This window comes from uncultured Lamprocystis sp., assembly GCF_903933125.1.
Classification (GTDB): Bacteria; Pseudomonadota; Gammaproteobacteria; order Chromatiales; family Chromatiaceae; genus Thiodictyon.
In genome coordinates, this window is record NZ_CAIZIZ010000307.1 from 1 (window position 1) to 55,693 (window position 55,693).

The following is a 55,693-nucleotide window of genomic DNA, read 5'->3' on the forward strand; positions in this document are numbered from 1 at the left end:
CCTGCGCGCGCTTTCTCAGTATCTGCCTTTCGACTCCTGGGATGACCTGTTTGACTTCATGCTGGAGGGTCTGCGGCCGGCTTCGCGCAAGCCCCGAAGCCGGCCAAATACGGGGTAGGGTCAAATTTGGAATTGCTGTCAAAGCAGGTTCGCTTGTGATTACCGACGGGTGGCCAAGCTACAATGGTCTGGAAAAGCTCGGCTATGTGCATCAGCGGATATTGCAGTCCGTGAAAGGAAAAAGCACCGGCGCGTATCTGCCGATGGTCCACCTGATCGTCAGCAACTTGAAGCGGTGGCTGCTGGGAACCCACAAAGGTGCTGTACTGCCTCACCACCTTCCCGCCTATCTCAACGAGTTCACGTTCCGGTTTAACCGGCGCTATTGGCGCGGCCCGGCCTTCCACCGCGCTCTTGGCCTGATCGTCCATGCCGAGAAATGGCCGGAGTACGATACACTCTACAGCGTGGCAAAGGGCGGAGTGGACGCGTGGGTTCACCCAAGCTCTCCCGCGAACCTCTGCCCGCAGGTCGAGGCCAGCGGCGAGCCCCTGACACTACATGTAGGGGTTACCTGAGCTAACCGGATAGGCATGTTATCCATAACTGTAAGACTCGACAGTTCATGACAAAAATGCAAGCCCGATCCGCCCAGCAGGAACGCTCCCGACGGCTGGCCTTGTCGTACCCGCCGTAAAAGCGGCTTTCGGCCGCTTCCACGCGCAGGGATGGCGCTTCTCCAGGTCCGCGATGGCTTGAACGATGATCGACGCCCCAAGCCTGAACGACGCCAAGCCGAGCGAGCCCCGGCCTTGATCATCGCTCCGGCCGTAGGGTGGACAAGCGCTAGCGCAGTCCACCGAATCCCGCGCCGCGGCAGGTGGACTGTGCGCTGCGCTTGTCCATCCTACGAGGCCGCGTGGCCGGAACCGTGATCAAGGCCGCAGCCCCCTGTCAGTACCCCCTAAACACTCTGGAAAGCACTCAAGACACCTTTTCCACAATATTGTTTTTTAAATTATTCTTGATACCACGACGACCCAAGCGCCAGTCGGTTTATGCCGACCCGCTCGGGCGTTATGAGGCAAGATTGCCTCATAACGCACGAACGGTGCGGTGAGGAACTGCGCGCAATGACTTGACAAACCGAAAAAACTTTGATGCAATCCCAAAAAGGCTCCGATCTATGGGGTAGTTCGTCCGCCGACATCTCGTTAGGCATTGCTATCAATTTGAAACGACGCTGGTTCGGTCCCATTCGGGTTGCCCCGAATATTCACTGGTAAACCCAACCGATTGCATGAATGATAACTCCACCCACGAGCAGAACCCATGAAAAATGCTATCGTCTCTACTCTTGTTCTGTCCTCAATCCTGAGCACCGCTCCGGGCAAAGCGGATAGCTTCCAGGACTACGCACCTCTTTATAGTAATGTCAATTCAGCCAATCCTGGTATGGAGATCATAATACCCCGATACAGCCGCAGCAGTGCTGATCCATTAGGTAACCCCAAGAGTTATACCTTCCGGTTCGATGTTTACCCTGCCGGGCGGCCTAATCGTCTTTACGGTAGCGCGAGCCGCACGTTTGTCTTTCCAAATTCGTGCGTCAACCCACAACCTTATCGGACATGGTCAGAAGATGATAAAGTGGTCGCCTTGCCAAATTCGTCGCGCAGGGTTCTGGCGTTCACGATTAATCGAAGCTGTAAGTACATCAATATATTCGCTATGAGCGCTTAATTATTTATCTTTCTTTTAAATCAATGCTTTGCAATTATTGGCGCCTACAAATATTTCACTTGAAGTACTTACCGAGATCACCGGGGGAGCCATCAAACGCAGCTACGGTATCTTTATCTATTCGGCCGTCCTCGCAAACAGTTTAGGCACAGTCTGGAGTAGGACTTTCACATCCGTCGATGATCTCTACTTGGATTCCTTTCAAGGGGTAGATACCAATGGCGATGACAAGGCCGATGAGATCATGGTTGTTATGAGCTATGCCACGAGCACTGGATACAACAAGCGGTTTGTTATACTGAATAAGACAAATGGCGAAACCATTTCCGACAGCAGCTATCCGAGCTCTTAGCAGGGAATGAGGCAATAGGGGCAAGCGCAATTATTGGGCAATAGGGCCGTCGGTTGGGGTGAGGAACGAACCCCAACATTTCCAAGCTCAGACCTCGTTGTGGAATAAATGTAAGAAAAAGCCTAACAAGCCGCCTTATTAGAGGATGGGGTCAGGTCTTGCAATCAAGCATCTGGGATACGATGCAAGTATTCATGATTACAAGACCTGACCCTCTACATTTTGTGACCCTCTACATTTTGCTATGCCCGATAAGACACCCCAAGAGCATACGGCCGTCTCCGGCCCGCCCGGACGCCTCCATGCTCCACACCTCCACCCGTGCCCACGCTGTTTCAGGGCTCATCGCCTGAGGGGAGGATGGGGTCATGAGGGGAGGATGGGGTCAGGTCTTGCAATCAAGCATCGGGGATACGATGTAAGTATGCATGACTACAAGACCTGACCCTCTACACTCTTGATTACAAGACCTGACCCTCTACGCTCTACATTCCGCTCAGCTCAACCGTTAGGCGGCCATGAACGCTCTTGCGCAGCTTCAAGACTGGTACCTCTCCCAGTGCAACGGTGACTGGGAGCACACTTACGGTGTTTCTATAGGTACCTTGGACAATCCGGGATGGTCGCTTGTGGTTGAACTCACTGACTCCAACCTCGACGGTCGCTCCTTCGCACCTGTCAGTCACGGCGTAGGCGCAGACTCTGTCGAAGACGACCCGGACTGGCTCACTTGCGAGGTCAAGAGCAACAGATTTGTTGCACACGGAGGCCCGCTAAAGCTCGACGAAATGATCATGGTTTTCGTCAAGTGGGCCGACAGCTGCCCGCCTAACGCAGGGGATGGGGCACCATTTAGCTGACCCCGGTGCGGGCACGACATAATCCCTCGTGCCCGAACACGTGGGGAAATGGGGTCATGGGGAAATGGGGTCACATGGGGAAATGGGGTCAGGTCTTGCAATCAAGCATCCGGGATACGATGCAAGTATGCATGATTACAAGACCTGACCCTCTACATTTGTTCTTGACCCTCTACATTTGTTCTGACCCTCTACATTTGTTCTCGTCTGCGACCAGGTCCATGGGGAGACACCCTCAAGCCGCGTGGGCGGACACCGGATAGAGAACATCGGCGTGGAGGACCTGGGCCGCGAAGCCCAGGGCAGCGCGAATATCCTCCGGCGCCAGCCGCGGATTGGCCTCCAGGATCTGCTCCTGGGATTCCCCAGCCGCGAGCCGTTCCAAGATGGACTCCACCGTGACGCGGGTGCCGACGATGGTTGGTTTACCCATCATGATGTCGGGATTCGAGACGATTCGCATCGGTGTGTACCTCCTGCAAGGGGCCTTAGTCATCCAGCAGACGCTCGGTCAGCGGTGCCGACCGCGACGAACGAACGCCGCGACGAACCTGAACTATACGACCGCAAGGTAATTCCGGGGACAATTTACTTCATTCAAGAGACTCCGAGTCGGCCTTGATCAGGGTTCCGGCCACGCGGGATCGTACAAGCGCAGGGCAGTCCACCAGCGACGGCGCGGGATTCGGTAAACTGCGCTGTCGCTTGTTCAGCCTGCGGCCGGAACGACGCAGACCGACACGCTACTCAGCCATCATGGCCAGCACGTCCGCCAACTCGCGCACGGTCAGGGGCGCCGACCCGCGGGCGTCGTCGGCCGGACTCGGTCAATCGGGGCGCTTCGGCTTGGGCAGTGCGATGAGCTGGTTGCGCGGGCCACTGCGAACCGATGGCGAAGTTGATGACGGCATCGACAGGGCGCCGCTGCCCAAGCCGATCGTCTCCAGGAACACCTGCGCAACATTGGCCAGGAAGTGAACAGCGGCATTATTGACCGAGAGCAGCATGGGTTCGCGTGTAACATGACCCCGAAAGCCGACGCCGATGCAAGCACGGCCCCGACCACTGCCGTCCGGCACGAGGAAGCGGCCGGGGAGGCGCTGTGGATCGAGGTCATCCGCAAGATGGACGAGACCTACGCGGACCTGGTCCGCCATCAGGTCGAGCTGGAAGAAAAAAACACCGCACTGGAGGACGCTCAGCAGTTTATCGCGAGCGTCCTGGCGGCAATGACGGACGTGCTGATCGTCTGCGACGTGGACGGTCGCATCCAGCAGGTCAACGCCGCGCTGGAGACGCTGGTCGGCGTGCCCGAGGCGCAGTTGCACGGACGGACCTTCCTGTCCCTGCTCGCGGCGGAGTCCTTGCCGCTGGCGCGTACGTTCGGCGAGAAAATCCGCAGCAAGGCCATCCACGACTGTGAACTGATTCTGGCGGGTCGCGACGGACAACCCGCGCCCCTGGCAATGAACTGCACCTCACGCTACGACCACCGGGGCCGACTGGTCGGGATGGTGCTGATCGGCCGACCCGTCGGGGAGCTGCGTCAGGCCTATGAGAACCTGAACCGCGCCCACGCGGACCTCAAACAGGCCCAGCAGCAATTGATCAGCGCGGAGAAGATGGCCTCGCTCGGCCGGCTGGTGGCGGGGGTGGCTCATGAACTGAACAACCCCATCAGCTTCGTCTACGGCAACATTCACGCCCTGGCCCGCTACCGCGAGCGGCTGGGCCGTTTCATCACCGGGGCCGAGGCCGCGGGGCTGTCGCCCGAGCTCCGGGACCTGTGGGATGAACTGCGCATCGGGCGCATCCTCACCGACCTGGACCCGCTGCTCAAAGGCACCCTGGAGGGCGCGGAGCGGGTGCGCGACCTGGTGCAGGATCTGCGTCGCTTCTCCTCCGGCGCGCAGGGCGAATATACGGACTTCGACCTCACCCATGTGGTTCGTACCGCGGTGCACTGGGTCTCCCGGAGCGGCGCCAAGGACGCCGGCCGGCAGACCCAGGCGATCACCCTGGATCTGCCGACGCACCTGAGTGTCCGCGGCCATCCGGGGCAGATCCATCAGGTGGTGATGAACCTGGTACAGAACGCGCTGGACGCGGTGCGGGGGCGCCCTGAGCCGCGCATTGGAGTGGACTTGACCACCAGCGGCGCCATGGCCGTGCTGCGGGTGCATGACAACGGCCCGGGTGTCTCCGACACCGACCGCCGGCGCGTCTTCGACCCCTTCTTTACCACCAAGCCGGTCGGTCAGGGCACCGGACTCGGACTCTCCATCAGCCTGCGCATCGTCACCGACCACGGCGGCACGCTCGTTCTGGAGCCGACGGCCGCCGGCGGCGCGGTTTTTCGGATGGAACTGCCGACCGGGATTACTGCTTCGGCTGGGCCGCGGCGACCGTGGTCGGATTGACCACGGCGGGCGCCGCGGCCTGGGGCGCAGCGGGCGCGGCGGCTTGAGGCACAGCGGGCGCGGCGGCCGGGGCGCAGCCCATGCCGGCGCCGGGTCCGACCGGGCGCGGACCGAAGCCATGCGCCGCGCGGCGACGGTCACTCTGCTCCTTCATCGCATTGCGGCGCGCCGCCATCTCCTGTCGTGCCTGAGCGCGATGGGCATCCAATGCCGGACCGCGGTTGCCGGCGAAGTCGGACATGGCGGGACGCTCAAAGCCGGGCATCTCGGGCCAAGCCGGGAACTCGGGGGCCTTGAAGTCGGGGCCGCGCGGGGCCGGCATCTCGGGCATGGCGAATTCAGGCATGGCCGGACGCTCGAAGCGGCGCTGCTCCGGGCTGGTCGGGAACGCTGGACCGGCCCACGCCGGCGCCGCGGCGTTGCCGACCCGGGGGTCCATGGCCGGGGCCGGCCGCGGTGCATTCTTGAAACGAGCCGCCTGCTGCTCGGCGAACTGGCGCCGCGCTGCCATGGCCTGTTCCGCGGCCTTGGCATGTTGGGCCGCCATCGCCTGCCGCTGCGCGGCGAAGGCCTGCTGTTGCTGCTCAAAGGCCCGCTGCCGGTCGGCGGCGGCCTGTTGCTGCGGATCGGTCAGGTAACCGGCCTGATCGGGTGCCCCATACCAGGCGCCGGCCGAGGAGGCGGCAACGGTGAGGACGATAACGGAGGCAGCTTGAACCATCTTATTCATTTTTTAGTACCTTCTCGGACTGAGAATAAAAGGGGTTAAGAGTTTTCAGGTGTTCAACGTAACCCATCCCTGGGCCGGCTCCCTAGGGCAGCGGGCCCGATCGGGCGTTGATCGGAATCCCGGCCAGCGGCGTGCGTAGTCAGGGCTTCCAGCCCTGACGGTGTCAGGCCAGGATGGCCTGACTACGCACCCGGCGAGCCCAAGTGGCCGGAATCTTGATCAAGGCCCCGATCGCGCGTCACCGTCGACTGCGGACGACTGCCGCGGGTGGGGTGACGGCATGGCCAGCCATCACCGGCGCCTGCGTCGGAAAGGCGTATGGATAGCGCCAGCCATAAGCGTCATTGCTGGCGGGGATCTGGGCGAACTGCTGACGGTCGGTCGCGGCGGCCGGAGCCGCGTCGGTACGGCCCGAAACCGCGTGCGCTGGGCTCTCCCCGCCGTTTTCAACCGACCCGAGCACGCTCAACTCCGCGGCAGCCGCCGCCGCGCAGACCAAGCCGAAGATGACCGCCAGTGCGGGCTGGAACATCATTGCCTCATCGTTGACGGCCCACGGCGAGCGTTCCGGCCCGACCGTCCCAGGTGAGTGCTCAGTATATAAGAACTTACTAAATTAGCAATAGATAAATTCCGTTCGGCCGCTCAAGAAGGACCAAAGTCACTCGATGGACAGGAGTTCGACGTTCGCGGGCAGCCGCCAATCCCGCGCCCCGCAGAGCCCCTGGGCGTTGACGGCGCGCACGAAGCCATCGGTATCGCAGTCATTGCCGCTGCAGGAGCCACCGTTCTGCACACTCGCCCAGCCGCCCCAACCGGTGCACTGGCCCTCCCGCTCCATGACCACGCTGGCGCGTTGCGCGTCCTGGATAGTGATTCGGAAGGCATTCTGGTGGCTTCCCATCAAGGTTTCGACCCCTTGACAGTGGCACGCCGCAGAACAATCACCTAGACTTTTCTGGAGTTACCTGAAGCATGAGCGGAAACGCACCGTTGACTTGCTGGACGCGGCCTGACGATGGCAGCTTTTTTGTCAACCAGAGCGATGGGGCGAGTGCAGATGCAACGGTACTTTGCGTGCGGACACGTTAACCTGGTGGCGCAGGACAACTGTCCCAACACGCCGGATCCCGACCAGGACGGAGACGACATTGGTGACGCCTGCGACAACATCGATTTCTGCTGGGAGTGCCTGCCAAGGCGAGGCGACTGGCGGGCGATTTTCGCGCGGTGAGTTTGGCTGCCCTCAACCCACCGCCGTTCGGCCGTTGCAACAGACAAATTGAAATCACGAGGTGACGCGATGAAGATCCGGTCGTCCGTAGTGCGAGTGGGTTGCTGGGCGATCCTTGCCACCGGCATGACGCAGGCCGGTGACCTGTATGTCCAACAGAGCGTCGGCAACGACGCCAATCCCGGCCATGCCTGGGGGACCGGCTACGCCCTGGCCACCATCCAACGGGCCTTGGTCCTGGCCCAGGGGCAGGCGGGGGCGGATACCATTCATGTCGCGGCCGGGACCTATCATGAACATCTGCAAGTCGGCAGCGATGTTTCACTGCTTGGCAGCTATCCCGCCAGCGGCTCCGGGCCGCGAAACCGGGACACCTCCCCCAGTATCATCGACGCTGCCGGCATCGTCGATGCCTCCGGGCGCAGGATGTCGGCAATCGACATCCACAATGCCAGCCAGACCACACTCGATCTATTCGTTGTGATCAACGGCCGCAACGAGGTGGATGGCAATGGCATCGGCGGCGGCGCTTCCATAATTTATAGCACTGGCCCGGTGACGCTCAGCAATAACCTGTTCGAGAACAACTGGGCGAGTTGGGGCGGCGGGATCGGTATCATGACTCACTCCGCCGAGCCAGTCCCAGTGATCACACTCACCGGCAACCTGATTCGCAACAACGACAGCGGCCACGGCGGCGGCGTCAGCGTCTATGATGCCGCCGCGGTCCTCGACAACAATACACTGACCGCCAATACCACGAATGAGCAGGGCGGCGGGCTCGTTGCCGGCGAGGCCTCGCTCACCCTGACACGCAATACGATCAGTGCGAACCATGCAAGCAGTGGCGGTGGGGTTGCCTGGTCAGGGTGCCGGGCATTATCAGCCAGCGGCAACACGATTGTTTCAAACCAGGCCACCACCGACGGCGGTGGGATATTTCATCAGTCCTGCGCTGGCCACCTAACCAACAATAGTATTCAGCGCAACAGTGCCGGCAACTGGGGGGGCGGGGTATGCCTTTACACCGCCCATCCCGAGACCTTTGCCAATAACCTGATTACCGACAATACCGCCGTCGCCAACGGTGGCGGGGTCAGCCTGTACGATGGAGCAACGGCCGTCATCGTCAACAACACCCTGACCAACAACCAAGCTAATGGTTTGGGGGGCGGGCTTTATGCGCACTACGGCACCAGCGCCACCGTCCGGAACAGTATCCTCTGGGCCAATCAGTCCACTCAGATCACCAACAACGGTACGGTGCAAATCACTTATTCGGACATTGCCGGCGGCTGGAACGGAGTCGGTAATCTTTCCCAAGACCCACTGTTTGCCGATCCCGCCGCCGGGGATTACCATCTACGCTCGCTGGGTGGGCGTTACCAACCAGCGACACTCACCTGGGTCGTGGATAAACAGCACAGCCCGGCCATTGATGCCGGAAATCCAAGGGACGCCTTCGCCAACGAAACCCAACCCAACGACGCACGGATTAACCTCGGGGCTTTCGGAAATACGGTCCAAGCAAGCCGCAGCGATATTGGTTTGAAGCTGCCGGACCGCGGCGACTGGCGGGCGATCCTGGGGCGGTGATCCGGTGGCCCCACCGCCATGGGGTCGTCGTCGCTGGCCGTGTTCTGCGATCAAGCGCAGAAGCCGGCGGGGTCGCGTCCGTGGCTTGAGGTATTTGCAATCGACCACAAAGGACACGCAGTTGGTTTTAATCGGTTTTGAAAAAAAGAGGGTCTCTGCTTTCAAAACAACCGATTCAACCCATTCAACGCCGCCACGCGGTACGCCTCGGCCATGGTCGGATAGTTGAAGGTGGTCTCGGTAAAATAGCGGATACTGTTGGCGGCGCCGGGTTGGGACATCACCGCCTGGCCGATGTGGATGATCTCCGCGGCTTGTTCGCCGAAGCAGTGGATGCCCAGGATTTCCAGGGTCTCGCGATGGAACAGGAGCTTGAGCATGCCCACGGTGTGGCCGGTGATCTGGGCGCGGGCGATGGACTTGAAGTCGGCCTGGGCGACTTCGTAGGGGATTTGGCTAGCGGTGAGTTCGCGCTCGGTGCGGCCGATCGACGAGATCTCGGGCACGGTGTAGATGCCGGTGGGAAATTCTTCGATCAGTGACCAGTCGCATTCGCCGTCGGCGATGTGAGCCCCGACGAAACGCCCCTGGTCATAGCTGGCGCTGGCCAGCGCCGGGGAACCGGCTACGTCGCCGACCCCGTAGATGTGGGGCAGGGCCGTCTGGTAGCTGCGGTTGAGATCGAGCTGACCGCGCCGGTTGGGGGTCAGGCCGATGGCTTCCAGGCCCAGGTCATGGGTGTTGCCGGTGCGGCCGTTGGCCCAGAGCAGGCAGTCGCTCTTGAATTTCTTGCCTGATTTGCAGGTCAAGACGACCCCATCATCGTGTGCCTCAACCCGGTCATAGGTCTCGTCGTTGCGGATGACGACACCGCCCTGGCGCAGGTGATAGGACAGCGCATCCGTGATCTCGTCGTCCAGGAACGACAGCAGCCGGTCGCGGGTATTAACCAGGTTCACCTTCACGTCCAGGTTGCTCAGAATGGACGCGTACTCGCATCCGATAACGCCGGCCCCATAGATCGTCATCGAGCGCGGCGTGTGCGCCAGGGCCAGCACGCTGTCGCTGTCGAGCACCCGCGGGTGACTGAAGTCCACGTCCGGCGGATGGTAGGGGCGCGAGCCGGTGGCGATCACGAAATACTTGGCGGTCAATTCCTGGGCGGCGCCGCCGGGGCGTTGGACCTCGATGCATTCCGGGCTGCGAAAGCGGGCGTGGCCGAAGATGACCTCCACCCGGTTGCGCTGGTAGAAGCGGTAACGGGTGCGCACCTGCTCGTTGATGACACCGTCGGCCGCGCGCAGCAGGTCAGGAAAGTCCACCTGGATCTGGTCGCGGGTATGCTGGAAGATCGGGTTGTGCCGGTAGTCCGCCAACATCTGGATGGAGTGGCGCAACGCCTTGCTGGGGATGGTGCCCCAATGGGTACAGCCGCCGCCGACGGCGTTGTGGGCTTCCACGATGGCCACTTCGCGGCCGGCCTTCGCGAGCTTCATGGCGGCGCCTTCGCCGGCCGGGCCGGTGCCGATCACGATAACGTCGAATGCGCGGGTGGTCATGGCAGGGCTCCGGCTCGGTACGGCTGGCACCTGGCCGGCGGGCGGGGTGCGTTCAGCGGAATGGTGTCAGAGCGCTAGTTTAACCGTTCGCGCAGAAGCCGTCGGCGCAGCGGTGTTTGAAGCGCCGGGCGGCGAACCGGCGATAGGCCCGGTCGAGCGGGCCGACCAGCCGCAGACCGGTGACCAAACGGGCCAGGTGCCGGTAATAGGGCAGGCGGCGCCACAGGGTGACGAATCCCAGGACGCCGGTCACCAGTACCCCATTGGTATCGAGTACATGCAGTCGGGCCATGGCCTCGGTGGTGCTGATGCCGGCCTGCCGCAGCCGCTCCGGGGCTTTGAGCAAGTCAACCCACTCGACGGCGCCGGCGCGATCCAGCGCTTGGTAATGGGCGATCTCGCGGCGGCACAGGGGGCAACCGCCGTCGTAGAAAACGACGGGTCTCGATTCATTTTGCGGCATCGGTACTCTCGGTGGACATCGGGTGTCGGCGCGCCAGGGGCGGTCGATCCACCCTGGCGCGTTCGGGCGGGTGACGGTCAGCGCTGCCCCTCCAGCGCCAGGACGAACACGGTCGCCGCCGCGGCGGAGATCGCGGACAACGCCCACTTCAGGTGTGCAAGGCCCGGTTTGGTCATCATAGTCACCTCGTACTGGAATGGTTGCATTGGGTGATTGGCGCGGATTGTCCCGCGCATGCTTGTTAAAGTCGGTCTAGCAGGCGGAGAATCAACCGTCCGCCCGCACGATGATTGTCGTTGTTTAACTCATTTCTGACGTGTGACTCATGGAGTGCCCACATGCTCCGCCGTGTTCTTACCGTTGTCCTGGCGATCCTGCTGGCCCTGGGCCTGGGTGTCGCCGGGGTTCTCCTGTGGATCACCAAACGCGCGGAGCCGGCCTATGCCGGTGAGGTCAGGGTCGCCGGGCTGACGGCTCCGGTGCGCGTGCGCTGGGGACCGCACGCGGTGCCGACCATCCAGGCGGATTCGCTGCCCGATCTGCTGTTCGGCCAGGGATTCGTGGTGGCCAGTGAGCGGATGTGGCAGATGGATCTGATGCGCCGGCTCGCCGACGGGCGCCTGGCGGAGGTCTTCGGGGCGGACGCGCTGGACGCGGACCGGTTCTTCCGCACCTTGGGTCTCAATGCCGCTGCCCGCCGCGCCTATGCCGAATTGGACGCACCCGAACGGGCCATGCTCGCGGCCTATGCGGCCGGGGTCAACGCCTACCGAGCGCAGGCGCTGGAGCGGCTGCCGGTCGAGTATCTGATCGCCGGCTTCGAGCCGGACCCCTGGCGGCCGGAGGACAGTCTGCTGGTCGGCGCCTACATGGCCTGGACCCAATCGTTCAACTTCAAGGAGGAGTTGACCTTTCTGCGGATGGCGGCACGTCTCGGTGCGGCCCGGGCGCGCGAACTCTTCCCCACCGATGAGGGAGTGCCAGCCCCGCCGGTGCCGCCCGAACTGCTGGAGCGGCCTGGTGACCTGGGCGGCGCCACCGCCGCGACGGCGGCCGCGCTGGCCGGCCTCCTGGACCTGCCCGCGCGTTTCGGCCTGCCGACACCCAGTCCGGCCAGCAACGCCTGGGTGGTCACCGGACCGCGCACCGCCGATGGTGCGGCCCTGCTCGCCAACGACCCCCACCTACCCCCATCGGTGCCTGGGACCTGGTATGAACTGGAGTTGTACGGACCCGATCTGCATGTCGCCGGTCTGGCGCTGCCCGGGGTGCCGCTGGTGTTGATCGGCCACAACGCCGATCTGGCCTGGGGACTCACCAGCGCCATCGCCGATACCCAGGATCTGTTCCTCGAACGGCCCACCGCCGACGGCACTCAGGTGGAACGGGCCGGGCGTGCGCCCGAGGCCATCACCACCCGGGTGCAGCGCATCATGGTCAAGGATGCGCCGCCGGTGGACCTGGTCGTGCGCAGCACCCGTCATGGGGTCATCCTGAACGATCTGCTCGCGCCTGTCCCGGACGCCGCGGACGGGGCACGGAGCGCATTGCAGCCGTCCGTCGCCGGCCCCTATCTGATCGCGCTGAGTCAGGTCACTGACCCGCCGGACCGCAGCTTCGCCGCGCTCGTCGGTTTGAACCGGGCGCGCACCCTGGCCGAGGCCCGCCGCGCCGCGCTGGGCTTTTACGCGGTCGCGCAGAATCTGATGCTCGCCCACCGCGATGGGGACATCGCCTGGCAGGTGACCGGACTCCTGCCGCAGCGCCGCAAAGGGTCCGGGCTCTTCCCCGCGCCCGGCTGGATCGCGGATTATGGATGGGACGGCACGGTGGCGCCCTGGCGCAACCCAGGGCAGATCGATCCGGCCGGGGCCGCGCTGATCACGGCCAATAACCGCACGATCCCGGTCGACCACCCGGTCAATGTCGGTCATTCATGGATGGCGCCCTACCGCGCCCAGCGCATCACGCAGCGCCTCAATGAATCCGGACCCTTGACCCCCGCGGCGATGGCCGCCATCCAGACCGACCGCCTGAGTCGCCAGGCCCTGTTGACACAGCAAGCGCTGCGGCGCGATGAATCGGCGCTGCGCGCCGCGGACCCCGCGGCCTGGGTGATCGCGGAGTCTGACCTGCTCGGCTGGGACGGTGTCATGGACGGATCGAGCCGTGCCGCGGCCTTCTATGCCCTGCTGGAACCGGCGCTCTGGCGGGCGCTCTATGGCGACGAGTTGGGTGACGCGGACCTGGCGGTCCTGATGTCGCTGGCGAACCCGACTTATCATTCGTTGCAGGAAACCCTGCATACCGGTGAGTCAAGCTTCTGGGACGACGTGACCACACCGGAAGCCGAGACGCCGGCCCACATCTGGGCGCGCGCCCTGCGGACGGCCGCGGCCGATCTGGCGGCGGCCCTGCCCCGGACGCGTGACCAGCGCCTCGACCGGCTGCGGACCCTGACCCTGCCCCATGCCTTCCACCAGCAGCCGCTGCTCGGTTGGCTGTTCGATGTCGGACCCATCGGGGTCGGCGGCGCGGCCGATACGGTGGACCTGATGCAGAGCGCGCCCGCTGATCCGCGTCGCGTTCTGATCGCACCGTCGATGCGCGTGGTTCAGGTCCCGGGCAACTGGCCGCAGACCCGCGGCACCCTGCCGCTTGGTCAGTCCGGTCATCCGCTGTCGCGCTACCGCACCGATCAGCTCGACGATTGGCTGCACGGCGGTTCCCACACCTGGCCCTGGCACGGCCCCACGACCGAGGGTACACAGGGGCTGCTGGTGTTGCGGCCGCTGCCGTGATGCGCTGATGCGCCTTGGTCGTAAACCCGGCCATCGCGGGGTCTGCGCGGTCCTCGGTCCGCACAGCGGACCCTACAGACCCTCAGCTATGCGGACCATCCGCGACTGCATGACCGCAGGACATGCTCCCAAAGCAGCGATCTCACTCGAACCAAACGCTGCCCGCGGATCACCTTTTTCGATTTTCCAGCTTGCTCCGTGCTGTCTCATCTGTTAAAAGCCGCGCTAGTGGGGCGTTTTTGGCCTCATGCGTGGCCCTAGGCCCTGGCCTGATGTCCCTGAGTTTATTAGCGATTACCGATAGCGCTTCCTTTTGTTCCCGTCCCCGCGGGCACCCATGCCTTGCTGATCAAGAACAACGACTGACGACACTACCAGAGGACTCGACCGTGTTGCACTTCCTGCATTCACTCTTCGCCCCGCCGTCGCGGCAGATCGGCGCGGTCGCATCCGCCGCCATCAGCACGGCGGTGGATCGCGTGATTGACGGAACAGATCCGCGACTGCGCGCGGTCCCCCACTACCAGCGCATCCTGGCACGACCGGTGGAAAGCGCGCTTGAGTATATCGCCGCGAACGCGGACATTTTTCTGCCGGCCATCACCTTCGATCGGCGCCGTTTTTCGGCCGACCCGCGGCTGCGCGCCATGTTCGTCGGGCCCAATCACCTGCTGGAGGTCCTGTCCTCGAGCCCCGAGGTCCGCGGCTATCTCAAGGCGAACAGGGGTACCACCCCGCCGGAACTGTTCGCCGCGCTGCGCGTGGAGCGCACCGAAAAGCGGGTCTTCGGCATGGCCCTGGATGGTGGGCGGGTGCTGCGCGACGTGCCGCAGACCACGGTGAATTTCCATAATCATCGGGTCGCCTTTCCGGCCACGTCCGAGGCCGAAACCGTGCTGCAAGTCCAGGCGCGCGCCTTCGATTATCTGATCGAAGTCGCCAAGACGCACCTGGATGCCATGCGCGCGCGCCGCGAGCAATTGGAGCGCCAGTACCGGCAACTCTGCCAGGGCCGGTCGGCGGTCCCCGGTCGGGCCGGGCGGGGCGCCTTGAGCCTGACCGCGGGCATCATCCACAGCCCCCATGACCCGGCCGATGCGCGTCGGCTCCAGAGCATGGAGGTCGAACTCGGACGGCTGCGCGCCCTGGCCGGCACGCTCGGCGAGCAACTCGCTCTGGTCGCCAACATCGTGCGTGAGCCGCACGGGTACCTGCGCTTCGAGCGCGTCGGCATGACCCTGGATCGGATGAACACCAAGGTCTCCAAAAACCTGCGCAAATCCGCCGATGACGTGACCTTCAACGAGATGCTGATCGACGGGCAGCGCCGCATTACGCTCGAACTGATCCGTTTCCCGAGCAGCGAATTGCTGCCGCCGACCGACCTCGTGGCGAACGCCGAGCGGGCCTTGCAGCGGGCGATCTGATACAAAACGAGTCCAAGGCAGTATAGGAGTCGCGTCGCGACTCCGTGGGAGCGGCCTCCGGCCGCGACTGAGCCGGGCGCATTGCCGTGGGGTCGGCCATGATCGCCGTTGCGGCCAAAGCGACCACTCGGATTTATCCACAGATGTCACAGATGTTCACAGATGAGGAAAAACATCTGTTTTCATCTGTGTTCATCTGTGACATCTGTGGATGACCTTTCCGGCCCTGAGCCACGGCGAAAGCTGGCCGGAACGATGACCAAGGCCGTGGCGTCAGCAAGCACACCGGCGCCGCATCGCGGCCGGAGGCCGCTCCCACGAGTGGATTCCTGTCTCGGAGTGGCAGATCCCGCCTTTCCATGCGCAGGATAACCCCTGTCGCCGCCCTGTCGAACCGCCGCCGCGGTGCGATAATGCGCCGCTCACCCCGACGCTGACCTCCCAGGACCAGCTCCCATGCCCGATCTCGCCCAGTCCCTTGCCGATATCCTCGCCGCGGTCCAGCGCCCCGGCGGCTTCCATGTCGCCGGTTCATTCGACATCCACCCGCCGCGCCTGGAGGTGACGGGGGTCGGCCCGATCGCCCTGCCGCTGCTGCCGGTGCAGGCCAAGGCACTGCTGCGGGTGGCCGAGCAGGCGCCCTACGGTCGCGGGCCTGAGACCCTGGTCGACACGGCCGTGCGCCGCACCTGGCAGGTGGACGGTGCGCGGGTCGCCCTCACCGGTCAGCGCTGGGTGGCGGATCTGGCCGAGGTGGTGGAGCGGGTCCGCCGCGGGCTGGCGGTCGCGGGCACCATCGAGGCCCAACTCTACAAACTCCTGATCTACGACACCGGCAGCTTCTTCGTCCCCCACCGCGACACCGAGAAGGCGCCGGGCATGTTCGCCACGCTGGTCATCGTGCTGCCCTGCGATTACAGCGGCGGCGAGCTGATCATCCGCCACCGCGGCCAGGAGGTGCGGGTCAACCTGCATCGTGACGAGCCCTCCGAGGCGGCCTTCGCGGCGTTCTATGCCGACTGTCTGCACGAGGTGCTGCCGATTGCCTCCGGCTATCGTCTGGCGCTGATCTACAACCTGGTGCGCGTCGGCCCCGGCCCGTTGCCGCAGGCGCCGGATTACGGCGCCGAGCAGCAGCGGCTTGTTCAACTGCTCGGTAGCTGGAGCACGGCGGCGCCCGATGCCACCCCGGACAAGCTGGTCTATGCGCTGGAACATGCCTACACGCCCGCGGAGATCACCTTCGCCGCCCTCAAGGGCAAGGACGCGGCCGTCGCGCAATGTCTGATCCCCGCCGCCGACGCGGCCGGTTGCGACCTGCACCTGGCGCTGATCAGCGTGACCGAGAGCGGCTGGGCCGAGTACGCCGGCGGCGGGCGCTATAGCCCCGAGTTCGAGATCGGTGAAGTGACCGAGACCAACTGGGAAATCCATGACTGGTGTCTGCCTGACGACCGCCGGCCGGTGATGGATTCGCTCCCGTTCAGCGCGGACGAGCTGTCACCCGCCGACGCCTTGGCCGATCTGGATGAGACCGAGCCCGAATTCTCCGAGGCCACCGGCAACGAGGGCGCTTCCTTTGAACGCAGCTATCAGCGTGCCGCGCTGGTCCTCTGGCCGCGCACCCGGCGGGCCGCGACGCTCGCCGCGGGCGGACTCGGCGTCAGCATCCCCGCGCTGCTCGCCCTGGTCCACCGCTGGGAGGCGGCCGGGGCCACGTCCGGGGACCCGTTATGGCACGAGGCGCGGAGCCTGGCCGCGGCCATCCGCACCGGTTGGCCGACGGACCTCTCGGTGCGCCGTCAGGCGAGTAACGACGGCCGGATGCGCGACCTGTTCGCGATTCAACTGCGGCTGGATGACCTCGAGGGCTGTGCCGAGTTCATCGCCCGGCACAGCGCCGACGGCGCCTACGGGGCCGCGGACAATACCGCCCTGGCGCTGGTGCTCGGGCACCTGCCGACGGGACGGGCGGCGGAATTGCTCAGCGCCGTCATCACCGCCAATGTCGGCCGACTCCCCGGCGCCTGTGCCGCGCTGCTGCTGCGCTGCACGCAGAGCGACGACCCGGCCCGCCTCGCCGCCCTGCAGACCCCGGCGCGCGCCCTGCTCGACGGGTTCCCGGACGGGCATGTGGCCGCGCCGCTGCCCAATTGGGAACGTCCGGAACCCCTGACCGCGGCCCAGGTCGCCGACGCCGTCAACGCCTTCCTGCGCATTGATGCCGCCATTGCCGAGCAGGCGGTGATGCGCTTCCTGTCGTTGCCGGCGGTCTACAACCTGGACGGGCTGCTGCTCCCGGCCGCGCTGTTGCTGAAGGAGGGCGGAACAGACCCGGAGCCCGCGGCGGTGGAGACGCTGCGCCGGGCCGTGCTCGCGCACCTGGACGCGCGCATCGCGCTGCCGCTCGCGCCGCCGCCGGACTGGACGCGGGACGCCGCCATCCCCTGTTCCTGTCAACACTGCCAGGGCTTGACCCGTTTCCTCGCCGCCCCGACCGAGCGGGTCTGGCTCTTCAAGGCGGGCGAAATCGACCGGCGACATGTCGCCGACAAGGTCCAGCGCGCCAACGCTGATCTCGCCCTGACCACCGACAAGCGCGGCCGACCCTACACCCTGGTCTGCACCAAGAACCAGGCGAGCTACGAGCGGCGGGTGCGCCAGCGGGCGCTGGATTTGCGGCATCGTGAGCGGTTGGGGGGGTGATGCGATAACCGTCGAACGGGATAACTGGATTGACGTAGGGGCGGGGTTAAAACCCGCCCTACCCCAAGGATCTGTCTGAATAGCAGGTATGACCGGTAGGGGCGACTTCAGTCGCCCCTAAACGTCCGTAGATCCTTCCCGGAAATCACTTTTGGCGATTCCCAGGAATAAACATCCCAACTGCGCTTGCCTGCAAAATTCGTAGGGGCTTTAGGGGCGACTAAAGTCGCCCCTACACGTTGGTAGATCCTTTTCCGGAAATCACCGAAAACCCGCCCCCTACACCTTGAGAAACCCCCTCACCGCGGCGACGAAAGCGTCCGGCTGATCGGCATAGACCCAATGCCCGGCGTTGGCGATGGTGCGCAGGCGCGCAAGGGGAAAGAGTGCGCGGATGCGCGGCAACCCGTGTTTGGTCACATAGTCCGAGCGGCTCCCGTAGACGAAGAGCGCCGGGCCGGGAAAGCTGTGCCCCTCGGCGGCCGGGAAGCTCAGGAGCGGTTTGAGTGAACGGGCCAGCGCGTCCAGATTGATGCGCCAGCGCCAGGCGCCCGCGCGGTCTTTATCGGCGCGGTCATGGATCAGGTTCTGGAGCAGGTAGCCGCGCACCGCGGCGGAGTGGATGGTCTGCGCCAAACGGGCATCGGCGTCGCGCCGGTGCGCGATTTCCCCCAGCGGCAGGGCCGCCAGCGCGCTCACCAGGGCGCCGTGGCGGCTCGGATAGGTCACCGGCGCAATGTCGGCCACCACCAGTGAACCCACCCGCTCCGGCGCCGACAGGGCGAGCCACATGGCGGCCTTGCCCCCCATGCTGTGCCCGACCAGATGCGCCCGCGCGATGCCCAGCCGATCGAGCAGCGCTGCCAGATCCAGGGCCATGGCCGGGTAATCCATGCGCGGGTCCCAGGGGGATGCACCGTGATTGCGCAAATCCGGCACCAGCACCAGGCGCTCATCCGCCAGGCGCTTGGCGATGCCGTGCCAGTTGGCCGCGGAACCGAAGAGGCCATGACAGAGCAGCACGGGCAGCGCTTGCGCGGCCCGCTCGCCGTAGTGTCGATGATGCAGTATCACCGCTGCCATGAAGGCGTCACCGTACCGTCATCAAGCGGAATAAAAACAAGATTCTTCACGATATCTTCACCGGTTCTCCATCGTCCTGCAACGAAGATTGGGGAGCATAGGGAGCAAATGAAACAAACAAACGGAATGAACAGGATGTCTGAGGTCAAGCGTATGCAGCCCCTGAAGTATCGCAGCATCTTCATCTCCGACGTGCACCTGGGTTTTCGCGGCTGCCAGGCCGGCTATCTGCTGGACTTTCTGCAGTCCACCCAGTGTAAGCACCTCTATCTGGTGGGGGATATCGTCGATCTGTGGGCGATGCAGAGTTCAGTCTACTGGCCCGAGGCCCATAACGCGGTGGTGCGCGAGGTGCTGGAGAAGGCGCGCAACGGCACTCAGGTCATCTACTGCCCCGGCAACCACGACGAACTGCTGCGTACCCATCTGGGGGTGGATTTCGGCAACGTCGCGGTCCGCGACGAGGTGATCCATGAGACGGCGGACGGCCAGCGCTTTCTGGTGCTGCACGGCGACCGCTTCGACACCGTGGTGCAGGCCGGCCCCTGGCTGGCCCGGCTGGGCGCGCGCGCCTACGACAACCTGCTGGCCCTGAACGGCCTGGTGAGCCGGGTGCGGCGCTATTTCGGGCTGCGCTACTGGTCGCTGGCCGGGTATCTCAAACACAAGGTCAAGAACGCCGTGAGCTATATCGGCGACTACGAGCAGGCGGTGGCCCAGGAGGCGCGCCGCCGCGGGGTGGACGGCATGATCTGCGGTCACATCCACCATGCCGAGGTACGCGAACTGGGCGGTGTGCGCTACTGCAACTGCGGCGACTGGGTGGAAAGCTGCACCGCCCTGGTGGAGCACCACGACGGCCGGCTGGAACTGCTGCGCTGGACCGATGCCCTGCCCGAAACCATCGCCGACCTGGTCCCCGCGTTGGCACGCGCCGCGTAGGATGCGGTGAGGCACGGACACTGGTGGCGAATTCTCCCGACCGCGGAGTCTGGAAAGAACCTATCTCACGCCAAGTCGCCAAGCACGCCAAGAAGAGCGCAATTCTGCGGTGACTCCAGTCACTCCGCGAGCGCCTCCGGTTTCGCGATCGCCTTGAAGACCTTGGCGCCTTGGTGTGAGCCGTTCCGGGTCTGAGCCAAGCCGGTGTGGCGGACGCGCTCGCGTGGGCGCAATTCGTCACCAGTGTCAGGAGCGAACCGCATCCTCCGGGTCGGTGCCCTGCAGGTCAGCGACGGTGCTATGCTCGATACTCGATTCACGTCGCCGGACCCGTTGCGATGTACGACCTGCTCGACCCCAAGAACGACTATGTATTCAAGCGCGGTAGGTTGGGGTGAGGAACGAACTCCAACGATCGGCGGCCGGGATGTTGGGGTTCGTTCCTCACCCCAACCTACGGCTACGGAGAACTCCAGCCGGCCATCGGCATCCATCTGCTCGACTTCGATCTGTTCCAGGACCCGGCGCACCAGGACCAAGCACTGTGGTGTTTTGAGATGCGCGATGCCGCGCGCCCGATGGTGACCCTGGGTCAGGAACTGCAGCTCAACGTGATCGAACTGCGCAAGGCCGATCGGCTCCAACAAACAGGGGGCGCACTCGGCGCCTGGATCGCACTCTTTGAACACTGGCAGGAGGAAGACATCATGGCGCAAATCGTCGAACCACCGGTGCGCGCCGCGCTGGAAAAACTCAAGACCCTGAGCGCCGATGCCGAGGCCCGGCGCCTGGCCTTCGTGCGCGAGCGGGCGCTGCGCGACGAGCGCAGCCTGCTTAAGGATGCGCGGGAGGAAGGTCGGGAGGAAGGTCGGGCCGAAGCCTTGCGGACTTAGCGGTGCCGAGCCGAAGGCGTGACGCTATAGGCACCCACGGGGGTGGTGCTTGGTCGACCGCCGGATGCTCAGCAGGCTTCGTATCCGTATCGTGTCTCTTTGAGACGGCGAGGGGGTGTGGTTATGCCACCGCCCGCCGGACTTACGGCAACCTACGGGCTTGCCTCATTTCAGGGGTCTGCATCCACGCGGGGAGGTGGTCGATATCCAGATGTTCGCCGTCGGTGAAAAATTTCAGCCATCTCCCACCGCGACGCGGTAGGACACGAAGCGCTGGGCTTGCCTGCCGCCGCGGAACTGGCTAGCCTCCTTCGTGCCGCAATTCACCTACACCCTGCACGACCTGTCGCCCCGCACCAATGCCGAAATCAAGGGTGCCCTGCTGACCCACCTGGTCCAACTGGCCATGCGCTGGATCTTCAGTGACCAACCCATTGATCGGCTGCGTGAGTTGCTCGCCCTCTCGAGCCGGTCCGCGACCCGCCGGATGGGGTCGCGCTTGAGCGACTCGGCGAGCAGCCCGATCGAGAGCGCTGCGCCGCGGCGAGCAGCGCATCGAGCCGGGTGCGGTCCGGCCGGTCGGTGCCGGACCGGCCGGGCGCGGGCGCGATCAATGACTCCAGGTTGTCCAGGATCAGCAGGGTGGGCACCCGCGCGAGCGCGGCGGCGGCGCGTTCGTCGAGCAGCGACTCGCCCAGGACCTGCGCCAGGCTGCTGACCGCCCAACCCACCGGGTCGACGCCCTGAAAGTCCGCATAGCTCACCAGACAGACCCGCTCGAACAGGCCGGTGGCGCGCAGCCAGCGGCCGGCCTCCTGCGCCAGCGTGGTCTTGCCCTGACCACCGAACCCGCAGACGACCAGCCGGCGGGTGCCGGCGACATAGGCGCGCTCGATCTCCCAGAGTTCGCGCGAGCGGCCCCAAAAGCCGGTGGGCTGGACCGGGGGCAGGTTGTCGGCGGCGGGCACCGCGGCCGGGTCCGGCCGGGCGTCGGCGGGCGCGGCGGGCTGGGTGAGCAGCGCCGCGTCGTCGCCGGTGCGGTAGAGGGTGGGCAGAAACCAGTCCTGGAGTTTGAGTTCCGTCCAGCCGGTGCCGCGTCTGCGCTCCCCGCGGACCGGGTGCGCATAGAGTTCGCGCCGGGCATTCTCCAGCGCCGTGCCGAGCGGGCGGCCGCGGCCCAGTTGGCCTTGATCGTCGTTCCGGCCACTTGGGCGCGCCGGGTGCGTAGTCAGGCCATCCTGGCCTGACACTGTCAGGGCTGGAAGCCCTGACTACGCATACCGCCGGCCGGGATTACGATCAAGGCCGCCCAGTTCACGGTACAGATGGCCGAAGAGCGCGCGGGTGGTCTCGACCAGCACCGAATGGGTCATGGCCAGCACATTGGGGATGCCGGCGCGGGTGAGCCGGGCGGCGACACTGCCCAAGGGGTCATCGCCGCCGAGCTTGGCGGACTGGCAGGCCGAGAGAATCACCAGCGGGATCTGCTGCTGGTTGAGCATGTCGCCCAGCAGTGAGGCCGGGACCAGATGCTCTTTGCCGTCGTCGTGCTCGAAGAGCAGATAACCCTGGTGGGCGCCGGTCGCACCGTCGCCGGCCCGCGCCATGGCGGCGTGCAGCCGCGCGGGGAGCGCGCCGGCGGCCCGCTCGCCCAGGTGTCCGTCCGGGTCGTAAACGCCGTGACCGTCGAAATGCGCGGGTTGGCGAGAAAGAGCCAGGTCCCCTCGGGGTGGCGCAGCAGTTCCCAGGGCTGGGCCAGGACGGACGGGTGACCGCTGTCGATGCTGAGCAGCCGGCCGGGCTCGGCAGCGCGTGCGAACCGCTGATAGAGATCGGCGGCTTCATAGCCTTGCTTGAAGACCGCATCGAACAGCGTGCGGCCCCAGTGCTCCAGCCGCAGCGCGATCCCCGCGGCCCGGCGGTCGTCGAGCTCGGTGGCGTAGTGGACGGGATAAAGTTCCAGATACCAGTGCAGTTCGTCCTGGTCGGCCTCGGCGATGGGGCTCTCGAACGGCAGCGGTGCGGTGCGCTGGGGTCGGCCGTTGCCGATCAGCTCGACCTCGACGTGCGCGGGGTCCGGGAAGCTCAGGCACAGTTCCATGGTCATGATCGATGCTCCCCGCGGTCCGGCGTCGGTGCGCCCTGGGTGCGGGGTGCGCCGATCCTTTTTGCAGGTCGTACGTGTGGGTGCTCGGGACACGGGTCCACAAGGCAGGAACAATCAAAGCGGATGAGGGGGGGAATTGCAAGGGCTTCAGAAGTCCCTGCTCGAGGAGGTCAGGCGCATTGCCGCCGAGGACGGTACGTCCATCAATTGGTTCATCAACGTCGCTGTGGCCGAGAAGGCTGCGGCCCTGCGCACCGAGGCGTACTTCCGCGCGCGTGCGCAACGGGCGGATCCGGCCGAATTCGACCGAATCCTGGCGAAGGCGGGAAGCGAGGAACCGCGTGCCGGAGATGCGCTGCCCGTCGGCCCGCCCGGTCGATAGTCGGCGTGGTCGTAGGCGTGGTCACGCATCCCGTGCATTTGTTCCGACCGGTCCGCCCGATGACGATAAGTCCGCGGTGCGGCTCGCGCCCGCGGGCAATTGACGCGCGTGGCCGCGGGTAGGAGCCGGGCGCGTCACCGTCGCGTCAAAGGTCACCGCGGCGCGGCCCGGTCCGGCTAACGACCTTGGAAGGAACATCAGCCACCACGGGAAAGGCATGCAGGTGCAGGTCCGCCCGGAACCAGCGGGTTCCGGGAACTTCGTCGTGCCGGCGCTCCGTCGGTTCGAGTGTCATGGTTGCTTCCGGCGCTCTTGGGTTACGCTTGCGAGATCGGTTCGTTGGCCAAGATACACACCGGGGCGGGCTGCCTCAATGCGGATCTTCGCGAAGCGAGAACCGCGACCCTGACTCGCTACTCTGATCCATCAATCATCCTGATTCACCGACCACGAACCCTATGCGCCTGCCCCGCGTCTACCTGGACCACCCGCTGGATCCCGGCTCCGAACCCCGTCTCCCGGACGGACCCGCGCGCCACCTGACCCAGGTGCTGCGCCTGGGCCCCGGCGAGCCGCTCCTGTGCTTCAACGGCGACGGTCGTGACCGCGCCGCCCGCATCGCGGCCATGGGGCGCCAGGGGGTAACCCTGGCGATCGGCGCGGCCGACGATCCGGAACCGCCGCCCGTCCTGGAGATCCGGCTGGCGCTTGGTATCTCGCGCGGGGAGCGCATGGATTTCGCCATCCAGAAAGCGGTGGAACTGGGCGTCGTCGGCATCCAGCCGCTGTTCACCGAACGCAGCATGGTGCAACTGCGTGACGCGCGGCTGGACCGCCGACTGGGGCATTGGCAGGGCGTCCTGATCGGCGCCTGTGAACAGTCCGGACGGCGCCGTCTGCCCGCCCTGGAGCCCGCCCGGCTGTTCGCGGACTGGCTGGCCACGCCCCTTCAGGGCGTGTTGCTGCTCGACCCGCAGGCACCGCAATCACTGACACAACGGGAGGCCCCGACCGGTCCCGTCACCCTCCTGGTTGGACCCGAGGGGGGCTTGAGTGCGACCGAACGCGCGCGGGCGGCAGCCCGGGGTATCGAGGGTGTGCGCCTCGGCCCGCGCATCCTGCGCGCCGAGACCGCGCCATTGGCAGCCATCGCGGTGCTGCAGGCGTTGTGGGGGGACTTGCGGGACGGATGAGGATTCCCCGGTTCACAACATCCCCAGGGTTCGCGGCAACCACAGTGACAGACTCGGCCAATAGGTGATGAGCATCAGGAAGATCAGCATGGTGAACAGCCAGGGGAAGCAGGCGATGGTGGTCTCGGTCATGCCCATCCGCGAGATCCCGCTCGCCACGTAGAGATTGAGCCCCACCGGCGGGGTGATCATGCCGATCTCCATGTTCACCACAACCATCACCCCGAAATGGATAGGGTCGATCCCCAAGGCCATGGCCACCGGGAAGAGCACCGGTGCGGTGATCAGGATGATGGAGGTCGGCTCCATGATATTGCCGGCCAGGAGCAGCAGGACGTTGACCGCCAGCAGGAAGCCGATCGGCCCAAGCCCGGTATCCACCAGCCATTGGGCGAGTTCCTGGGGGATGTTCTCGTAGGTCAGGAGATAGGAGAACAGGACGGCATTGGTGATGATGTAAAGCAGCATCGCCGACATGTTGGCCGAGTCCAGCAGCACCCGGGGCACCCGCTTGAGCGGCATGTCCTTGTAGACGAAAACAGCGATCACGAAGGCATAGACGGCACTCACGGCCGCGGCCTCGGTGGGTGTGAAGGCGCCGCTATAGATGCCGCCCATCACCAGCACGATGAGCAGCAGCCCCCAGACCGACTTGCGGAAGGCGCCCCAGCGGGTTTTCCAGTCGGCCCGCTTGAGACGCGGATAATTGTTGCGGCGGGCAATCCACCAGGTGGTGACGCCGAGCATGAGGGCCAGCACGAAACCGGGGACGATTCCGGCGATGAAGAGCGCCCCGACCGAACTGTTGGTGGAAACCGCGTACATCACCATGACGATCGAGGGCGGAATCAGGATGCCCAGCCCCCCGGCAGAGGCAATGGTGCCGACCCCAAAGCGCAGCGGAAAGCCCTGCTTCACCATGGCCGGAATCAGGATGGAACCGATCGCTGCGACCGTGGCCGGCGAGGATCCGGAGACCGCGGCGAACAGGGCGCAGGCAAAGACGGCCGAGAGTCCGAGTCCGCCATGATAGTGGCCCACCATGCTGGAAGCGAAATTGATCATGCGCCTGGCCACACCCCCGTGGGTCAGGAAGTTCCCCGCCAGAATGAAGAACGGGATCGCCATGATCTCGAATTTTTCGATGCCGGTGAAAAGCTTGAGCCCCACCGACTCGATCGGGACCGAGGTCATGGTAAAGAGATAGGTCAGCACGGTGAGGCCCAACGCGATGGACACCGGCATGCCGGTCAGCATCATGCCGAGCAGGAGACCGAAGATGATCAACGCGGTCATGACCGATCCTCCCCGCCCTTGCGCACGCCGCTCTCGTCCTGTTTATGCGTATCGCCGGGTGGATGGCGCTCCAAGTGTCCGCCGTGGATGTGTTCACGCTCTTCGGCAAGGGTAATGGCCTCGCCGAGGTAGACCGGCTCCTGGCGGCCGGCCGCCTGGGCCTGTTCCACCTCCTCCTCCAGCCCCTCGACATAGGCGTGCTCATGGCGCGGCAGTTCACCGGTTCGGAAGAAGGACCAGGCCACTTCCAGGAAGCGGAAACACATGAGGTAGGAACCCAAAGGTATCGCCAGATAAACGATCCACACCGGCAGTTCCAGGTCCGGGGAGGTGGCATCGGTATGGGACAGATGCCAGACGAAGTTGACCCCGAAACTGCCCACTAAACCGGTGAATAAGGCACCGGCCAGGAGCCCGAACAGGACGAATTTGGAGCGCAGTCCTTCGCGCAGATTATTGATGAGCACATCCACGCCGACGTGAATACCGGTGCGCACCCCATAGGCCGCTCCAAACTTGGCCATCCACACGAACATGTAGATGCACAATTCCTGGGCCCAACTCAGGTTGATGAGAAAAAGCCAGTCGTAGACGGCGTCCCAGCCCCAGGCGTTCGACAAGTCCATCGTGTAGCGGTGCAGCACCGCGGTAAAAATGAGCAGCGTCGCGGCGCCGATGAGCAAGGTGATCAACCACTCTTCCAAGTGGTCCAGCAGTCTGAGCATGGTGTCCCCCGAGTGGTCGGCCACTGTGGTGGATCCGGCACGCGCTGACCAACGGTCGATTAGCACCGGGATGCGCGCCGACCTTGGTCATCACAACCCGGCCGCTTCGCCCTCTGAGCGAGCGTTGGTCCGCACAGCGGGCCCTACGATCGCGATCTTACGTAGGGTCCGCTGTGCGGACCGATGACGGAAATCGCCTTAGAGTTTACTGATATCGCTGCCGGTCGCCTGATAGATCGACTGGATCAGGTCTTTGCCCACGCGGTCCTCCATCTGCTGGTGCACCGGGGCCAACCGCTTCTTCCACTCCGTTTTCTGCTCAGGCGTGAGTTCGATGATCTCGCTCTTGCCGCTGGCCTTCACCTTGGCGAGTGCGTCGATGTTCTCCTGTTTCGCAATCTCGTTGGCATAGACGGTCGCCTCCGCCATCGCCTCGTCCAGCGCCTCACGGATATCCGCGGGCAGACCATCCCAGAAGGCTTTATTGACGATGACCGCATAGCCGAGGTAGCCGTGTTCCGAATTGGTGACGAACTTCTGGACCTCGAACATTTTTTGAGTATAGAGGTTGGACGGCGGGTTCTCGGTTCCGTCCACCACGCCGGTCTGGAGTGCCTGATAGACTTCGGAAAAGGCCATGACCTGCGGGTTGGCGCCCAGGGCGCGCATCTGGGCATCCAGCACCTTGGAGGACTGGATACGCATCTTGAGTCCACGGAAATCCTTGGGGCCCTTGAGCGGCTTGTTGGCGCTCATCACCTTGAAGCCGTTATCCCAGAAGGCCAGGCCCAGCACCCCCTTGTCGGCCAGTTTGCCGAGGAGTTCCTTGCCGATCGGACCCTCGGTCACCTGATGCAACTGATCGTAGCCGTCGAAGATGTAGGGCAGGTCGAAGACCTCGAACTCCTTGACGCCCAAGGGGCCGAACTTAGCCAGTGAGGGTGCCAACATCTGCACGGCACCCAGTTGCAGGGCCTCCATTTCCTCCTTGTCTTTGTACAGCGTGCTATTGGGGTAAACGGTCACTTCCACCCGGCCCTGGGTCTTCTCTTTGGCCAGTTGGGCGAAACGTTCGGCCGCTTTGCCTTTCGGGGTATCGGCAGCCACCACGTGACTGAACTTGATGGCGATGGGCTCCTCGGCCTGAACGACCAAGACACAGAGCAGCAACAAGAGTCCAAACAGCAGCGAAGCGGATTTCATGGCGGGTACTCTCCATCGGTCGGGGGGTCAGTCGTGGGTCACGCGTCACATCGCGCCGGGCTTGGCGGTCGGCGGAGTTTGAACCAGACGGCCCCACTTGACCAGTGTCCCGGAGACTGGCGCGTGGAAAATACTGAAATCCCGGCGCGCGCGGACAGCCGGCAGCCCCAGCGGAACATGCCGAGGTCAAACCAAGGCTCTAGCAGTTTGTCGGACTTGCAGCGTAAGAACTTGATTATAGAAGATAAAAAATTTGCGCCAAAAAAGCTGAAACTCTTTAACTTCAATCGGTTACCTCATCAAGTCCGACAGGCTGCTAGGTCGCGCGCCGAGTGCCCGTCGCATGCTTGGGATTCTGCTCCTCTTCCTGAACCGCCTGGTAGGCATCATTGACCCGATCACGCAGTTCCTTGCCGGGCTTGAAATGAGGAACATGCTTGCCGGCCAGCGCGACTGAATCGCCGGTCTTGGGGTTGCGTCCAATGCGCGGCGGACGGTAATGCAGTGAGAAGCTGCCAAATCCGCGAATTTCGATGCGCTCACCCGTGGCCAGGGCGCCGCTCATCCGGTCGATGACCCTGCGTACCGCTTCCTCCACGTCCTTATAGGGAAGGTGGTCCTGCGCGGCGGCCAAAACGTCGATCAACTCCGATTTCGTCATTGCCTTGATTCCTGAGAGGGATTGGAGCGGGGGGCCGCATGGCCCCCCGACAATGGCTTAGTACCCCAGAGGCGACGGTCAGTCGCGCTGCGCCTCTTCCATCTGCTCTCTGATCAGATCGCCCAAGGTGGTCGCGCCGCCGGTGGTTTCACGGGAATAGCCCTTGATCGCCGCCTGCTCCTCATCCTGATCCTTCGCCTTGATGGACAGTGAGATGGTGCGGTTCTTGCGGTCTACGCCCAGGAACTTGGCCTCGACTTCCTCGCCCAGTTTGAGCACGGCGCGCGCATCCTCGACACGATCGCGGGAGATCTCCGAGGCGCGCAGGTAACCTTCAACGCCGTCGCCCAAGGCGATCGTGGCGCCCTTGGCATCGATCTCGGTGATGGTCCCGTTCACGAAACTACCCTTTTCATGCAGTGCCACGAAGCTGGAGAACGGATCGCGATCGAGCTGTTTGACACCCAGCGAGATACGCTCCCGCTCCGGGTCCACGGACAGCACCACGGTCTCCAGCTCGTCGCCCTTCTTGTAGCGGCGCAGCGCCTGCTCGCCGGGCTCGTCCCAGGAGATGTCGGACAAATGGACCAGGCCGTCGATCCCGCCGTCCAGACCGATGAAGATACCGAAGTCGGTGATCGACTTGATCTTCCCGGAGACGTGATCGCCCTTCTTGTGGGTGACGCCGAACTCATCCCAGGGGTTCATGGCGCACTGCTTGATACCCAGCGAGATGCGGCGGCGCTCCTCGTCGATGTCCAGCACCATGACCTCCACCTCGTCGCCCAGATTGACGACCTTGCTGGGGTGGATGTTCTTGTTGGTCCAGTCCATCTCGGAGACGTGCACCAAGCCCTCGACGCCTTCCTCGATCTCCACGAAGCAGCCGTAATCGGCAATGTTGGTGACCTTGCCGAAGACCCGGGTGCTCTCGGGATAGCGGCGCGAGATATTGACCCAGGGGTCCTCGCCCATCTGCTTCAGACCCAGGGAGACACGTTGGCGGTCACGGTCGAACTTGAGAACCTTGACCTGAATCTCCTGGCCGATTTCAACCACCTCATTGGGGTGCTTGACGCGACGCCAGGCCATGTCGGTGATGTGCAGCAGGCCGTCGATGCCGCCCAGGTCCAGGAAGGCGCCGTAGTCGGTCAAATTCTTGACCACGCCGGTGACTTCCATGCCCTCTTCCAGGTTCTTCAGGAGCTGGTCGCGCTCGGCGCTGTATTCTTCCTCTACGACCGCGCGGCGGGAGACCACCACGTTGTTGCGCTTGCGGTCGAGCTTGATGACCTTGAACTCTTGCTCCTTGCCTTCCAGATACGCGGTATCGCGCACCGGACGCACGTCGACCAACGAGCCGGGGAGGAAGGCGCGCACGGTTCCCAGTTCGACCGTAAAGCCGCCCTTGACCTTGCCGTTGATCAGGCCCTTGACGGTATCGCCCGCCTCGAAGGCCTTCTCCAGGAAGTCCCACGCCGCGAAGCGCTTGGCTTTTTCACGCGACAGACGAGTCACGCCGAAGCCGTCCTCGACGGCGTCCAGTGCCACCAGCACCTCGTCGCCGACGGCGACTTCAAGCTGGCCGTCGGGACCCAGGAACTGGCTCTTGGGGATGACGCCCTCGGACTTGAGTCCGGCGTTGATCACCACGCTGTCGTTGGTGATTTCCATCACGATGCCGGTGACGATGGCACCCGGCTGGAGTTGGGTCGTGGCCAGACTTTGTTCGAATAGATCAGCAAAACTTTCGGTCATGGGAACCTGTATACCTGGAGAGGCACGCTGTCCCGCTCCGTCCGGTGCGGGGGGGAAGTGGGTAAAACACAAGGCCGGCACCTGCTGTGCCGGCCGTTCCGGTGGTGTCCCGGCGCAAGCCGGAACACCGCGAGCGTGCGGCCGAGCGGCTCGGCTGCACCCTCAGGGGACCTGATCCGGGAAGACGCGCCTCACCTCTTCAAGGATCAGTTCGAAAACATCATTGATGGACAGGGCGGTGGAATCGACCATCAGCGCCCCCGCCGCCGGTCGCAAGGGTGCAACGGGGCGATTGCGGTCACGGGTATCCCGTTCGCGGATGTCCACCGCAAGGTCGGCAAGGTTAGCACTCAATCCTTTGCCTATCAACTGTTTATATCGGCGCGCGGCGCGCTCCTCGGCGCTGGCGTCGAGAAACACTTTCAGTGGCGCCTGTGGGAACACCACGGTCCCCATATCACGCCCGTCAGCCACCAACCCGGGGCCGCGGGCTTGGCGCCGCTGCCAGTCGAGTAAGGCTGCCCGCACGGCCGGGTGCGCGGCCACCCGCGAGGCCGCCATCCCGGCGGTCTCGGTGCGGATCGCGTCACCCAGGTCCTCGCCGTCCAGCAGCACCCGCCCGTCCACGAAGGTCACGTCAAGCTGCGCGGCCAACGCGGCCAGGGCCGCCGCGTCCTCCAAGTCGATCGCGCGTCGACCGGCGGCCAGACCCAACACCCGATAGAGTGCCCCACTGTCGAGGCAATGCCAGCGCAGATGGTGCGCCAGACGCACGGCCAGGGTGCCCTTGCCGGTTCCGGAGGGGCCATCGATGGTGATGATCGGCGTCATGCGCAACACCCACCTTCGCGCTCCTCGATCCCGAGGCCGACCGCTGCCGCCAGCCCGGCAAACCCCGGAAAGGAGGTCTCCACGTTGGCGCAGTCGCGGACCTCGAGCGGACCGGCCGCACGCAGTCCGGCGATGGCAAAGGCCATGGCGATGCGGTGATCGGCGTGCGCCTCCACACTCCCGGCGCCGATCCGGCCGCCGACGATGCGGATGCCGTCCGGACGCGGCTCGACGGCGATGCCGAGCCGGGTCAGACCGTCCGCCATCACCGCAATGCGGTCACTTTCCTTGACCCGCAGTTCCTCTGCCCCGGTCAGGATGGTCTCGCCCTGGGCGCAGGCCGCGGCAATGAACAGGGCGGGAAATTCGTCGATGGCATAAGGCACCTGATCCACCGGGATGCGGATGCCGTGCAGCGGCGCCGCGCGCACCCGCAGGTCCGCCACCGGCTCACCGCCGACGGTGCGCGGGTCCAGCAGTTCGATGTCGGCGCCCATGGCGCGCAGAATCGTGATCACGCCGATTCGGGTCGGATTGACGCCAACCCCAGTCAGCAGCAAGTCCGAGTGGGGCGCGATGCTGGCGCCAACCAGAAAGAAAGCGGCCGACGAGATGTCCGCCGGGATCTGGAGCCGGCAGCCGGTGAGCCGGCCGCCGCCGGTGAGACAGACCTGCGCGCCGCTGCGCCGGACACTGTAGCCGAAACCGCTCAGCATCCGTTCCGTGTGGTCACGGGTCGGGGCCGGCTCGCTCACGCAGGTGTCGCCCTGCGCGTAGAGCCCGGCCAGGAGCAGGCTGGACTTGACTTGGGCACTCGCCACCGGCATGGGATAGCTGATCCCGTGCAGCCGCGGAACTGGCGTGATCGTCAGCGGTGCGGTGCCCGCGGCTGTTCCCAGAATGTTCGCCCCCATCAACCCCAAGGGATCAGTCACCCGACGCATCGGCCGGCGCGACAGCGACGCATCACCGGCCAGCACCGTGGTGAACGCCTGTCCGGCCAGGAGCCCAGCCAACAAGCGCATGGAGGTGCCCGAATTGCCCATGTCCAAGGGTCCGTCCGGCGCCGCCAGGCCGCACAGGCCCACCCCCTGCACCCGCACCCGCCCCGCGTCCGGCCCCTCGATGGTCACCCCCATGCGCCGGAAGGCGACCAGGGTGGCGAGCGCATCGGCGCCTTCCAGGAAGCCTTCGATGCGGGTCTCACCGTCCGCGATGGCGGCAAGCATGATCGACCGATGGGAGATTGACTTGTCGCCCGGTACTTGCAGGCGCCCGCTCAGGCCCGTCCCGGTCGCGCCGGGCGTGACCAGAAAGTGTCGATCGGTCTGAGTATCCACAGGCACTCCGATGCCGCCGCAGCGGGCGTCGAGGAAAAGCGGGCGATGATAGACCTGTCCGCGCTATGGGTAAACCACCGTCGACGCGTCATGGCACTGCAGCGACTGCGCCTCGCCGCGGTCACCATGCGGCACCGGGGGCATCGTTGCGTCAGTGCTTGGCCTTGCGTCGGGCAACGACACCGCCGGCGAGGCCGATGGCGAGCAGGCCCAAGGTCGCCGGCGCGGGGACAATGCCGGTGATCAGAATGTTGTCGATACCAACCGCTGACGAATTGTTGCCGACGGACTCCAGCAGATTAAAGCGTATTTGATTGACCCCGGCGGAGAGCAAATCGCTGAGCACCGCGCCGGTCAGCGTCGCGCTGAAAGTACCGCGTGTCGTGCTGACCAACTCTGGTCGGTTGGGTGTCAGGGACGTAGCTGAGCCCTGCAAGTAACTGTAAGCATTAGATCCAACCAAAAACTCTACACTGAACAGGTCTGGGTTGGTGTTAGCGGGGTTATTGGTATCGAACACCCAGTCGTAGCCGATCGTCAGCGAGGTCAGGGCGCTCGGGAGGCTCAGCGCGAAGTCAACATAGGAGCGACCGGAGTTCGACAAGCCGATGTTGCCGCTGAGATCGCCGACCGCCATGAAACGACTGTTGAAAAACCCGTCGAAGGTGCCGATTGCGGGTCCGCTGCCGTTGATGCCGCCGGCTTCGACCGCTGGACGCGGGTTGACCCAGCTGTTGCCCTCCGGGGTCGTGATGGACGCGGCACCCAGGTCCCCGCTCTCAAAATCCCTCTCGAGAATGCTCACCATTGCCGCGTCGGCCGACATCGACAGCCCCATCAGCACGCCGACAATCGTTGACGCGATTTCGCGGTTCATCTTCATTTCAAGCAAACCATTGTTGTGGAAGCTCCGACTTTTCCTTGAATCGTCGATGGGGTATGATTTAGTAGTCGATTATAGCGTTCGGCGGCATCGGTTGAGCGCAGAATTTCTGGGTTGCCGGGCCTGCGCGCCCCTGACCACCGCCTATTCCGATCACAACTGTCGAGAAGGCACAAAAACCATGTTCAACAAGCTCGCTGAAAGTTTAAAGCCGTCGCAGAGTCACAGCCTCGCCAACGCGTTCCGACGTCTCGGCTGGACCGGCTTCTGGGTCCAGGTCGTCATGGGCGCACTCCCGGTCGTCCTGATGTTCTATACTTTCGTGTTCAGCCGGTCGCTGACCGGACCGCGAGCCGGGCTCGCGCTCGTCGAATACCTGACGATGATCAGCTTCCTGATCCTGCTGTTCACGATCTTCTGGTTTTTTCGTTACACCCGCCTCGCCCCCCGCATCGCGGACGCGAGCACGCGCCCCTCACAGGGCTCGCTGACGGCAACCGCCTGGACCGGGGTGGTTGCCAGCGTCCTGGGCATCCTGTTCTCGATGACCGTGATGCTGCTCGAGGTCGGCCATCTCCTGTTCTACTTCTTGTCCGCACCGCAAGCCGGCGTGCCGGTGGTGCAGGCGCAGATGGCGGGCGCGGTCGGCGCCAGTTGGGTGTCGGCGGTCGACATCATGAGCCTGATGTCGCTTATCCTGCTGCTGGGCGCCGAGGTGGCGGTGCTGATCTTCGGTCTCTGGCTGGTGTTCCGGACGACGCAGACCTCCGCCGAGTTCGCCTGAGCAACCGCGTCTGGAACGCCGGGGCGGGCCGCCCCGGCGCTTGATCGTTAAACGGGACCAATCAAGGCTCCGCTGTTCGCCCCAAGCGCCGCGCTTGAGACGAACCGGAGCCGTTTCAATTTTACCGAACGGGCTCCGGGCACTCGGAACCCACAGGGGAGAGAACGGCGTGCCGCCATCCAACCGAAGTCGCTTCAGACGTTATCTGACTCGCGGGCTGATCACGCTGGCGGTAGTCGCGGCGAGCCTGCTCGGGTTGCGGACCTATGTCGCACTGAACGGGCCGCCGCTGGAACCCTGGCACACCTTCGTGCCGGACGAACTGACCGTGAACGAGATGGACGCCGCGAACTGGGATCAGTATCTCCAGGCCGAGAACGCGATCTTTGAGCGCATGCGGGTCGAGGTGACTCAGCAACTGGACCCGGAGGACCGCGTCCCCTACAACCGCTACTTCGATGGCAGCCCGGTTTACCCCGCGAATCTGTTCGAAGACTGGAACCACTCCTATCTGCTGGAACCCGAGGGGAAGCCCCGCGGCGCCGTGGTGATGCTGCACGGCCTGACCGATTCGCCCTACAGCCTGCGCCACATCGCGCGGCGCTACCGCGAGCACGGCTTCCTGGTCATCGGCATTCGCCTGCCGGCCCATGGCACGGTTCCCGCGGCCTTGACCGCGGTGGAGTGGGAAGACTGGATGGCGGCAACCCGGTTGGCCGTCCGCGCGGCCCGACTACGCAGCGATCCCGCTGCCCCTTTGCATCTGGTCGGCTTCTCCAACGGCGGGGCCTTGGCCGTCAAGTACGCACTCGATGCCATCGAGGACCCACAACTGGCACGGCCGGACCGCCTGATCCTGATCTCCCCAATGATCGGCATCACCCGCTTCGCCGGCATGGCCGGGCTTGCCGCGCTGCCGGCGCTCCTGCCCGCGTTTGAAAAGGCCGCCTGGCTGGGCCTGCTGCCCGAATTCAACCCGTTCAAATACAACTCTTTTCCGGTCAACGGCGCGGTCCAGTCCCATCGCCTGACCGACGCCCTGCGGCGACAGACGCAACGCCTGGCCGCCGCCGGCCGCCTGACCGGGCTGGCGCCGATCCTGACCTTCCAATCGGTGCTGGACTTCACCGTCAGCACGCCCGCGATCATCTCCGGGCTCTATGCCCATTTGCCCGAGAACGGCAGTGAACTGGTGCTGTTCGACGTGAATCGGACGATCAAATTCGGTCCGCTGATGCGTCCGGCCACCGCGGCGGCGATCGATCGCCTGCTGCCGACCCTGCCGCAGCGCTACCGGATCACCATCATCGCCAATGCCGACACGGATGACGCGGACACCGTGGCCCGCACCATCGCCCCCGGCGCGACTACCGCGCAGACCCGGCGGCTCGGGATTCCCTATCCCATCCAGATCTTCTCACTCTCCCACGTCGCCATCCCCTTTCCGCTGGACGATTCACTCTACGGCCTGGAGCCGAATCCGAACGAATTCTTCGGGGCACATCTCGGCGCCATCGCCGCGCGCGGGGAGCGCGGCGCCTTGATCGTCAACCTGGACTCCTTGTTCCGGATCGCCAGCAATCCCTTCTTCCCGTACCTGCTCACCGAGATCGAGGAAGGGATTGCGGACCCGGCGCCGGTCGTGTCGCCACAGACCTCGGCGGCCGTTGCCACACCGGCAATGCCGCCGCCCGCGGACCCGCTGCCGGACGATTATGAGGACCTGTTCCTTCAGCCCGCCGAGGACCCATGACGCCGCAACGCGCGGGACGCCCCGCGGCCTTGATCATCGTTCCAGCCAGCGGCCGCCGAGACCCTGGGGCGGAAAGCTGATCCACAGATGCTCACAGATGAACACAGATATTTCTTCATCTGTGAACATCTGTGACATCTGTGGATAATTCCCAATGGTCGCTTTGGCCGGAACAGTGATCATGGCCCGCCCCGCTTACGCCCGGCCACCCGCAGCCGCAGTGCATTGAGCCGGATGAACCCGGTGGCATCACTTTGATCGTAAGCCCCGGCATCCTCCTCGAAGGTGGCGATTGATGCGTCGAACAGGCTGTCGCTGGCGGAGCGCCGGCCGACCACCATGACGTTGCCCTTGTAGAGCTTCAGGCGCACCTCGCCGTTGACCACGCTTTGAGTCTGGTCGATGGCCGCCTGCATCATCAGTCGCTCCGGACTGAACCAGAACCCGTTATAGACCAGGCTGGCGTAGCGGGGCATCAACTCGTCTTTCAAATGCGCCGCCTCCCGATCCAGGGTCAGTGACTCCATGGCGCGATGCGCCTTGAGCAGGATGGTACCGCCGGGCGTCTCGTAGCAGCCGCGCGACTTCATGCCGACAAAGCGGTTCTCAACGATATCATCGCGGCCGATGCCGTTCTCGCCGCCGATGCGATTGAGCTCGGCCAGCAGCGTGGCCGGGCTCATCGCGTGGCCGTCCACCGCCACACAGTCGCCTCCCGCGAAGGTCAGGGTGATCTCGCGCGGCGTGTTCTGGGCATCCTCCGGGGCCAGGGTCCAGCGCCACATCGGCTTGCCGGGCTCGACCCAGGGGTCTTCCAGGTCATAGCCCTCGTAGGAGATATGCAGCAGATTGGCATCCATCGAGTAGGGCGACTTGGTGCCGTCACGTTTCATCTCGACCGGGATCTGGTGCTCCTCGGCATAGGCGAGGAGCTTCTCGCGTGAGAGCAGGTCCCACTCCCGCCAGGGGGCGATGATCTGGATGTCGGGCTTGAGCGCATACGCGGTCAGCTCGAAACGCACCTGATCGTTCCCCTTGCCGGTCGCCCCGTGGGAAATGGCGTCGGCCCCGGTCGCGATGGCAATCTCCACCAACCGCTTGGCGATCAGCGGACGGGCAATCGAGGTGCCGAGCTTGTACTCGCCCTCGTAGAGCGCGTTGGCGCGCAGCATGGGAAACACGAAATCACCGACGAACTCCTCGCGCAGATCGTCGATATAGATCTCCTTGACTCCGGCGGCTGTCGCCTTGGCGCGCGCCGGCTCCAGTTCCTCCCCCTGCCCGATATCGGCGGTGAAAGTCACCACCTCACAACCGTAGACATCCTGCAGCCACCGCAGAATGACCGAGGTATCCAGCCCTCCGGAGTATGCCAGCACCACCTTGTTGATCTTGCCCTTAACCATCGACGCTACCTCTCGACCCACGCAAAGACGCGCATTATAGACTCCCTGGACCGTCGGTACGCGGTCGCACAGGCCGTAAGGGTGGGCCGCGCCGGAGAGGGCACGCGCCCAGGTGGCGCGCCAAGTACGCCAGGGAGCGGGGCCAGGGCCGGAGTTGGCGAGGTCTCCCATCTTGTTTAAATCGCTTTAAATCTTTATGATTCAGAAAGATTAAACAGTAGGAGACCAGACCATGGCACAGACAGATACCAAAGTGTTTACAGCACACGTACCCCTTGCGTTGGCGGACAAGGTCGATCGGTTGGCGGTCCGTCTCGACCGTTCCCGCGGGTGGATCGTCAAGCAAGCGTTGGCGGCCTGGATTGACCAGGAAGACGAACGCAGCCGTTTGACTCGCGAAGCCTTAGCCGATGTGGACGCCGGGCACGTCATCGACCACCAAGCCGTGCAAGCCTGGGCCGATAGCCTCAGCACGGCCGACCCGTTGTCGGTACCTCGTTGATGAGACTGACGTGGACGAGCAAGGCACTATCGGACTTGACGCGGCTGCACGAGTTCCTGGCGCTGGTGAACAAGCCGGCCGCAGCGCGCACGGTCCAGAAACTCACCGCCGCGGCGGCCGGACTGGCGGCGAATCCGCGGATCGGTGAAAAGCTGGAAGAGTTCGAGCCACGCGATGTCCGACGGATAATCGTTGGACACTACGAAATACGCTACGAAATTCGCGACGGTACAATCTCTATGCTGCGGTTGTGGCACACCCGCGAGGATCGGTAGCGAAACCAAAGAAGATTGACAGAAATCGCCTTAGGTGATTTCCGGGAAACGATGTACCAACCTGTAGGGGCGACTTTAGTCGCCCCTAAGGCAGTTTCCGTGAATAGGCATCCCGACTGCGCATGCGCAGAAAGCCTGTTGGGTTGTAGGGGCGAATGAATTCGCCCCTACAGCCCTCTACGGATCCTGCGGGCGTGCGCACTTGGGGTGTTTATTCCTGGAAATCGCCTTAGCCCGTCGCCGTCCGAATCCACTCCACCCGCTTGACCATGACCCCGTAGTACACCACCGGGATGACCACCAGGGTCAGCACGGTGGAGACAAAGAGTCCGAACAGCAGCGAGACCGCCAGCCCCGAAAAGATCGGGTCGTCGAGGATGAAGACAGCGCCGGCCATGGCGGCGACCGCGGTCAGGACGATCGGCTTGGCGCGCACCACGGCGGAGTTGATGACGGCCTCGGCGAACGGCCGACCCTCGCGCACCTGCTGGTTGATGAAGTCCACCAGCAGGATGGAGTTGCGCACGATGATGCCGGCCAGCGCAATCATGCCGATCATGGAAGTGGCGGTGAACTTGGCACCCAGGAGCGCATGACCGGGCAGAATGCCGATGATGGTCAATGGAATGGGCGCCATGATGATCAGCGGGACCAGATAGCTGCGAAACTGCGCGACCACCAGCAGATAGATGAGAATCAGACCCACGCCGTAGGCGATTCCCATATCGCGGAAAGTCTCATAGGTGACCTGCCATTCACCGTCCCACTTGATGCTGTATTCATAGGGATTGCCGGGCTGCTGGGTGTACCACTGCGGCAGGTTCAACTGGTCGGTAAGCGTGGCCGCGATCTCGAACAGACCATAGAGCGGGCTGTCGGTGGGGCCGGCCATGTCGCCGGTGACATAGACCACCGGCAGCAAATCCTTGTGGTAGATGCTGGGCGCGCGGGAGGTCTCCGCCAGGCTGACGATCTCCGACAGCGGCACCAGCGCACCGCTCTGTGACCGCACCCGCAGGGCCAGCACCTGATCCAGGTCGGCCTTGTCGGCCTCGGCGTACTCCACCCGAATGGGCACGGCATATTTGACGTTAGCCCCGTGCAGGAAGCTCATGTCCTCGCCCTTGAGAACGGTGGAGAGTGCCGCGGCGACGCTGGCCTGGGTGACGCCCAGACGCGCCGCCTTGGCGCGGTCTATCTCCACCACAAGTTTCCTGGCCGGATGTTCCACCGAGTCGTCTACATCGACGATGTCCGCGGTCGACTCGAACGCCGCCCGCACCTGACGCGCCTGCGCGATCTGACCCGCGTAATCGAGTCCATAGACTTCCGCGACCAAAGGTGAGAGCACCGGCGGTCCCGGCGGGATTTCGACGAGTTTGGCATTGCCGCCGTGGCGCAGGGCGATCGTTTGCAGCGGTTCGCGCAACCCCAGCGTGATCGCATGGCTCTGCTGGTCACGGTCATGCTTGTCCACCAGATTGACCTGGAGGTCACCCAGGTGCGCGCCGGCACGCAAATAGTATTGGCGCACCAGGCCGTTGAAGTTGATGGGCGCGGCGGTGCCGGCATAGGCCTGGTAGTCGGTGACCTCGGGAACCGTCGCCAGGTATTCGCCCATCTCGGCGAGTACCCGCGCGGTCTGCTCCAGACTGGTCCCCTCCGGCATGTCCAGGACCACCTGAAACTCGCTCTTATTATCGAAGGGCAGCATCTTGAGGACGACCGCCCGGTTGACCACGAGCAGCAGGGAACCGCCGATCAGCAGCAGGATGCCGAGCAACAGCAGCCAACGGTTGACATGGCCCCGGCGGCCCGCCAGGAAGGGGCCGATAACGGTCCCGAACAGGCGCGCGAGCCACCCGTCGTTGGCAGCACCATGCCCATGACCCGGCGCCCGGCCCGCGGCCAAGGCCTGGTCATGGCGCCGGCCGAGCATGAAGTTGGTCATCCAAGGCGTGAAGATGAAGGCGACGGCGAGCGAGATCAGCATGCCCATGGACGCGTTGATGGGAATCGGCGACATATAGGGTTCCATCAGGCCGCTGACGAACGCCATCGGCAGCAGGGCCGCGATGACCGTGAAGGTGGCCAGGATCGTCGGCCCGCCCACCTCGTCGACCGCGCGCGGCATCAGGTCCAGCAGTCGGGACTGCGACATGACCATGTGCCGGTGGATGTTCTCCACCACCACAATGGCGTCGTCCACCAGGATGCCGATGGAGAAGATCAGCGCAAAGAGCGAGACGCGATTGAGCGTGAAGCCCCAGGCCCAGGAGGCGAACAGCGTCAGCGCCAGAGTGACGACCACCGCGGCGCCGACGATGAGGGACTCGCGCCAGCCCACCGCCAGCCACACCAGCAGGATGACGGAGATAGTCGCGAACGCGAGTTTGGTGATCAGTTTTTTCGCCTTGGCGTCGGCCGTAGCGCCATAGTTGCGGGTCACCGTGACCTCGACGTCCTCGGGGATGAAGGTGCCGTGCAGTTGCTCCAGGCGGTCGATGACACGCTGGGCGACATCCACCGCGTTCACCCCCTCCTGCTTGGCCACCGCGATGGTCACTGCCGGGGTGGTGCCCTTGAGATCCACACCGACATGATGCGCACCGGGACCGGCACCCAGCCAAGCGTAGCTCTCCGGCTGCTCGGGACCGCGTTCGATGGTCGCCACGTCACGCAAGTAGACGGGGCGCCCGGCGTGCAAACCCACCACCAGATCGCCGATCTCCTCGGGGCTCGACAGGAAGGTTCCGGCCTGGATCAGCACCTCCTGATTGTCGGCGGTGACCGTCAGGTTATCGGCATTGAGATTGCCGGCCTGCAGCGCGCGGCGCAGGTCGGTGAGGTCGATGCCGTAGCCGGCCAGGGCTTGCGGCTGCAACAGCACCCGCACCAGTTGCCGCGGTACCCCCAGGGTATAGACGTCGCGGGTGCCGGGAACGCGCTTGATCTCCTGCTCGATGGCATGGGCGACCTGACCCAGCTCGAAGGCCCCCTTGCCGTTGTCCGCGGCAGAGCCCTTGGACCACAGGGTGGCGGTGATGATGGGCACGTCGTCGATACCCTTGGGCTTGACGATCGGCATCCCGACGCCCAGGTTCGCCGGCAGCCAGTCCTGATTGCTCTGCACCTTGCTGAACAGGCGCACGATCGCATCGGTGTTGTCTTCTCCCACCTTGAACTGGACGGTGACCACGGCCATCCCTGGGCGGGAGACCGAGTAAACGTGTTCGATGCCCTTGATCTCGGAAAGGACCTGCTCGGCGGGTCCGGCCACCAGATGCTCGATCTCGCTTGCCGAGGCCCCGGGGAAGGGGATGAAAACATCGGCGAAGGTGACATTGATCTGCGGTTCTTCCTCGCGCGGCGTGACCATCACGGCGAACAGCCCCAGCAGGAGCCCGACCACGGCCAGCAACGGAGTAATTTCGGTCGCCTGAAAGCGCGCCGCGATCCGGCCGGCGAGGCCCAGTCCGACAGGCTCGTTAGTCATGCCGGGCGCTCCCGTCCCCGGCGTGCCGCTGCGCGCCCTGGGACTTCAGCAGTACGCCAGCCGCAATCGGGTCCAAGGCGACCAACTCGCCCTCGCTCAGACCCGACAGCACCACGTAGGCATCTTCCAGGGTGCGGCCGAGGCGCACCTGCCGGAAATGCACATGCTCATCGGCCATCACCACGTAGACCCCGGTGACCTCGGAGCGGTGAACCACGGCCGGCTTGGGCACCGTGAGTTCAGCCCGCTCGCCGACCACGAAGCCGGTTTTCACCAACATGCCGGGAAAGAGCGCCGGCGTCTCGCGGGGCAGTTCGATTCGCACCTTGAAGGTGTTGGACTCCAGGTCGGCAAAGGGAAAGACCGTGATGGCCCGCGTCTCGATCAACTGACCGTCCGGGAGATAGACCCGCGCCGATCCGCCCGCGCGCACCGCCGGGATCACACTCTGCGGGACATCGACGATCACCCGCAGCTCATCGGTCGAGATGCCGCTCATGACCGGCGAGCCGGGGCTGGCGATCTCACCCACCTCCATATGGCGGTGGGTGACGATACCCGAATAAGGGGCACGCACCTCGGTGTATTTCAACTGCTCCTCGGCCTGCTCCAGCCGGGCGTTTGCCGCCTCCAGGGCAGCCCGCGCGCTGGCCAGATCGGCGGTCGCCTTGTCCATGGCCGAGTCGGACACGTTCTTCTTCTGATAGAGCCCCGCGACCCGCGTATGCTCGTCGCGCGCCTGCTGCAACTGGGCGGCAGCGGACTTGGCGTCGGCCGCGGCCTGAGCGACCCGGGTGCGGTGTTCGGTATCCTTGATGCGGGCGATCACCGCGTCCTTCTGCACGACATCATCCACGTCGTAGAAAATTTCCTGCACTTGGCCCTGGGTCTGGGCCGCGACCGTGGTGCGATTGACCGCCTCCACCACGCCGTCCAGCCGATATTCGCGGGGGACGGTACGACGCTCGGCGGCGGCGGTCGTTAAGGCGGCCGGCATCGCGACGATCGTGGAAGCGGGCGCCCGTTCCTGATCCGGCTTAAGCACCGGTGCCGGGTCCGTCGCCCAGGCGGCGAGGGAGAACACTGCGGCCAGGGTTGCCGCGGGATGGATCAGACGCATGGTGACTACACCAAGAAATATTAGATAACTCTAATATTATATGATTTTATGGCTATTTCAAGTGAACTGATCGTTTCGGGGGAGCGCCGCGGCCGGACCATCGACCCGCGCGTCGCAACGCCGGAGCGGGTGCGAGTCGCCGCGAATCCGCTCAACCGCGCGGCGCCAAGTCCGCCCGCTGCTGTGAGCCGCGGGCCAGATGCTCTTGATAGTAATCCACATAATCCCGATCCTCGGCCATCACATGGTTGAAGAACCAGCGCTTGAAGTCCTGCACGGTCTCAGTGCCAAGGCACTGACCGGGCACCTCGCTCAGGGTCCGGCGCAAGTCGACAAACTCGGCAAGTTGCAGCTCATGCTCGCAACGGTGCGCATCATAGCCAGGGAAGCGGATGCCCCGCAGAAACGACTCCTCGGCGACGAAATGGCGGCGCGTGAGCGTAATCAGGGCGTCCAATGTGACGAGGACCCCACCGTTCATGGCGCCCGGGTAGGGGGGTAACACACCCTGTACCGCGCGCTCGTTGACCGCAACCAGTTGGTTCAGTAAGGCGCCGAGTTCCCGGTGATCACCATCGATCCAGTCAATGCCGGTCCGCCACTCATCGCGCCAGGTCAGAAAATCGGCCATGGATTGCCCCCCCGATTGGTCATGGAAAAATGCCCACCGCAGACCTCCGATCGATCAGCGATGGACGCGGCGGCCGTCGTTGCCTCAGAGTCTAGACGAGAAGCGCCTGCGATTGTTCCGCGATAGCGTCAGTGGCCGAGGCGAGCCCGATAGCCCGATAGCCCGATGGCGGTCTTGATCGGTCATTTATTACTGAACCCGCTCTGGTTGCCCGATTGAAAGTCCGTAGGTTGGGGTGACGAAGGAACCCCAACGCTAGCCACCGGTGGCTGACCATGTTGGGGTTCGTCCCTCACCCCAACGGTCACGATCGCCGCGCCCACCCCCTCCCATGAAAGTCGGGCTACGCTTAGGGGGCCGAGCCAAGGCCGCGCAGTTATAGGCATCTACGGTTTGGTGCTTGACTCAGCGCCGGAGGCTCAGTTAGCGCCGTACTCTTATCGTGTCTCTGCGAGACTGCGAGGGTTGTTTTTGTCTCCAGCCCCGCCCGACTTTCATGGCAACAATCGGGAAGTAGAACATGGACACTTTCGGGGTCTGACAATCATCGGAACGATTATGCAAAGCTTTCCATAATCCATCCAATGATTATCAGACCCCATTGCCGAACGCCTCGCGGCGAGCAGCCAGGCGCGCCGGCGTTCGGGGTCGCGGGTACTGCGCAGGCGCTCGCGGGTGCAGTCGTCGACCGCCAGGCCGCGGGCGCTGAGCACGGTCAGGATCGCGTCAGCCAGGCCTTCCTTCCGCCCTGCCTCATGGATGGCAGCCAGGTCCGTGTAGCCGCGGCGCTGCAAGAGGTTGCGCAGGATCATGTCCTGGGCGGCGGCGCGGTCGAACAGGGCGGCGACCGGGACCGGATTGCGCAGGATGCCTGGGGCCAGGAGTTGCTCGCCGACGCCGAGGGTCTGCATCGGCTGCCCCGGGGCATGGACCTCGACCCGGCGCGGGCCGATCAGGCGTACCACCCATACCAGGCGGGTGCCATGGGCTAGCAGGTCGGCGATCTTGGTCCGCAGGTCCGTCTCGTCCTGTCCGCGGGCGGCGTATTCCAGGGCGAGCGGCGGGGCCTCGGGGATCCAGCCGCCGTCCCCGCCCGGCACCCCGGTGCGGCCCGCCACCGAGACATCGGGTGCGCGCAGAGTCCCGGGGTCCGGGGAATAGCCGGCATCGACCCCGGTCCACTGCACGTCCGGGTCGCTGTCGAGCAGGGCGGCCCCGGTCGCGTTCGGGCCCGCGTGGTCGCGCCCGGATGGGGCGCAGTAGATGGGGTGGCCGTTGGTGAGTTCGTAACGGTCGCCGTCGCGCAGTTGATCGGCCCGAAAGGGACCATGCTCAGGGTTCGGTTGTCGGTTGCTCTCTTCCGCGGTCGCTCCGGCTGGGATTGCGTCCTCGATCGCACCCGTGGGCGCGGCAGTCAACCGCCGGGCGGCGCATAGAGGACTCGGGTGAGGTACGGACACTGGTCGCGAATGCTCCCGACCGCGGAGTCTGGAAAGAACCTATCTCGCGCCAAGTCGCCAAGCACGCCAAGAAGCGCGCAATGCCGTGGTGACCCCAGTCACTCCGCGAGCGCCTCCGCTTTCGCTATTGCCTTGAAGACCCTTGGCGTCTTGGCGCCTTGGCGTGAGACATTCCGGGGCTGAGCCAAGCCGGTGCGGCGGACGCGCCCGACTCGGCGCGATTCGTCGCGAACAAGTGGACTAGACAAACCTGGAATGACCCGCTAATATTACTCGTCTCGATTGACGGGGCCATAGCTCAGCTGGGAGAGCGCAACACTGGCAGTGTTGAGGTCGACGGTTCGATCCCGTCTGGCTCCACCAAACATCGGAAATCCGGTTTTCCTCGGATCATTACTGGAAACCAGATTTTTTATTGTCGGCACCGGAGACTTGCTTCATAGAAGCAGTCCGGCAACCGCAGAAAAACAGTTAGGTCCCCATCGTCTAGAGGCCTAGGACACCGCCCTTTCACGGCGGCGACCGGAGTTCGAATCTCCGTGGGGACGCCAATTCAGTCAAACACAATAGGCCGCATTTTGCGGCCTTTTTTGTGGGTGTCGTGTTTGACCTGAGTGCTTGCGCTCATTCGCCGCGCGTCGCGGTCAACTCAGTCGTTTTCCCCGTCTACCAAGGTTGCCGCGCATGAACAGCCATCTGTCGCAAAAAGCCATTCCCCGTAACGAACGCCTGATCCTTGCGCTCGACGTTCCCGACCGCGCGGCGGCCGAGGCACTGGTCAACCTGCTCGGCCCCACCGTCGTGTTCTACAAGATCGGTCTGGAGCTTTTCATGGCCGGCGGCTATTTCGAGCTGATCGAATGGCTGCGCGGCCAGGGCAAGCGGGTGTTCTGCGACCTCAAGTTCTTCGATGTCCCGGAAACCGTCGCCCGGGCGGTCCGGCAACTCAAAGACCGCGGCGTCGACTTCGCCACCGTGCATGGCAACGACACCATGTTGGAGGCCGCCGCCCGCGAGAAGAGCGACCTGAAAATCCTGGCCGTGACCGTCCTGACCAGTCTGGACCGCTCCGATCTGGAATCCTTGGGCTTTCAATGCGATGTCGAGGAATTAGTGCTGTCGCGTGCCCGCAAGGCACTGAAGCTGGGCTGCGATGGAGTGATCTCCTCGGGCCTTGAGGCGGCCCGCCTGCGCGAGGATCTCGGCGAACAGTTCTTGATCGTCTCGCCGAGTATCCGCCCGGTCGACAACACCGTGCGCGCCGATGATCAGAAGCGCGTCGTCAATGTCGAGCAGGCGTTCCGCAATGGCGCGGACTATATCGTCGTGGGTCGGCCGATCCGCGATGCCGCTGATCCGCATGCCGCCGCCGCGGCGATCCAGGCCACTATCGCGGGGTTGTTTCCGGCGGGTTGAGCGCCGCTCCGCCCCGCTGGAGTCTTCCGCCTCAACCGCTTGCTCGCGGTGGCGGGCTAATCACGCCGGAAGAAGCAGTTCTCGTTTCGACAGCGGCACCAGGGTGCGGGCTCGGGTCAGGATGTGTTCGGTGGTGAACGGGCGCTGGTCGCGTTCGGCGTCGATGTGCCCAAGCCGGACGGGGCATTCGCCCATAGGCGCCAACTTAAGTAACCAGTTGATTTCCTGGCGTACTCAGGAGCGCGATGACGGTGGCCGTAAGCGTTTGTAAGCGGCGTCGGCGTGGGCGTTCCGTCATCATCTCAAGGCATATCCAGCCAGTCAGAAAGAGGGCCGCTGCGCTTGGCGACCTTCCGGCAGCGCTCACGCGCCGCGGCGGCAAGCGCACGGCGTGTAGCCAGCCCGGTCCACTCGTCTGCTGGCCGCGCAGCCATACGGGTACCGTGACCGTATCACCCGTCGCCGCGCGCAGGTGCGCGGCGAGGTCCAGCCGCGCCGCGGCGGGATCGCGTTGCTCCTCGCCCATCTCACGCCGGTATAACGGCATGGCCGTCGGCATCAGGCGCACGACCACCCACACCTGACGGGCGCTCAGTTCGAGGATCACCTGCGGCTGATTGTCGCCCCGATCGGCCAGCACGATGTCGCCGGCCTGCCAGGGGTAACGCGCCAGGCTTTCCGCGCCCTCGACCCCGGTCACTTGCACCACATGCAGGGTCAGATTGGTCAAGTCCAAGACCAAGTGCACCCGGTAATCCGTGCCCTTCGCACCCGGTCCTTGTAGCGACGACCCGTCCACCACCAACAGTCGAAAGGATGTCAAGGCCGTCACCGCTGCCGGCAACATGCTGTGCAATAACGCCTTCAGCCACGGAGCGCACGCTATCAGACGCTGGTGGATCGCGGTATCTGTGAGCCGTTCCTGCCACAACGTGAACGTTCCGGCGGTGGTACGCAGCGCTTGGTCCAAACCGCAGTACAACAACTGCAGCAGGTCCGCTGGTGTCCTGACTTTGCGACTGCGCGTAAACGCCTTGAACTCCCGTGCTTGCTCGGCATAGTCGGCCGGCAGTTCCTTCAGAAATTCCTCAAAAGCGACTTCGGCGAGCTTGGGTGCTGGCATATATCCCTGGCGGCAGCCGCATCAAGCCGGCGCGGCTCGGATCAATTGACGTTGCTCCGGTACCGGCGTTCCCGGGTATCCGTACAGACCCGGTTGCCCCCTTTCCGCTTGGCGGCGTAGAGGCAGTCGTCGGCTCGAGCGAGGAGTGCGTCGAGGCTGGCACAGTCGGGTGTCAGGGTGGCGACGCCGATGCTCGCCGTGACTGACAGGGGAGAGCCGTACGGGGTCTTGATCACCAACCCCTCCAGGTGTTGGCGCAGGTGCTCGGCCTGGGCCGCGGCCTGAGACAGCGCGGACGTAGCGACCAAAAGGGCGAACTCCCCCCCGCCCAGCCGGGCGCACAGGTCGCGGTGTCCGGTGTGGTTGCGCAGGCTGGTCGCCACCACTTTCAGAACCTCATCGCTGCGGGTGCGACCGTACAGGTCATTGATCTGCTTGAGGTGATCGATGTCGAGCATCATGGCTGCCAAGGGCAGGGCCTGCGCGCGTGCCTCGGTGAACAGGCGCAGACCATCGGTGAAAAAGGCGCGGCGGTTGGCGAGACCCGTGAGGGCATCGGTGACCGCCGTGGCGCGCCGGTATTCCACCTGGATGCGCACCCGCGCCAGCAGTTCCTTGCTGTGAAAGGGCTTGGTCACGTAGTCGCTGCCGCCGACGTCGAAGGCCTGGATGATGCTGGCCTCATCGGTGCGCGCGGTGATGAACAGGACCGGGATGCCGCAGAGGTCGCTGCGGTTCTTGATGTGGCGGCAGACCGCGAAGCCGTCCATCCCCGGCAGTTCGATGTCCAGGAGGATCACATCGGGGATTTCCCGCGCAAGCATCTCCAGGGCGGTCTCGCCGTCCAGGGCGACCGTGACCTTATAGTCCTGGAGTAGTCCCAGGAGTATGGCGACGTTGGTCGTACTGTCCTCAACCAGCAGGACCGTGGGTCTGTCGTCAGCCATCGAGGTGCTGTGTGATCAGGGTTTTGGCCTCGTTGAAGCGACAGGTGTGGATCACGCCATGGATCTGCACCGGGGTCTCAGCATAGAAGTCGTTGAATTCTCTGAGGACCTCCCAGAAGCTGGTCCGGTCTTCGCCGACGCGCTCCAAGAGTGCAGCACTGTCGATCCCGCGGATGGACGGGCGTTGATCACCTGGGGATGGCTGCATCGCTGCGATTATCTAGTGATACGGATAGGAAATTTAACGACCGGAGACCGGATATGGCTGCGATCTTAGCCGCGCTCAAGACCCCGGGCAAGCCGGTTGGCGGCGCAGTGGGGCGGTCGGGGTCTGCATCGGCCGACTTTGGGTACGAACATCCACCGGGCGCCGACCGGTTAGGCGCACCACCCACACGAGGCGCGTGTCGTAGGTCCTTCTTTTGGGAGCACATTGCGCCCAGTTTTGTTATTTTGCTGTGTCATGGTGTTTCGATGGGTTGTCTTACCACATTCCGCGCCTGAGTAGGAGCGGGCCATGCCCGCGATCTACCCGATTTACACACTTTTCGGACGCCTAGCGATCTTCTGTCGCGGGCATGGCCCGCTCCTACCGCTAGGGTAACCAGATCGCGTTCCAGAACGGATAATCTCCGACGCGCCGAACCAAGTAACAAGATAGATTTGTCCCTCAATCGAAACCCGCCCTTTGCGCAAAGCGGCATGCCCAGGTCTTGCCTGCATGGCAGCCTCCGTAGGAGCGCCCCATGGGCGCGAATTAGGATTACCCCATGGGCGCGAATTTGGGATTACCCCATGGGCGCGATTTAGGGGCGGCTCGTCGCGGGCATGGCCCGCTCCTACGAGTCATAAGCATTCTTCAATCGAACCGCACTTTCTGCGCGCTGGAGGCGGGTGTCGCCCGGTCCCAGGCCCAGTCGCGGATGAAGCGGATCTGTTCGTTCATGCTTTTCGACAGCGGCACCAGGGTGCGCGCGCGGGTCAGGATGTGCTCGGTGGTGAAGGGGCGCTGGTCGCGTTCCGCGTCGATGCGCCCGGCGATCACCGCTTGCTCGATTTCGGCGGCGGTCCACTCACGGCTGTCGCGCACCAGCCGTTCCAGGTCGAAGGCGGCCGGGTCGCCGTGGTTGTGACGGATGTGCACGGAGAGGATGGCGGCACGCTCCTCGTCGTTGGGCAGGTCGAAGAAGAAGACCTCATCGAAGCGGCCTTTGCGGATCATTTCGGCCGGCAGCGCCTCGATGCGGTTGGCGGTGGCGGCGACGAAGACCAGCGGGGGTTTTTCCTGCATCCAGGTCAGGAAGGCGGAGAGGATGTGGGAGGCGGCGTCGGCCTGTCCGGCGCCGCCGCCGAGGCCGTTCTCGATCTCGTCGATCCACAGCACTGCCGGGGCGACCGACTCGATGGTCCGCAGTGCCTTATGGAAGGTCGCCTGGGGGTTGCCGTAGAGGTCGGCATAGATCAGGTTCATGTCCAGCCGGAACAGGGGGACGCGCCAGGCATGGGCCACCAGCTTGGCACACAGGCTCTTGCCGCATCCGCTGATGCCCATGAACAGGAGCCCCTTGGGCACCGGCAGGCCGCTGTCCACCGTGCGTTGGTTGAACAGCGGGGTGCGCCGTTCGATCCAGTCCTTGAGGGCGGCCAGACCGCCGATCTGCTTCAAGTCCACCAGATCCGGGACATAGTCGAGAAAGCCGGCACCGCTCGCCGCCGCCTTCTTGGCCGCCCCGATCTCGGCCAGCATGGCATCGCGGTTGAGGTGCCGACCGGCCAGGATGCGGTACATGACGTGCTGGACCTCATCCAGGGTTAGTCCCCGCAGTGCGAGAGTCAGGGCGTCGCGGGCATCCTCCGGTAAGGGTTTGGTCGTGTAGCCGCTCCACACGGTCTGCACCTGATCCCCGATCTCCTGCGTGTCCGGCAGCGGCAGTTCAACCAGCAGTACGTTGGGTCGCAGCGACGGTGGGATGCTGACCTCGGACGCGACCATCAGGAGTGCGCTGCCCGGTCGGCCCATCAGGGTCGCGTGCGCGTCACGCAGGGCGCGCGCCACCTCCGGTCGTTCCAGGAAGGGGGTGAGATCCTTGAACAGAAAGAAGCCGCGCCCCGCCGTCGCGGCGGCCGTCTGGATGGCCAGCACCGGGTCGCGGGTGTCGGGCGCCCGCGCGGTCGGATCAGCGGAGGGCGCCGGTCGGGTGCCGCTGGTTTGGATCTCGAGTCCGCGGGTGCAGGTCCAGCTATAGAGTGCGATGGCGGGATCGAGGTCGACGGCCAGCCGGCGCACCCGTTCAGTCACGCGCGCTTCTTCGGCCGAGTGGACATAGATCAGGGGGTGGCGGCCGTCGATGGCGGCACGGAGCGGGTCGGTGAACACGGTGTCCTCCGGTCAGGTTACCGATACTGCCGCAGATACCACCACTCGAAGAAGCGCTTCATCCAGTGGAAAAGGCGCATGGAGGGCAAGACGAAATTGTATTTCTCGTTGCGGGCAACCAGCATGCCGCGGTCATTGGTGTCGACGATACACAACAACTCGACCTTATAGGTCTCCCGCGGCTCTCGTCCCATGCATTCGGCAGCCAGGTTGCGCGCGGCGGCGCGCGCCTGCAAGTCCGCCATGTGCGCTTGCTTGGGCATCCAATCCGGACCGGGGAAGCTGCCCGCGTCACCCGCCACATAGACGCGCTCGAACCCCGGCACGCGGCACTGGGCATCGGCCTGGAGCAGGCCGCCGGGGGAGCGCGGCAGGTCGGTGTTGTCGAACCAGGTGTTGCCGGTCATGCCCGGCATGAAAATGATCAGGTCGGCGTCGAAGGTGCCGCCCTCGGTCGTCACCGTTCGGTCGGTGAAGCCCTTGAGCTTGTGGCCGAGATGGGTCTCGATCCCGAGCCTGGCCATTTCCTTGAGCAGACTGCCGACCGCCTTGGGCCCCAGTCGGTTGCCGGGATTCGGCGCCGGGGTAAAGAAGACGAGCTTGAAGCGCTCGCGCCGGCCTTCTTTGCGCAATTGCTGGTCCATGCCGAAGAGGAACTCGAAGACGGGTCCGCCGCGCATGGAACTGGGCTCGTTGGGGTTGCCGGCGAAGCCCATGGCAATGGTGCCGCCCTCCATGGCGCGCACCCGGTCGCGGATGCGCTCTGCGGAGGCGATGCCCTCGCAGGGGGTGATGGCATGCTCGATCCCCGGCAGCTTTTTGATGAAGCGCCCGCCGCTGGCGATGATCAGGCCCTCGTTGGCGACCGGCCCGGCGCTGGTCTGCAAGGTACGGCCCCCATCGGTCAGCCCGGTCGCCTCGGCGGCAAGGTGAGTCACCCCCGTGCGCTTGAAGAATTGCTTGAGGTTGATCCGCAGGTCATCGCCGGTGCGCAGACCGCTGGGGACCCAGATCAGGGCGGGCAGGTAGACGAACTCGGCCTTGGGGCTGACCACCGTGAGGTCGGCACTCAGGCCCGACTCACGGAGTGTATTCACAGCGGTCAGGGCGCCGAAACCCGAGCCGACGATGGTGATGCGATGCATGGAAGACTCCGGGGGTGTCGTGATTAGGCGACAGAAATCGCCTTGTAACGAGTCAAGAATTAAGTTAAACCCAAACGACAACGAGTGTTTAGTGTATTTCTGACTCGTTCAATTGTCTTTCGGCTAGCCCGCACCCAGCAGCGGGGCCAGTACGGGCCAGACATTCTCCAGGATACGCGGTTGGGCCGCGGCCGTCGGATGGATGTCGTCGGCCTGCATCAGCCCTCGATCCTCAGCGACTCCCTCCAGCAGGAAAGGGACCAAGGGTACTCCGTGCGCGGCAGCCACTTCCTGGAACACGGCTTGAAAGGCCCGCTCGTAAGCCGCACCGTAGTTGGGCGGCAGACGGATGCCGATGAGCAGAACCTGACTGCCGGCCGCTTGACCGAGTTGCACCATGCGGGTCAGATTCTCCCGCAGGACCTCGGTCTTCAGGCCGCGCAGCCCGTCATTCGCGCCGAGTTCGATGAGCAGCAGCGCCGGGCGGTGACGCGCCAGGAGCGCCGGCAGGCGGGTCAGTCCACCGGCGGTGGTGTCACCCGAGATCCCGGCGTTGACGACGGCGTAGTTGAGGCCGCGTCCGCGCAGCCGCTCCTGCAGCAGCGCCACCCAACCGTCAGCCTGGGCGAAGCCGTAGGCGGCGCTCAGACTGTCTCCCAGCACCAGGATCGTCGGTGGTCCGCCCGGCGTCATGGTCGTTGCATCGCTCGCGCGGCCCGTACCGGCAATCGCCAGCACACTCGTAAGCACAGCAGTAAGCAATAGGCGCATCATGACAGGCATTCCGGTCGAGGTCGTAGTCCAGGCCCAAGGTTTAGGCAAGCATGTTAACGGTCCCAGCGGGGATCTGACCATCCTGAAAGGTCTCGATCTTCAGATCCAGGCCGGCGAGGCGGTGGCCATCCTGGGAGCCTCCGGCTCCGGCAAGTCCACGCTGCTTGGGCTATTGGCCGGACTCGACGGCGCCACCGCGGGCGACGTCTGGCTGTGCGGCCAGCGGCTCGACGGGCTGACCGAAGACGGGCGCGCAGCCTTGCGGGCCGGGCGCGTCGGTTTCGTGTTCCAGAGTTTCCAACTGCTGCCCACGCTCACCGCCCGCGAGAACGTCCTGCTGCCGTTGGAACTGACCGGCACCCGCGACGCCGAGACGCGTGCCGACGAGGCCCTCACGCGCGTCGGGCTCGCCCCGCGCGCCGGCCACTACCCGCGCCAGCTCTCGGGTGGGGAACAGCAGCGGGTGGCCATCGCCCGCGCCTATGCCCCACGCCCGGTCGTCTTGTTCGCGGACGAACCGACCGGCAACCTGGACCAGGCGACCGGCGAACACATCATCGACCTGCTGCTGGACCTGCGCGCCGAGGCCGGCGCGGCGCTGGTACTGGTCACCCATGACCCGGCGCTGGCCGAGCGCTGCGACCGCCGGCTGCGGATGCGCGATGGTGCCTTGGAGCGTATCGCATGACAATGGGAGCGCTCCTGAGGTTCCCCACCTGGCGCATCAGCCTGCGTCTGCTCCGTCGGGATTGGCGCAGCGGCGAACTCTATCTGCTGGCCGCCGCGCTGATCCTGACCGTGGCCGCCGTGACCGCCGTCGGGTTCTTCACCGACCGCATCGAGTCCGCCATGGTCCGTCAGGGCGGCGAGTTACTCGCCGCGGATCTGGCCGTCGACGGGTCATCCCGGCCGCCGGACGCGTACCTCAACCAGGCGGTCAGCCTGGGGTTGGAAAGTGCCCGCACCCTGGAGTTCCCGAGCGTGGTGATGGGCGCCGCCGGTGCCCAGTTGGTGCAGGTCAAGGTGGTGGACGCGGCTTATCCGCTGCGCGGCCGGCTGCGCCTGCGTGACGGCGTCACCGATCCGGAACGCACCGTCGAACAGGGGCCGCCGGCCGGTGAGGTCTGGGTGGAGGCCCGTCTGCTGCGGCTGCTGGAGGCCCGGATCGCTGATCCGGTCGGGCTGGGAGAGACCCGGTTGCGGATCGGCGCCATCCTGAGTTACGAGCCGGACCGGGGCGGCAACCTCGTCAATCTGGCCCCCCGGGTGCTGATGAACGACGCCGATCTGTCGGCGACCGGGCTGGTGAGCGAGGCCAGCCGGGTGCGGCACCGCCTGTTGTTGGCCGGTGAGGTCGATGCGGTCGCCGCTTTTTCCGCTTGGCTCAAGCCCCGTTTGCCGGCCAATCTCACGCTGGTCGACGGGCGCACCGCCCGGCCCGAGTTCGAATCCGCATTGGATCGTGCCTCGCGCTTTCTGCACCTCGCCACCCTGGTTACCCTGCTGGTGGCGGGCAGCGCCATCGCGCTCGCCAGCCGCCGTCTGGTGGAGCGCCAGATCGATGCGGTGGCGATCATGCGCTGTCTGGGCGCGCCGCAGCATCTGCTGCTGCGGGTTTTCCTGCTGCGGCTGGTCCTGTTCGGGCTGGTCGCCAGCCTGCTGGGGTCGCTGGTCGGCTGGGTCGGGCAGCTTGGGTTGGTCGCGGCCCTGGCCGACTGGTTCGGGACGGATCTGCCGGCGGCCTCGCTGACGCCGGTGGTGGTGGGCGTGCTCACCGGTCTGATCGCCTTGCTGGGGTTCGCCGTGCCGCCCTTGCTGCAACTTACCAGGGTATCACCGTTGCGCGCGTTGCGGCGCGATCTGGGCACCCCGCGCGCATCGGCCGCGGCGGCGGTGCTGGGGGCCTTGCTGGCGCTGGCGCTATTGGTGTTCTGGCAGGCGGGTGACGCGGTCCTGGCCGGTCAGCTCCTGGCCGGGGTGGCGCTGACCCTGGTCACGCTGATCCTGGCCGTTTTGGGTCTGGTGAAGGCGGCGAGCGGTCTGGCGGGTCGGACCCGCGGGGTCTGGCGGCTCGGGCTCGCGGCGCTCACCCGGCGGCCGACCTTTGCGGTGCTGCAGATCGCCGGATTCGGGTTGGGCATCCTGGCGCTGCTCCTGCTCGCGGTGGTGCGGGTGGACCTGCTCGAAACCTGGCGGCAGGGCCTGCCCGAGGGCGCGCCCAATCAGTTCCTGATCAATATTCAACCCCAGGAGGTCGAGCCGTTGCGCGCCTTCCTGGCGGAGCAGGGCATTGCCCAGGCGGAACTTTACCCGATGATTCGGGGGCGGCTGATCCGCATCGGCGAGCGTCCGGTGAACCCGTCCGATTACCCCAACCCGCGTGCCGAAAGCCTGGTTGCCCGCGAGTTCAACCTGAGTTTCAGCGATGCGCCCGCCTTGGCGGGCCGGACGGATAACCGTCTGGTCGCGGGCCAGTGGTGGGCGGCGGGGGAGACCGCGCCCCAGTTCTCGCTGGAGCAGGGACTGGCCGAGACGCTGGGGATTCAACTTGGCGACCGGCTGACCTTCTTCGTGTCCGGTCACGAGGTCAGCGCCCCGGTGACCAGTCTGCGCGAAGTCCGCTGGGACAGCTTCAACGTCAACTTCTTCGTGGTCTCCCCGCCCGCCTTGCTCGGGGTCGAACCGGCCACCTACATCACCAGTTTCCACCTGTCCGCGGACCGGGAGGCGGTGATCCCCGCGCTGATCCAACGTTTCCCCAGCGTCACCCTGCTGGACGTGGATGCCCTGCTGACCCAGGTCCGCGCGGTGGTCGACCGCGGGGTCCTGGCGGTGGAGTACGTGTTCCTGTTCACCCTGGCCGCCGGGGTGCTGGTCATGTTTGCCGGCATCCAGGCGAGTCTGGCCGAGCGCCGCGCCGAGCACGGCATCCTGCGCACCCTGGGCGCCGGCCGCAACGCCCTGCTCGGCAGTCTCGCGGTGGAGTTCACGGCCGCCGGGCTCCTGGCCGGGTTTCTCGCGTCCATCTTCGCCGAAGTCACCGGCTGGCTGCTGGCGGAGCAGTTGTTCGGGCTGCAATTCAGCTTCAACCCGCTGCTGTGGGTCACCGGTGTGCTGGGTTCCGGGCTGCTGATCGGTCTGGCCGGCACCCTGGCCACCTGGCCGCTGCTGATCCGGCCGCCATTGCAGACATTGCGCCGGGCGGCGTGAGTTCAGGGCGTACGGCGGGCCTTGATCATCAATCCGGCCAGATCCAAGCCGACACTCGTCGCGGCCGCGGGCCGCTCCTACCGTAG

47 protein-coding genes, 2 tRNA genes and 2 pseudogenes are annotated in these 55,693 nt (G+C 64.7%); 20 read left to right on the forward strand and 31 right to left on the reverse strand.

The features are described from left to right. Positions 1-41: 41 nt before the first annotated feature. Together QZY03_RS15180 and QZY03_RS32130 are read left to right on the forward strand one after the other, a co-directional pair. A pseudogene (locus QZY03_RS15180) lies at positions 42-389 on the forward strand (IS1595 family transposase); the annotation flags it as partial. 2,224 nt (positions 390-2,613) lie between these two features. After that, positions 2,614-2,955 (forward strand): immunity 53 family protein, encoded by a 342-nt coding sequence (locus tag QZY03_RS32130; RefSeq protein ID WP_363168921.1) that lies wholly within the window; start codon positions 2,614-2,616, stop codon positions 2,953-2,955. 235 nt (positions 2,956-3,190) lie between these two features. Here the strand turns inward: QZY03_RS32130 and QZY03_RS15185 are convergent, their stop codons facing one another. Together QZY03_RS15185 and QZY03_RS15190 are read right to left on the reverse strand one after the other, a co-directional pair. Further along, positions 3,191-3,418 (reverse strand): DUF433 domain-containing protein, encoded by a 228-nt coding sequence (locus tag QZY03_RS15185; RefSeq protein WP_295582455.1) that lies wholly within the window; start codon positions 3,416-3,418, stop codon positions 3,191-3,193. 364 nt (positions 3,419-3,782) lie between these two features. Then, a complete protein-coding gene (locus tag QZY03_RS15190) occupies positions 3,783-3,962 on the reverse strand; it encodes a hypothetical protein (RefSeq protein WP_295582457.1) in 180 nt (59 codons plus the stop codon). Between the two features lie 15 nt (positions 3,963-3,977). Here QZY03_RS15190 and QZY03_RS15195 point away from each other — a divergent pair, with 15 nt between their 5' ends. Beyond that, a complete protein-coding gene (locus QZY03_RS15195) occupies positions 3,978-5,375 on the forward strand; it encodes an ATP-binding protein (RefSeq protein WP_295582459.1) in 1,398 nt (465 codons plus the stop codon). Here the strand turns inward: QZY03_RS15195 and QZY03_RS15200 are convergent. The 3 genes from QZY03_RS15200 to QZY03_RS15210 all read right to left on the reverse strand — a co-directional run bounded on the left by QZY03_RS15200 (position 5,335) and on the right by QZY03_RS15210 (position 7,009). Continuing rightward, positions 5,335-6,105 carry a hypothetical protein gene (locus QZY03_RS15200; protein ID WP_295582461.1) on the reverse strand — a complete coding sequence of 257 codons (771 nt, stop codon included), beginning with the start codon at positions 6,103-6,105 and terminating at the stop codon, positions 5,335-5,337. The genes QZY03_RS15195 and QZY03_RS15200 overlap by 41 nt on opposite strands. 238 nt (positions 6,106-6,343) lie before the next feature. Then, positions 6,344-6,640 (reverse strand): hypothetical protein, encoded by a 297-nt coding sequence (locus tag QZY03_RS15205; RefSeq protein ID WP_295582463.1) that lies wholly within the window; start codon positions 6,638-6,640, stop codon positions 6,344-6,346. 126 nt (positions 6,641-6,766) lie between these two features. Continuing rightward, positions 6,767-7,009: a hypothetical protein gene (locus QZY03_RS15210; protein WP_295582465.1), complete on the reverse strand. Its 243-nt coding sequence runs from the start codon at positions 7,007-7,009 to the stop codon at positions 6,767-6,769. A gap of 561 nt (positions 7,010-7,570) precedes the next feature. Between QZY03_RS15210 and QZY03_RS15215 the strand changes: the two genes are divergently transcribed. After that, on the forward strand, positions 7,571-8,935 hold the full coding sequence (locus QZY03_RS15215; RefSeq protein ID WP_295582467.1) for a right-handed parallel beta-helix repeat-containing protein: 1,365 nt from the start codon (positions 7,571-7,573) through the stop codon (positions 8,933-8,935). 161 nt (positions 8,936-9,096) lie between these two features. On the opposite strand, the gene sthA is transcribed toward QZY03_RS15215, so the two are convergent. Together sthA and QZY03_RS15225 are read right to left on the reverse strand one after the other, a co-directional pair. Beyond that, positions 9,097-10,494, reverse strand: coding sequence for a Si-specific NAD(P)(+) transhydrogenase (sthA, locus tag QZY03_RS15220; protein WP_295582469.1), 1,398 nt, complete (start codon positions 10,492-10,494; stop codon positions 9,097-9,099). 79 nt (positions 10,495-10,573) lie between these two features. Continuing rightward, complete coding sequence (locus QZY03_RS15225) at positions 10,574-10,957, reverse strand: thiol-disulfide oxidoreductase DCC family protein (protein ID WP_295582470.1); 384 nt, start codon at positions 10,955-10,957, stop codon at positions 10,574-10,576. 338 nt (positions 10,958-11,295) lie between these two features. On the opposite strand from QZY03_RS15225, the gene QZY03_RS15230 reads away from it, so the two are divergent. The 3 genes from QZY03_RS15230 to QZY03_RS15240 all read left to right on the forward strand — a co-directional run bounded on the left by QZY03_RS15230 (position 11,296) and on the right by QZY03_RS15240 (position 17,891). Next, complete coding sequence (locus QZY03_RS15230; protein WP_295582472.1) at positions 11,296-13,758, forward strand: penicillin acylase family protein; 2,463 nt, start codon at positions 11,296-11,298, stop codon at positions 13,756-13,758. Between the two features lie 389 nt (positions 13,759-14,147). Further along, complete coding sequence (locus QZY03_RS15235) at positions 14,148-15,185, forward strand: hypothetical protein (protein ID WP_295582474.1); 1,038 nt, start codon at positions 14,148-14,150, stop codon at positions 15,183-15,185. A gap of 456 nt (positions 15,186-15,641) precedes the next feature. Further along, positions 15,642-17,891, forward strand: coding sequence for a 2OG-Fe(II) oxygenase (locus QZY03_RS15240; protein ID WP_295582475.1), 2,250 nt, complete (start codon positions 15,642-15,644; stop codon positions 17,889-17,891). Between the two features lie 279 nt (positions 17,892-18,170). On the opposite strand, the gene QZY03_RS15245 is transcribed toward QZY03_RS15240, so the two are convergent. Continuing rightward, positions 18,171-18,974: an alpha/beta fold hydrolase gene (locus QZY03_RS15245; RefSeq protein WP_295582477.1), complete on the reverse strand. Its 804-nt coding sequence runs from the start codon at positions 18,972-18,974 to the stop codon at positions 18,171-18,173. Positions 18,975-19,109: 135 nt separating this feature from the next. Between QZY03_RS15245 and QZY03_RS15250 the strand changes: the two genes are divergently transcribed. Both QZY03_RS15250 and QZY03_RS15255 read left to right on the forward strand, forming a co-directional pair. After that, positions 19,110-19,916 (forward strand): UDP-2,3-diacylglucosamine diphosphatase, encoded by an 807-nt coding sequence (locus tag QZY03_RS15250; RefSeq protein WP_295582479.1) that lies wholly within the window; start codon positions 19,110-19,112, stop codon positions 19,914-19,916. Positions 19,917-20,386: 470 nt separating this feature from the next. After that, positions 20,387-20,809, forward strand: a pseudogene (locus QZY03_RS15255) (PD-(D/E)XK nuclease family transposase); the annotation flags it as partial. A 419-nt stretch (positions 20,810-21,228) separates the two neighbouring features. Here QZY03_RS15255 and QZY03_RS15260 read toward each other — a convergent pair. Further along, the gene (locus QZY03_RS15260; protein ID WP_295582480.1) at positions 21,229-22,059 is read right to left on the reverse strand and encodes a hypothetical protein; all 831 of its coding nucleotides are present in this window, start codon (positions 22,057-22,059) and stop codon (positions 21,229-21,231) included. Positions 22,060-22,080: 21 nt separating this feature from the next. Continuing rightward, complete coding sequence (locus tag QZY03_RS15265) at positions 22,081-22,557, reverse strand: CHAT domain-containing protein (RefSeq protein WP_363168992.1); 477 nt, start codon at positions 22,555-22,557, stop codon at positions 22,081-22,083. Between the two features lie 495 nt (positions 22,558-23,052). Here QZY03_RS15265 and QZY03_RS15270 point away from each other — a divergent pair, with 495 nt between their 5' ends. Further along, entirely contained in the window at positions 23,053-23,298 is a 246-nt protein-coding gene (locus QZY03_RS15270) for a hypothetical protein (protein ID WP_295582482.1), read from the forward strand. Positions 23,299-23,443: 145 nt separating this feature from the next. Here QZY03_RS15270 and QZY03_RS15275 read toward each other — a convergent pair whose 3' ends face one another. Further along, positions 23,444-23,593 carry a hypothetical protein gene (locus QZY03_RS15275; protein WP_295582484.1) on the reverse strand — a complete coding sequence of 50 codons (150 nt, stop codon included), beginning with the start codon at positions 23,591-23,593 and terminating at the stop codon, positions 23,444-23,446. Positions 23,594-23,756: 163 nt separating this feature from the next. On the opposite strand from QZY03_RS15275, the gene QZY03_RS15280 reads away from it, so the two are divergent. Beyond that, on the forward strand, positions 23,757-24,491 hold the full coding sequence (locus QZY03_RS15280; RefSeq protein WP_295582486.1) for a 16S rRNA (uracil(1498)-N(3))-methyltransferase: 735 nt from the start codon (positions 23,757-23,759) through the stop codon (positions 24,489-24,491). Between the two features lie 12 nt (positions 24,492-24,503). Here the strand turns inward: QZY03_RS15280 and QZY03_RS15285 are convergent, their stop codons facing one another. From QZY03_RS15285 to QZY03_RS15320, 8 genes are all read right to left on the reverse strand, one after another. After that, positions 24,504-25,787, reverse strand: coding sequence for a TRAP transporter large permease (locus QZY03_RS15285; protein WP_295582488.1), 1,284 nt, complete (start codon positions 25,785-25,787; stop codon positions 24,504-24,506). Next, positions 25,784-26,512, reverse strand: coding sequence for a TRAP transporter small permease (locus tag QZY03_RS15290; protein ID WP_295582490.1), 729 nt, complete (start codon positions 26,510-26,512; stop codon positions 25,784-25,786). Before QZY03_RS15290 ends, QZY03_RS15285 begins: the two co-directional genes overlap by 4 nt. A 198-nt stretch (positions 26,513-26,710) precedes the next feature. Continuing rightward, positions 26,711-27,715 (reverse strand): TRAP transporter substrate-binding protein, encoded by a 1,005-nt coding sequence (locus tag QZY03_RS15295; RefSeq protein WP_295582492.1) that lies wholly within the window; start codon positions 27,713-27,715, stop codon positions 26,711-26,713. A 316-nt stretch (positions 27,716-28,031) separates the two neighbouring features. Further along, positions 28,032-28,376, reverse strand: coding sequence for an integration host factor subunit beta (ihfB, locus tag QZY03_RS15300; protein WP_295582494.1), 345 nt, complete (start codon positions 28,374-28,376; stop codon positions 28,032-28,034). A 78-nt stretch (positions 28,377-28,454) separates the two neighbouring features. Continuing rightward, positions 28,455-30,134 (reverse strand): 30S ribosomal protein S1, encoded by a 1,680-nt coding sequence (gene rpsA, locus QZY03_RS15305; RefSeq protein ID WP_020505018.1) that lies wholly within the window; start codon positions 30,132-30,134, stop codon positions 28,455-28,457. A 162-nt stretch (positions 30,135-30,296) separates the two neighbouring features. Then, a complete protein-coding gene (gene cmk / locus QZY03_RS15310; protein WP_295582496.1) occupies positions 30,297-30,965 on the reverse strand; it encodes a (d)CMP kinase in 669 nt (222 codons plus the stop codon). Then, positions 30,962-32,305 carry a 3-phosphoshikimate 1-carboxyvinyltransferase gene (aroA, locus tag QZY03_RS15315; protein WP_295582498.1) on the reverse strand — a complete coding sequence of 448 codons (1,344 nt, stop codon included), beginning with the start codon at positions 32,303-32,305 and terminating at the stop codon, positions 30,962-30,964. The genes cmk and aroA overlap by 4 nt, the downstream gene beginning before the upstream one ends. 151 nt (positions 32,306-32,456) lie before the next feature. Continuing rightward, the gene (locus tag QZY03_RS15320; RefSeq protein ID WP_295582500.1) at positions 32,457-33,182 is read right to left on the reverse strand and encodes a PEP-CTERM sorting domain-containing protein; all 726 of its coding nucleotides are present in this window, start codon (positions 33,180-33,182) and stop codon (positions 32,457-32,459) included. Between the two features lie 100 nt (positions 33,183-33,282). On the opposite strand from QZY03_RS15320, the gene QZY03_RS15325 reads away from it, so the two are divergent. Next, on the forward strand, positions 33,283-33,972 hold the full coding sequence (locus tag QZY03_RS15325; RefSeq protein ID WP_295582502.1) for a DUF3611 family protein: 690 nt from the start codon (positions 33,283-33,285) through the stop codon (positions 33,970-33,972). A 169-nt stretch (positions 33,973-34,141) separates the two neighbouring features. Continuing rightward, positions 34,142-35,725, forward strand: a complete 1,584-nt coding sequence (locus QZY03_RS15330; RefSeq protein ID WP_295582503.1) for a carboxylesterase — start codon at positions 34,142-34,144, stop codon at positions 35,723-35,725. 179 nt (positions 35,726-35,904) lie between these two features. On the opposite strand, the gene QZY03_RS15335 is transcribed toward QZY03_RS15330, so the two are convergent. Continuing rightward, positions 35,905-37,131, reverse strand: a complete 1,227-nt coding sequence (locus tag QZY03_RS15335) for an argininosuccinate synthase (protein WP_295582505.1) — start codon at positions 37,129-37,131, stop codon at positions 35,905-35,907. A gap of 232 nt (positions 37,132-37,363) precedes the next feature. Between QZY03_RS15335 and QZY03_RS15340 the strand changes: the two genes are divergently transcribed. Together QZY03_RS15340 and QZY03_RS15345 are read left to right on the forward strand one after the other, a co-directional pair. Next, positions 37,364-37,633 carry a CopG family ribbon-helix-helix protein gene (locus tag QZY03_RS15340; protein WP_295582507.1) on the forward strand — a complete coding sequence of 90 codons (270 nt, stop codon included), beginning with the start codon at positions 37,364-37,366 and terminating at the stop codon, positions 37,631-37,633. Continuing rightward, positions 37,633-37,908 (forward strand): type II toxin-antitoxin system RelE/ParE family toxin, encoded by a 276-nt coding sequence (locus tag QZY03_RS15345; RefSeq protein WP_295582509.1) that lies wholly within the window; start codon positions 37,633-37,635, stop codon positions 37,906-37,908. Before QZY03_RS15340 ends, QZY03_RS15345 begins: the two co-directional genes overlap by 1 nt. A gap of 229 nt (positions 37,909-38,137) precedes the next feature. Here QZY03_RS15345 and QZY03_RS15350 read toward each other — a convergent pair whose 3' ends face one another. The 4 genes from QZY03_RS15350 to QZY03_RS15365 form a co-directional block, all read right to left on the reverse strand. Beyond that, positions 38,138-41,404, reverse strand: a complete 3,267-nt coding sequence (locus QZY03_RS15350; protein ID WP_295582511.1) for an efflux RND transporter permease subunit — start codon at positions 41,402-41,404, stop codon at positions 38,138-38,140. After that, entirely contained in the window at positions 41,397-42,524 is a 1,128-nt protein-coding gene (locus QZY03_RS15355) for an efflux RND transporter periplasmic adaptor subunit (protein ID WP_295582513.1), read from the reverse strand. Before QZY03_RS15355 ends, QZY03_RS15350 begins: the two co-directional genes overlap by 8 nt. A gap of 151 nt (positions 42,525-42,675) precedes the next feature. Beyond that, positions 42,676-43,155, reverse strand: a complete 480-nt coding sequence (locus QZY03_RS15360; RefSeq protein WP_295582515.1) for a hemerythrin domain-containing protein — start codon at positions 43,153-43,155, stop codon at positions 42,676-42,678. 494 nt (positions 43,156-43,649) lie between these two features. Beyond that, positions 43,650-44,537, reverse strand: a complete 888-nt coding sequence (locus QZY03_RS15365) for a Uma2 family endonuclease (protein WP_295582537.1) — start codon at positions 44,535-44,537, stop codon at positions 43,650-43,652. Positions 44,538-44,902: 365 nt separating this feature from the next. On the opposite strand from QZY03_RS15365, the gene QZY03_RS15370 reads away from it, so the two are divergent. The 3 genes from QZY03_RS15370 to pyrF all read left to right on the forward strand — a co-directional run bounded on the left by QZY03_RS15370 (position 44,903) and on the right by pyrF (position 46,031). Continuing rightward, positions 44,903-44,978 (forward strand) — tRNA-Ala (locus tag QZY03_RS15370). Between the two features lie 112 nt (positions 44,979-45,090). After that, a tRNA-Glu gene (locus QZY03_RS15375) sits at positions 45,091-45,166 on the forward strand. A gap of 133 nt (positions 45,167-45,299) precedes the next feature. Continuing rightward, positions 45,300-46,031: an orotidine-5'-phosphate decarboxylase gene (pyrF, locus tag QZY03_RS15380; RefSeq protein ID WP_295582516.1), complete on the forward strand. Its 732-nt coding sequence runs from the start codon at positions 45,300-45,302 to the stop codon at positions 46,029-46,031. 60 nt (positions 46,032-46,091) lie between these two features. Here pyrF and QZY03_RS15385 read toward each other — a convergent pair whose 3' ends face one another. The 7 genes from QZY03_RS15385 to QZY03_RS15415 all read right to left on the reverse strand — a co-directional run bounded on the left by QZY03_RS15385 (position 46,092) and on the right by QZY03_RS15415 (position 52,397). After that, positions 46,092-46,226, reverse strand: coding sequence for a hypothetical protein (locus QZY03_RS15385; RefSeq protein ID WP_295582518.1), 135 nt, complete (start codon positions 46,224-46,226; stop codon positions 46,092-46,094). A 10-nt stretch (positions 46,227-46,236) separates the two neighbouring features. Then, positions 46,237-47,154: a hypothetical protein gene (locus tag QZY03_RS15390; protein WP_295582520.1), complete on the reverse strand. Its 918-nt coding sequence runs from the start codon at positions 47,152-47,154 to the stop codon at positions 46,237-46,239. Positions 47,155-47,195: 41 nt separating this feature from the next. Next, positions 47,196-48,101 carry a diguanylate cyclase gene (locus QZY03_RS15395; RefSeq protein ID WP_295582522.1) on the reverse strand — a complete coding sequence of 302 codons (906 nt, stop codon included), beginning with the start codon at positions 48,099-48,101 and terminating at the stop codon, positions 47,196-47,198. Further along, on the reverse strand, positions 48,094-48,309 hold the full coding sequence (locus QZY03_RS15400) for a hypothetical protein (protein WP_295582524.1): 216 nt from the start codon (positions 48,307-48,309) through the stop codon (positions 48,094-48,096). Before QZY03_RS15400 ends, QZY03_RS15395 begins: the two co-directional genes overlap by 8 nt. Before the next feature lie 651 nt (positions 48,310-48,960). Then, on the reverse strand, positions 48,961-50,478 hold the full coding sequence (locus QZY03_RS15405) for an AAA family ATPase (RefSeq protein ID WP_295582525.1): 1,518 nt from the start codon (positions 50,476-50,478) through the stop codon (positions 48,961-48,963). A gap of 17 nt (positions 50,479-50,495) precedes the next feature. Further along, positions 50,496-51,623, reverse strand: coding sequence for an FAD-dependent oxidoreductase (locus QZY03_RS15410; protein WP_295582528.1), 1,128 nt, complete (start codon positions 51,621-51,623; stop codon positions 50,496-50,498). 123 nt (positions 51,624-51,746) lie between these two features. Beyond that, positions 51,747-52,397 (reverse strand): arylesterase, encoded by a 651-nt coding sequence (locus tag QZY03_RS15415; protein ID WP_295582530.1) that lies wholly within the window; start codon positions 52,395-52,397, stop codon positions 51,747-51,749. Here QZY03_RS15415 and QZY03_RS15420 point away from each other — a divergent pair. Both QZY03_RS15420 and QZY03_RS15425 read left to right on the forward strand, forming a co-directional pair. Further along, positions 52,396-53,085, forward strand: a complete 690-nt coding sequence (locus QZY03_RS15420; RefSeq protein WP_295582532.1) for an ABC transporter ATP-binding protein — start codon at positions 52,396-52,398, stop codon at positions 53,083-53,085. The two genes, QZY03_RS15415 and QZY03_RS15420, sit on opposite strands and share 2 nt — an antisense overlap. Then, positions 53,082-55,607 carry an FtsX-like permease family protein gene (locus QZY03_RS15425; RefSeq protein WP_295582534.1) on the forward strand — a complete coding sequence of 842 codons (2,526 nt, stop codon included), beginning with the start codon at positions 53,082-53,084 and terminating at the stop codon, positions 55,605-55,607. The genes QZY03_RS15420 and QZY03_RS15425 overlap by 4 nt, the downstream gene beginning before the upstream one ends. Positions 55,608-55,693: the final 86 nt, after the last annotated feature.

What these genes read in the sequence shown, in the direction of transcription:
- QZY03_RS15425 (WP_295582534.1), top strand. Translation starts at nt 53,082, where the DNA reads ATGACAATGGGAGCGCTCCTGAGGTTCCCCACCTGGCGCATCAGCCTG.
- QZY03_RS15195 (WP_295582459.1), top strand. Translation starts at nt 3,978, where the DNA reads ATGACCCCGAAAGCCGACGCCGATGCAAGCACGGCCCCGACCACTGCC.
- QZY03_RS32130 (WP_363168921.1), top strand. Translation starts at nt 2,614, where the DNA reads ATGAACGCTCTTGCGCAGCTTCAAGACTGGTACCTCTCCCAGTGCAAC.
- QZY03_RS15240 (WP_295582475.1), top strand. Translation starts at nt 15,642, where the DNA reads ATGCCCGATCTCGCCCAGTCCCTTGCCGATATCCTCGCCGCGGTCCAG.
- QZY03_RS15355 (WP_295582513.1), bottom strand. Translation starts at nt 42,524, where the DNA reads ATGCGTCTGATCCATCCCGCGGCAACCCTGGCCGCAGTGTTCTCCCTC.
- QZY03_RS15395 (WP_295582522.1), bottom strand. Translation starts at nt 48,101, where the DNA reads ATGGCTGACGACAGACCCACGGTCCTGCTGGTTGAGGACAGTACGACC.
- QZY03_RS15230 (WP_295582472.1), top strand. Translation starts at nt 11,296, where the DNA reads ATGCTCCGCCGTGTTCTTACCGTTGTCCTGGCGATCCTGCTGGCCCTG.
- QZY03_RS15190 (WP_295582457.1), bottom strand. Translation starts at nt 3,962, where the DNA reads ATGCTGCTCTCGGTCAATAATGCCGCTGTTCACTTCCTGGCCAATGTT.
- QZY03_RS15205 (WP_295582463.1), bottom strand. Translation starts at nt 6,640, where the DNA reads ATGATGTTCCAGCCCGCACTGGCGGTCATCTTCGGCTTGGTCTGCGCG.
- QZY03_RS15350 (WP_295582511.1), bottom strand. Translation starts at nt 41,404, where the DNA reads ATGACTAACGAGCCTGTCGGACTGGGCCTCGCCGGCCGGATCGCGGCG.
- QZY03_RS15360 (WP_295582515.1), bottom strand. Translation starts at nt 43,155, where the DNA reads ATGGCCGATTTTCTGACCTGGCGCGATGAGTGGCGGACCGGCATTGAC.
- QZY03_RS15290 (WP_295582490.1), bottom strand. Translation starts at nt 26,512, where the DNA reads ATGCTCAGACTGCTGGACCACTTGGAAGAGTGGTTGATCACCTTGCTC.
- rpsA (WP_020505018.1), bottom strand. Translation starts at nt 30,134, where the DNA reads ATGACCGAAAGTTTTGCTGATCTATTCGAACAAAGTCTGGCCACGACC.
- QZY03_RS15345 (WP_295582509.1), top strand. Translation starts at nt 37,633, where the DNA reads ATGAGACTGACGTGGACGAGCAAGGCACTATCGGACTTGACGCGGCTG.
- sthA (WP_295582469.1), bottom strand. Translation starts at nt 10,494, where the DNA reads ATGACCACCCGCGCATTCGACGTTATCGTGATCGGCACCGGCCCGGCC.
- QZY03_RS15275 (WP_295582484.1), bottom strand. Translation starts at nt 23,593, where the DNA reads ATGACACTCGAACCGACGGAGCGCCGGCACGACGAAGTTCCCGGAACC.
- QZY03_RS15225 (WP_295582470.1), bottom strand. Translation starts at nt 10,957, where the DNA reads ATGCCGCAAAATGAATCGAGACCCGTCGTTTTCTACGACGGCGGTTGC.
- QZY03_RS15420 (WP_295582532.1), top strand. Translation starts at nt 52,396, where the DNA reads ATGACAGGCATTCCGGTCGAGGTCGTAGTCCAGGCCCAAGGTTTAGGC.
- QZY03_RS15245 (WP_295582477.1), bottom strand. Translation starts at nt 18,974, where the DNA reads ATGGCAGCGGTGATACTGCATCATCGACACTACGGCGAGCGGGCCGCG.
- QZY03_RS15250 (WP_295582479.1), top strand. Translation starts at nt 19,110, where the DNA reads ATGTCTGAGGTCAAGCGTATGCAGCCCCTGAAGTATCGCAGCATCTTC.
- QZY03_RS15390 (WP_295582520.1), bottom strand. Translation starts at nt 47,154, where the DNA reads ATGCCAGCACCCAAGCTCGCCGAAGTCGCTTTTGAGGAATTTCTGAAG.
- QZY03_RS15210 (WP_295582465.1), bottom strand. Translation starts at nt 7,009, where the DNA reads ATGGGAAGCCACCAGAATGCCTTCCGAATCACTATCCAGGACGCGCAA.
- cmk (WP_295582496.1), bottom strand. Translation starts at nt 30,965, where the DNA reads ATGACGCCGATCATCACCATCGATGGCCCCTCCGGAACCGGCAAGGGC.
- QZY03_RS15400 (WP_295582524.1), bottom strand. Translation starts at nt 48,309, where the DNA reads ATGCAGCCATCCCCAGGTGATCAACGCCCGTCCATCCGCGGGATCGAC.
- QZY03_RS15295 (WP_295582492.1), bottom strand. Translation starts at nt 27,715, where the DNA reads ATGAAATCCGCTTCGCTGCTGTTTGGACTCTTGTTGCTGCTCTGTGTC.
- QZY03_RS15285 (WP_295582488.1), bottom strand. Translation starts at nt 25,787, where the DNA reads ATGACCGCGTTGATCATCTTCGGTCTCCTGCTCGGCATGATGCTGACC.
- QZY03_RS15320 (WP_295582500.1), bottom strand. Translation starts at nt 33,182, where the DNA reads ATGAACCGCGAAATCGCGTCAACGATTGTCGGCGTGCTGATGGGGCTG.
- QZY03_RS15340 (WP_295582507.1), top strand. Translation starts at nt 37,364, where the DNA reads ATGGCACAGACAGATACCAAAGTGTTTACAGCACACGTACCCCTTGCG.
- QZY03_RS15385 (WP_295582518.1), bottom strand. Translation starts at nt 46,226, where the DNA reads ATGGGCGAATGCCCCGTCCGGCTTGGGCACATCGACGCCGAACGCGAC.
- QZY03_RS15200 (WP_295582461.1), bottom strand. Translation starts at nt 6,105, where the DNA reads ATGAATAAGATGGTTCAAGCTGCCTCCGTTATCGTCCTCACCGTTGCC.
- ihfB (WP_295582494.1), bottom strand. Translation starts at nt 28,376, where the DNA reads ATGACGAAATCGGAGTTGATCGACGTTTTGGCCGCCGCGCAGGACCAC.
- QZY03_RS15415 (WP_295582530.1), bottom strand. Translation starts at nt 52,397, where the DNA reads ATGATGCGCCTATTGCTTACTGCTGTGCTTACGAGTGTGCTGGCGATT.
- QZY03_RS15280 (WP_295582486.1), top strand. Translation starts at nt 23,757, where the DNA reads ATGCGCCTGCCCCGCGTCTACCTGGACCACCCGCTGGATCCCGGCTCC.
- QZY03_RS15410 (WP_295582528.1), bottom strand. Translation starts at nt 51,623, where the DNA reads ATGCATCGCATCACCATCGTCGGCTCGGGTTTCGGCGCCCTGACCGCT.
- QZY03_RS15335 (WP_295582505.1), bottom strand. Translation starts at nt 37,131, where the DNA reads ATGGTTAAGGGCAAGATCAACAAGGTGGTGCTGGCATACTCCGGAGGG.
- QZY03_RS15185 (WP_295582455.1), bottom strand. Translation starts at nt 3,418, where the DNA reads ATGCGAATCGTCTCGAATCCCGACATCATGATGGGTAAACCAACCATC.
- pyrF (WP_295582516.1), top strand. Translation starts at nt 45,300, where the DNA reads ATGAACAGCCATCTGTCGCAAAAAGCCATTCCCCGTAACGAACGCCTG.